Raw genomic sequence first — 56,590 nt, 5'->3', positions numbered from 1 at the left:
TGTCGGCCAAGAACAACGGTGCGGACCGCGCCTACGCGGATCTCTTCAATCAGTACGAGTCCCCCATCCAACAGGGAGGGGCGTGGTCCCTGTCTCGGCAAGGCTTTGTGAGGCTCGTTGAGTGAAGGAATAGCCGGAGTGGCGATTCCATCCCTGAATCCGGTTGCTCGGTCACGGCGCGCACGGGTCTAGCGAAGGCCCGTGCTGGCGAAGCGGAGGCGGAATCGCCCTCGAAGGCTCAGGGCGAGCCATGAGTTGCGCTCTACCCGCTGTCATCGATCCCGGCTCATCAATGCCTGCAGATGCTCAACCGTCGCCGTGACGCCACCGCAGACGATCACCGCGATGCGTGACGCGGCGGCAAGCACCGACGATGCCGCGTCGAGCGCGGCCAGTGCGGCCCCGCACGCGGGCTCCACCAGAATCCGGTGTTCGTCGAGAAACCGCAGTGAGGCGGCCACTGCTGCCGCATCGGACACAACGATGTTCTCGACCGCATGGCGTGTCGCCCACTCAACCGCCGCGTCGCAAGGCCGCTTCGCGCCGAGCGACGTGGCGATACTCGTAATCGCAGGCAGTTCGACTGGCCGACCCTGCGCAATCGAGCGCGCATAGCACTCCGCGCCTTGGGTCTCGGCCGCGACAACCGGCACATCGCCCCAGCCATTGCGAGCCAGCCCTTCGAGAACGCCGCACAGCAACCCGCCGCCGCCAACTGCCAGCACGACGGCGTCGGGCTTCGGTCCGGCTTCCGCCATCTCGTCGATCATCGTTGAATGCCCCTGCCACAGCTCTGGCTCGTCGAATGGATGCACGAACGCGTCATGAGGGCTGAGCACGGATTGCGCAAACATGTTCGCCTCTGCCCAAGACGCACCGTGGACGAGCAACTCCGCGCCTTCGAGGCGGATCAAGTCGCGTGCGCGCGCGGACGTGCTCTCCGGAACAACGACGAGCACCGGCACGCCGAGTTCGCGACCCGCATAGGCGACCGCAATGCCCGCATTGCCGCCCGACGATGACACGAAGCGACGGGAGCCTGCCGCGCGCCGAGCGTCACATACCGCACCGACGCCGCGCAGCTTGAACGAGCCGGATGGCTGCATCGCCTCGAGCTTGAACAAGACGTCTTTGCCGAGCCGGCGGGATGCAGCTTGCGAACGGACGTAAGGAGTCTGGATATGAAGTGGCATATAACGAAGTGCGACAAACGTCCGAAACATGCGGACAGTTATCGTGACACTGGACAACCTAAGCTGCGCCACTCATACTTTCCAATACTCTTCAGTGCAGACCGTCATGCCTATTGAGCATATCGACGGAACGGACAGTCATCTCATGCGACAGGTCGAACTGCGCCATCTGCGCTACTTTGTGGCGGTCGCTGAGGCCGGCAGCATGATGGCCGGCGCCCGCGCAGTCGGGATTGTTCAACCCGCGCTTTCCCGGCAGATCCGCGAGCTCGAGGAAGCGGTCGGCACCCCGCTACTCATCCGCCGCTCGACGGGCATCGCACTCACAGCAGCCGGCGCGAGCTTCCTGCAAGACGCTACGCGCCTACTCGCCGAGCTGCAGGGCAGCCGCGAACGTGCGCTGCGCAGCGCGGCCGGTCAGCTCGGCGAGCTGCGTCTCGGCGTGCTACCGAATTACTTCCCGTTGCCGATGGTGTCGAACGTCCTCAAGGCCTTCCGGAGCGCCTGCCCAGACGTCATGCTGTCAATCACGCCAATGCTATCAGCCGAGCAGGCGACTGCGATATCACGCGGCGATCTCGATGGCGGCATCATGGCGTGGCGACAGAGCGAGGCACCGCATCTGTCAGGCATGCGGCTGCTACGCGACCGATTCGTGCTCGCGATGCTATCCACACCGGGCCAGCGCTTCCGCGCGCCTCGTCAACTGGCCGAACTCGCAGGCGCGCCGTTCGTCTGGTTCGACCCACTACGGTCCGCAGCGCATCACCGGTTCTTGCTCGAGCAGTGCCGGCGGGCCGGATTCACGCCGCGCATCGCGCAGGTCGGCAGCGACATCCCGACGCTCATCGGACTCGTCGCAGCCGGAATGGGCTACGCGTTCGTCCCGGAGAGCATTTCACCGACGTGCCCGCGCACGGTGCGGCTGGTCCCGATTGACGAGCTCGACGGCCGCTTCGACGTCGAATTCGTGTACGACGGCCAAGCGAACTCGCCGGTCGTGCAGCAATTCCTCGCGGCGCTGCGCACGACCGCTAACACATGAGCGGGCCCCCACTGGAGGTCGCAGAGGCCCTCTGGCACGACCAGCCAGAGTACTCGCTGACACAATTTTCGATGAGGGGCGATACAACCAAACGAGGCATACGGCTGATATCCTATGCATGCCTCAGCAGTCGGGACTCCGCCGACTCGCCCCTCAACGTGTCTCCTCTTGGTAGGCTTTCACCAGCGCGTTGAGGCGCCGCCCGCTGGGGTCCTCCTTCCGCGGGTCGGCGATGACGAGCACCAGCTTGCCTGAGGCCGCTGCAACACCAACGGAATTGCCGACAAGCTTCCAACCGGCCTCCTCGGCCTGCCGCGCCTTCTCCGTGCTCTCAAACACACACACGGTTGCGTCCAGGCCACTCACCTTGCCCGCCTGACATTTTCCGCCCGGGAGCTTCTCTCCGGCATCAGTGAACGCAGAGGGCGACTCTCCCGCCGTCTTCCAGGCATCCACCACGTCGTCCACGCCGCTGGAGCAGCCCGCCACCAGCAGCGCCACCATTCCAAGTGCCACGCTCCGCACGCTCAGTCCCGTCCCTTGAACTTCTTGTGTTTGTGCTTCTTGTGTTTGTGCTTCTTGTGCTTCTTGTGGACGTGGTGGTCGCAATGGTCATGGTGCACGTGCACATGCTCATGCCGGATGACGTCCCGCTCCCACTCGGGCGGGGGAGGAGGCGGCGGCCGTGGTGTCCCGACCCGCACCTCGACAGAGGGCAATGGGATGTTCAGGCCCACCTGGATGACGGGGCCGTGGTACTCCGGCGGCGGGGCCAACGTCACCACGGGGCGTGGGGCACTCCAGGAGCGGTACACCGTGTTGACTCGCACCAACTTCGGACTTTCCTGCCGGTACTCCTGGGGGTACTCGCCCGCGTAGTAGTGGACGTCCTCCTTGTCCACGAACTCCTGGCGGGGCGGAGGCGGGTAGGCGTGATAGTGCGGCCCGTCGTGGTAGCAGTACTCCACCACGTCCACGTCGACGTCGATGCGCACGAGCACGTTGAGCACCACGGGGTGGTGCCCGTAGTACGCATGCTGCGGCCCCTCGTAGCCAAAAGGCGTCGGGTCTCCAATGAAGACATAGACGTTGTCGCGCGTGCGGTAGAGCGTGTCGGCGTGCATCGGCGCGGCGGTGTGCACATGCATCATCTCGATGTGACACAGCCCATCCGCCGGCCGCCCGGTGCGCGGGTGCATGCCCGCGTACCGCCACTGCTTCGCCTCGACCACACCGGAGGAAGCGAGCATGAGTATCGCGACCAGGCCGGCCAGATTCATCCGTGACATAGTGGAGTTCTCCCTCGGAGCGGCACGTTATACAGGACCCAGCTCCCTCAAGGTCGAGCACGCGCACGGTCGGCCATACTCGCGGTGTCTTCACATGTGCTCCGCGCGCAGCATGAAAACAGCCAGCACGAAACATTTCCGCCGCATGACATTTCGCACCGGGACGCGAGCTCCCGAGTAACCTTCAGCGCCAGCCTCCGATGCTCCCGGCCCCCCACACCCTCCGCCGCTGGCTCCTCGCCGTGGCGAGCCTCCTCACCCTCCTGGGCGCGGGAGTCGAGGTCGCGTACTACGCGCTCGACGTCCGGAGGCTGGAGCCATTCGTCGCGTTCCTCTCCTTGAGCTACGAGCGGAACCTGCCTACCTGGTACGCGTCGGCCTTGCTGCTGAGCTGCGCGCTCGTGCTCGCGGGTATCAGCCATATGGCGAGACAGGGCCAGGAGCAGGGATGGCGTCATTGGCGGGCGCTGGCGGGCGCGTTCGCGTACATCTCTCTCGACGAAAGCGTGGGCCTCCACGAGCACCTCGGGGGGCGGCTCTCCCTGGGTGGCGTGCTCTTCTTCACCTGGGTGGTGCCCGGGGCGATCCTCGTGCTGCTCTGCGGGCTTGCCTTCCTCCCCTTCATCGCCCGGCTCCTTCCGCGCCGACGCCGACAGTTCATCCTCGCTGGGGTGCTTTATGTGGGTGGGGCGCTGGTGATGGAGCTTCCGCTGGGGTGGTGGACGGAGCAACACGGCAACGACAACCTCGTGTACGCACTCATCGACCACGTGGAAGAGGCCCTGGAGCTGATTGGTGCCAGCCTGTTCCTCGCGGCGCTGGCAGAGGAGCTGGGCGAGCGGGTGGTGCTCACGGCGCGAAAGGAGGAGCCCCATGGGTCTGGCCCAGCCGCTCCCCGTTGAGGCGCAGCGCTCGCCCGAATCCGTCCAGGAGTTGGCCCCCGCCTCCTCTCGCTCGCCCTACATCGTCGGGCCCCGCTTCGACTGGGCCTTCTTCCTGCTTTCTCCACTCCTGGCGCTCGGGCTGGGCATCGCCATCTCAGGCACGCCCTTCAGTGACGACCCCATCCAACTCCTGGGTCAGGAGAAGACGTGGGCCGGGCTGATGGTGGGCAGCCTCATCCATGCCCACCTGGTGGCGGTGTTCTTCCGCAGCCACGGCAACCCCACCATCTTCCGGCTCTACCCGCTGCGCTTCCTCCTGGTGCCCGTGCTCGCGTGGGCCGCCATCCGCGGCTCCGCGGTGGTGGCAGCCGGCGCCACGGTGCTCGCGACGTTCTGGGACGTGTGGCACTCGGGACTGCAGACGTTCGGCCTGGCCCGCATCTACGACCGCAACCGGGGCAACCCACCTGACGTGGGGCGCCGGCTCGACTTCTGGCTGAACCACCTCTTGTACGCGGGCCCCATCCTCGCGGGCGCCACCATGCTGGACCACTTCAGCAGCTTCGAGTCCTTCGAGGCGGTGGGAATGCCGTGGCTCGCCTCCGTGCCCGCGCGCATGACGGCCACGCACCGCGCCTGGACGCTGGGCGTCGTGGCGGTGAGCGGCGTGTTCCTTCTCGTCTACGTAGGGGCCGTCGTGCGCCTGGTGCGCCAAGGGCACCGCCCCTCCCTCCACAAGGTGTTCCTGCTGGTCACCACGGGGGCCTGCTCCATCTACACGTGGGGCTTCAACTCGTGGGGAGAAGCCTTCTTCATCATGAACCTGCTCCATGCCGTCCAGTACCTGGCACTGGTGTGGGCCATGGAAGGCGAACGCCTGCGTGAGCGGCTGCTACTGAGGTGGCGCGGGCTCGCGCTCGCGCTGTTCCTCGGCACGGTGCTCACCTATGGCGTGTGGGCCGAACTTCTCGACTCCAGCGTGGAGAGCCTCTGGGCTCTCACCCTCGTCGTCTCCCTGATGCACTTCTGGTACGACGGCTTCATCTGGTCCGTGGCGCGCAGGCAGGTGTGAGCACCGCCCCACGGCATGTGCCACTTCGTCGCCAAACTGCCGCCAAGCGGAGTTTTCCCACCCCACGACAACGCCTGAGCCAGCGGCGCGATGGTTCAACAAATGGCCGTGGCCGCTTACCCACAATCAGAGTCCCTCGGAGGAGATGCCATTCATGATTCGACAGTGGGCAGCCGTAGTGGTGACGGGTCTGGCAATGGTGGGGTGTGGAGAAGATACGCCCAGGTCACCGGGGCACTTCGGCGAGGTGACGAGCGCGGTGGTAGTGGTCAATCCCATCATCAACGAGGGCTCCACCACCTCGGTGTCCCCTGGCGGGGACCGCTCCGGCGTAGAGTTTCAAGCCGAGGACCTGCCCACATCCAAGACGGACTCCACCGGGCTTGCACTGGTGGAGAAGCTCCCCACTGGCTCGGTGACGCTGGGCTTCGACCCAGGCACGTTCTCCTTCCAGGTGGTGCAGGAGAAGGAGCTGTATGACGTGGTGCTGTCATACCGCGACGGCGTGGTGCAGCCGCTCTTCCCGCCGGTGCGCTACCCCATCGGGGGCGAGGTGGTGGTGGTGGAGCCGGGCGGAAGCATCGCCCAGGCCGCCGCGGCCGACGACACCATCATCCTGCTGAAGGAAGGCACCTACCCAGGCAACATCGAGCTTCGCGCGGAAGGCGTGCTCATCTTCGGCGCATGGTCCCCGACGAAAGGGTCTCTGTCGGTCATCGAGGGCAACGTGACGGTGCTCGGCGGTGCCAACCGGATGCGGGGCGTCAAGGTCAACGGTCGCGTCACCAGCAACGCCAACGGCTTCTCCCTCGCTTTCTCCGACATCGCCAACGCCACCATCACCGGGAATGACGTGACGCTGCTGCGAAATCACTTCACCGCGGGCCAGGCCAACGTGCCCAGCTCCAGTGCCGTGCTGGTGGACAACACGGGGATTCCTTGATGCGGAGGCTTGCCCATTCCTGGGGCTGGCCTGGATGCTGACGGGATGTCACCTCCATCTGCGTGACGTCCCAGGGTCCCCCCGTGAAGCGCTGCAACCGCCGCCACCCGGACGGCCACGGCCTCCACGCCCGCCTCCACCGCGGCGCGACGTCATCGACGTGAAGGAGATTCACGCCAGCCGGGTATCTGCGCGCGTCATCTTCGCCAAGGAAATCCACGCGGACTGGGTGGAGGCGGAAGAAATCCACGCCAAGGAAGTCAAGCTCGGCCGGAAGTCCCACCACGACAATCCCAGACACGAACAAGCCCTGGGATACGATGCGCACTTCTTGGAAGGGTGATGGCCCTGTGGGTCGTACCGGGTTGCGAGTAGCAATGGAAGAGGCCGGGCCAATAGCGACGCGTCTCCAGGAGGAGATGCTCCAGCGCTCAGACAAGGCCGGCCATGCGTCTCCTGACGTGGCTGCCTTCTGGCCAGAGGCATTGGTAAGGATTTCAGCGACACGCTCCTAGTACTACCCGGTCACATGTGTGACGGCCCCCGAGGAGGTGCGCGGGCGCCGATGTGGCGCAGGCAAAGTGGGCAGTGGCCAATGCGGCGCAGTAGCAGGTGCTGAAGGCGGCGGCGCACTTCGGGCAGTGTCCAGCGTGCTCTCCTCCGGGGGGAAAAGCGCCCGGCGGAGCGCAAGGAATCCGTGAGCGACCATGCAGAGGGTGGCATGGTGGTGGAAGCCTCGCCACCCTCGCCCCTCGAAGTGGTCAAGCCCCACCTCGCCTTTGAGTTCTTGGTAGTCCCGCTCCACTCTCCAGCGCAGCTTGGACAAGCGCACCAACTCCTTGAGCGGCGTATTCGCGGGCAGTGAGCAAAGCGAATACTTCGTCGGCGCCTTCTCCTCCTGGGGCCACTCGATGAGCAGCCATACCTCTTCACTCGGTGGAGCTCGCTGGACGTGCCGCTCCGCCGTCCGCACTCGCACGGCGGCGAACCGGGAGGACTGCTCGCCCCGACTGCCCTCGCGCCAAGAGACTGTCTGGAACTCCTCCTTGGGAAGTTGAAGCGCCAACTCCTCAATGGCCCATGGTTGCACGCCCTCGGCCACGTAGCGCGTGCGCGGGCGGCCGTTCTGGCCCGGCGCCCTCTGGGGCTGACGCGGCTTGGCACCGGGCGGCCACACCTTGTGCGTGCCCTGCACGCCCATCAAGTAGTGCAGGCCTCGCTCGCGCACGCCGTCGCGGAACTCCCGTGCATCGCCGTACCCAGCATCAGCCAGGACGAGGTGTCGGCGCACGCTCCACGCCATTGCGTCATCCAATTGGCTCAGCGCTATCTGCCACTTCTTTTGAAACTTCACTCCAGACGGGACACCGGCGGCCTTGCAGCGCTTCCTGCTGCGCGTCCACTCCTCAGGCAGGTACAGCTGCATGGCGATGCAGCCGCTGCCCTTCTCTCCAGCAACATGCAGGCTGACGGCCACCTGGCAGTTCTCCGTCCGCCCCAGGGTGCCCGAGTACTGGCGCGCCACACCCACCGAATGCACGCCCTTCTTCGGCAAGCCCGTGTCGTCAATGACGAGGGCCTCCAAGCCCGGTAGCTCGCACTCAAGCTGCCGCGCCAGGCGCCGCCGCATTTCGGAGTCGTCCCAAGCCGCGCCCGACACACACTGCTGAAGCCGCTGGCGCATGGCTTCTGTCTGCTCGGGTGCCTCGACGAGCCGGGCCGCCATGGGCTCGATGCTCTTGCGTTCTCCGTCGAGCAGCAGTCCGGTGAGGTAGCCGCCGAGGGCGCGACGTCTCTCGGTCCGGCCCATTCCCTCGGTCATCGAGTCCAGGAACTCGCTCAGCTCCCGGTCAAGCTTGCGTAACTGGGCAGGCGTCATGCTCCGTCAACACGGGGCGCCCGCGCCCAATTCATCTGACCGGGTAGTGCTAGTGCATGCTCGCGGCGGCCATGGCGGTGAACGACACGTCCCGCCCTGCCCGCTTGGCCTCCAGCAACACGGCGCTGTTGATGAGCCCGACATGGGAGAACGCCTGTGGGAAGTTGCCAAGCTGGCGGTGCAGCCCGGGGTGGTACTCCTCTGCCAGCAGCCCGAGGTCGTTCCGGATGGAGACGAGGCGCTGGAACAGCGCCCCCGCCTCGTCGAGGCGCCCAACCATGGTGTAGTTGTCGACGAGCCAGAAGCTGCAGATAAGGAACGTGGCCTCATGGCCCGCCAGTCCGTCCACGCCCGTCTCGGTCAAGTAGCGCTCCACCAACCCAGACTTGGTAAGGCCCTTCTCGATGGCGGCGACAGTGCCCAACATGCGCGGGTCATCCGCAGGCAGGAAGCCCATGTGCGGAATCAGGAGCACGCTCGCGTCGAGGGCGTCCGAGCCATAGGATTGCGTGAAGGCTCCCACGCGCGAGTTGTAGGCACGCGCCAGGATGTCGGCACGGATCTCCTCGCGCAGCGCGCGCCAGCGGGGCAGGCGCTTCTTCAGCTTCTCCGGCGCGTTGGCACCGAACTGCTCGACGAAGCGCACGCCTCGATCCACCGCGACCCACGCCATGAGCTTCGAGTGCGTGAAGTGGAGCTGGCGCTCGCTGCGAATCTCCCAGATGCCCTCGTCCGGACGCTGCCAGCTCGTCTCCACGAAGTCGACGAGCACCTTCAGCGTGTCCCAGGGGAGCGAGCCGGCCTCCGGCACCCCGTACACGCGCGCCTCGTACATCGCGTTCAGCGTCTCACCGTAGACGTCGAGCTGGAACTGGCCGTACGCGCCATTTCCGATGCGCACCGGCCGGGACTCCTCGTAGCCGGGAAGCCATGGCAGCTCGACCTCGGGGAGACGGTGCTCGCCGGCGACGCCGTACATGATCTGCGCCTCAGCCGGAGCGCCAGCGACGGCACGCAGCAACCAGTCGCGCCAGGCCCGCGCCTCATCGAGGTAGCCTCCGCGCATCAGCGCCTCGAGCGTGAGGGATGCGTCTCGAAGCCAGCAGTAGCGGTAGTCCCAGTTTCGGACTCCGCCGAGTTCTTCGGGGAGCGACGTGGTCGGTGCCGCGACGATGCCTCCGGTCGGCTCATAGGTGAGCGCCTTCAAGGTGATGAGCGAGCGCACCACGGCGTCGCGAAAAGAGCCCTTGTATCGGCACCGGCTCGCCCATTCACGCCAGTACTGCTCAGTCCGCACCAGGTCCCGCTCCGCATCGACCGGGTGCCCCGGCGCAGCCATGTGCGACGCATAGAACGTCAGCGAGCAGGGGAGCCGCTCACCTGCGCGGACGACAAAGTCCGCTTCCAGGCGGGACTCATCCCAGTCCGGTACGAGCGGAACCGGGCTGCTGTATGCGAGCGCATCCGGCCCCGAGGTCAGGGTGGCGCGGTGGCTGTTGCACTGAATCCAGGGGGTCAACTTGCCATAGGCAAAGCGCACCCTGAGGTCGGAATGCATCGGGACCTCACCTTCGAGCCCCTCGACGATGCGGATGATGTCGTGCTCAGTCTCCCCCGGAGGCATGAAGTCGATGATGCGCGCCCGGCCGCCGTCACAGGTAACCTCCGTCTCCAACACCAACGTCTCCGGCCGGTAGCGCTGCTGGACGGCCCGGACCTCCGTCGCGGGCCGGAGGCTCCAGTAGCCATGCTCGTTAGTGCCGAGCAACTTGGCGAAGCAAGCATCGGAGTCGATGCGCGGCAGGCACATCCAGTCGATGGAGCCGCTCCGTGATACCAGTGCAATGGTCGTCAGGTCGCCGATAAGGCCGTAGTGCTCGAGGGGGGATGACATGTCTGGACATTGGGATGTGACACGGGCTCGCGCAACGCTCCGCCCCGCCGCGCCCGGGCAGCGGAGTGAGCCTCAGCCGTGCCGGCCCGCCATCACAAGGCCCCGGGCCGGCGGCGGAGCAGGCCCCGGGCCGGAGCCCCAGGACTTCTCACTCATGAAGCCAGCTGAACCACCTGCTTGATGCCACCGGGTTCCGTGAGGAGCGCGGGCGCCTTCTGGATGGGAACCCGATGGGTCATGAGGGCGCGCACGCTCTGAGGGAACAAGAACATCGCTTGCTCCAGCTCGCGGAGCGCCAGCTCGTAAGCGCTCCGGCTCGCGTTCACAGTCCCGAGGAGCAATTGGTTCCTCAGCACGATGTTGCGCATCAGGGTGTCCGTATCCACGGGGTTCGAGCCGCCGTGCGCGGGAATGCCTGTGAAGATGAACAGCCCATTGGGCCCCAGCGCATCGAGGGCCGCGAACGCGACCTTCGACACGCCCACAGCCTCGTAGATGATGTCGAACGTCCCGACCTTCTTTCCGAGCTCCCCGAGGAGCACGTCCTGTCCGGAGACGTAGGTGGCACCGAAGGAGCGGATGAGGTTCGCGCGCTCGCTGGCCGCGGGCTCCAGGGAGTAGACGAAGGTGTCAAAGTGGTTCACCACCATGCTCATGGCGCCCAGGAGCCCCACCGGTCCGGCGCCGAGTGCCAGGGCTCGCACGCGCGCGCGCTCCCAGGGCAGCCTCCGCTGGATGGCCTGTACCTGCTCCGCCGCCTTGGCGGCCACGGAGAGCGGCTCCACCAGCACCGCCACATCGGAGAGCTTGCGGGGCACCACGACCAGGTGCTCCTCCTCTTCCACCACCCACTCCTGGAGGAAGCCGTGCGCCGCCTTGATGCCCCGCTCCCGGAAATCCCCCGTGACACAGAAGTCCTGACGCTCCGCGCGACAGGGACGGCAGCGCGCATGGGGACAGGGACGGCGAACGGTGGGGACCACGAGGTCTCCCTCGCGGACCAGGGTGACGTCCGGGCCCGTCTCCACCACCTCCGCGAGCGCCTCGTGCCCGAGAATGAGGTGGTCGGAGTCCGGAGGAGGCGTCCCGTATTCAAAGGCACCGATCTCCCGGTCCGTGCCGCAGATGCCCACTTCGAGGACCTTCAGAAGCACCTGAGAGCCCGTCACGGGCCGAGGCTCCGGCGGGTCGACGAGGCGAACCTCGCGCGTCCCTGGAAACACTGCCACCGCATGCATGCCGCACCTCGCTCAATGACGGGTTTGTCTTTCAAATAGGCACGCCCTCGCGATGGAAAGCAGGGGCCGGACAGCCGCACCGTGCGGCAGTTCCACGCCCTCGTCAGCCGAGCAGTGTGAGTCGGCTCCCTGCCCCTGCCAGGCGACAGCTTGATTCGCAGGTGAGCGGTGCACACCGATGTGCCAGGGCGACGAATGACACGAAGGGGGCGTTTCGCAGCCAGGCATGGTGGGACAACGGTGCAAACCCGGAGAGGCCCTGCCCACCGGCCGGGCGCTCATCCGCCCACGGCTGCAATTCGACGATCGGGCGGCGGAGCGACACCGCCGATGCACCATCCATCCTGACGCCAGCCCCGAAGCCGCGCCGCCCCCCCGGATGAGCCCCCGTACGAAGGCAGCAATACGCACACGGAGGAGAGCCATGGAGTACGCATCGATTTCCTGCATTTCGGCCCCTGCCAGCCGCGTGGGCCTGGGGACCTGGGCCATGGGCGGGTCGCAGTGGGGCGGCGCCGACGACGACGAGTCGGTGCGGACCATCCACGCGGCGCTCGACCTGGGCATCACGCTCATCGACACCGCGCCGGCCTACGGCTTCGGGCACTCGGAGGAAGTCGTGGGCAGGGCGCTCGCCGAACGAGGCGGGCGTGAGCAGGTCGTCGTGGCCACCAAGGTGGGCCTGGAGCGGCGCGGGGACGGCGTCATCCGCAACTCGTCGCGACAACAGGTCATCCAGGAGCTCGAGGTCTCACTGAGGCGCCTGCGCACCGACTACGTCGACCTCTACCAGGTCCATTGGCCGGACTTCTCCACGCCATATGAGGAGACCGCCCAGGCGCTGCTCGACCTCCAGCGCGCCGGAAAAATCCGCGCGATCGGCGTCTCCAACTACTCCATCGAGGCGATGGAGCGGTTCCAGCGTGTGGCGCCGCTCGCCTCGGCGCAGCCCCCGCTCAACCTTTTCGAGCGGGAAGCCCTGGAGGACATCATCCCCTGGTGCCGCACGAATGGCGTGGCCACCCTCACCTACGGCGCACTCTGCCGGGGACTCCTGACCGGGACGATGAACGAGAACACCCGGTTCGAAGGAGACGACCTGCGAAAGACCGACCCCAAGTTCCTGCCTCCGCGCTACGCACAGTACCTTCAGGCCGTCCAGCGGCTCGCGCAGTTCGCGCGCGAGCGCTACGACAAGGGCGTGCTCCCGTTCGCGGTCCGCTGGGTGCTGGACCAGCCCGGCGTCACGGTGGCGCTGTGGGGAGCCCGCCACCCTGGCGAGCTGGAGCCGCTGCGAGACGTGATTGGCTGGAGACTCGACGACGAGGCCCTGACGTACACGGACTCGGTGGTGAACGAGTCCGTGCCCGAGCCCGTAGGCCCCGAGTTCATGGCGCCTCCGGTGCAGCGTCCGGAAGAATCGGGCGAGCGGCCAGGGGCGCCCGCCTGACCCACGCTGGGAGCATCCCGCGCTGGTGTCCGAGCCGAAGCCATTTCCTTGGCCACCTCCGAGAGTTGGAGGCGGGCGGCAAGGGCATGGAGGAGGAGACGTTTCTCACGCTTCAGGACAAGCAGCGCGGACCTGATGCAGCTTCTCGACTGAACCGCGGGCCCCGGCGTTACCCGAGGCCCGTGACGTCCTGGCTCAGAAGCACCTTTCCGAGGTATCGAAGGACGAGTTCCCCACGTACTTGCAGGTGCAGTTGCTCACCTTGCAGTTGAACGAGGCGTTCTCCTGACAGAGCGAGTCCACCTTGCGCCAGGCCATGATGGGCATGTCCTCGAACTCGTCCTCGTGCAGGTACAGCGTGTCCCCCTTGACGGCGAACGCATAACGGAAGGTCTCGTTGAAGGCCTCCTCCCTGGTCCCGTAGCAGGAACTCGCCGTGGTGATGACCAGGTGGTTCCCATCCACCTTCCAGGTCCCCAGGATGTTCCCCCAGCTACCGCCCACCTTGAGGACGGACTTGCCCTTGAAGAGCAGGGCACGCGCGTCCTCCGATCCGCGCTCCAGGCGGTACAGCCCGTCAGTCACCGAGCCGCCCTTCAGCGCGGGGGCGTCCGTCACCGGCGCCTGGTCCGACTCCCACGAGGTACACCACCCGATCGCGTCGCACTTGAGTGCGGAGTCCCCATCACCATCGCTCGTGTCACCACAACCCACCGCCAGCATGGAGAAAAGCACCAGGTACCGCGTCATCGCCTTCATGTCGTCCTCCCGAGGAGTCACGGTGGGGGAATGAACACCCCCTCCTGACAGGGAGAGACAGGCCGGGCGACACCGTTGCAGGAAATCGACCGAGCCCCTCCGTGACAGCGTCCCTGCGCCTCCCAGGCTCAGCGACTGAACCCCGGGTAGGCCCAGGGGCGCTCACCCAGCCTGGGGCCCGGATGCCCTGGGAGGGAAGGCGCGGGCCGCTGCCAGGATGGCGCCTGGGTGACGGGACGCCTTGCGCCCGGTCCGGGAAATTCGAACGAAGGCCTGTCACGCGCATCGCCCGTGCCGCCTAGAAGGAGCAAGGACGGCACGAGGCCCGTCTCAGAGGACCTTCTTGATGCATACCGCTGTTGACTTCGCGCCGGAGCAGGAACAGGTCGTTTGCGTGGGCCGGAGGGCTCCTGCTCGTGCCCCGATGTCGCTGGGTTGACCGATTCACAGGGGAGCAGGGTGACTTCCCTCGAGGTACGGGCCTGAACCGGAAGCATTCAGCATGAGCGTGCGCACGGTCTCTGAACTCGATGCGCTGATGGCACGGCTCGCCGAGGGCGACCGGGTCGCGTTCACGCGTGTCTTCGAGTTGCTCTGGGGCCCCATCCAGAAGCTATGCCTGAGCCTGCTCAGGAACGAAGCAGACGCCGCTGACGCCGGCCAGGAAGCGATGCACAAGATTCTCGAACGCGCCTCCGACTTCGACAAGACCCGTCCGGCGATGCCCTGGGCCCTCGCCATCGCGGGCTGGGAGTGCCGGACCCTGGCGCGCCGCCGAGATCGCCGGCGCGAATCCCACGCGGACGCCATGCCCTCGTGCGCCGGACCTCACGCGGAGGAGGAGTTCCTCCAACGAGACCTGACCGCCGCCGCGATGGCCGCCCTGGGAGAGCTCTCCGAGTTGGACCGCGAGGTGCTCATCGCCACGTTCTGGGACGAGGCCGCGTCGGTTTCTGGCGCCACGCTGCGAAAGCGCCGGGAGCGCGCACTGGACCGGCTCCGAAGGACTTTCAGGAGGCTCTATGGGCTCGACTGACATCCAACTGCTTCAACGACGGGTGCGCCGGACCTACGAGCTCGCGAGGCTGCGACGCGCGCTCGTGGGCGTACTCCCGATTGTCGTCGTCACCGCGATTGCCGCCCTTCTCGCGAGCCGGCCCGCGCCACCTCTCACGTTCGGCCTGGCGACAGCGCTGATGGGAGCGATGATGCTCTGGCACGGCCGCGATCCGCAGAAGGCGTTCCTGCCTGGCGTCATCGCAGGGCTCGTCCCGCTCACGCTCGCGCTCGGCACCGGCGCCCTGCACACCTGTGGCACAGCCAACTGCTCCTTCCTGTGCATCCCTGCGTGTGTGCTCGGCGGTGTGGTCGCGGGCATGGCCGTGTCGGGGGTCAGCCTCCAGCGTCGCGCGGGCCCCTGGTTCTGGGTCTCCGCCTCTGGACTCGCGCTCCTTACCGGCGCCATGGGCTGCGCGTGCATGGGCGCATCGGGTGTCGTCGGCCTTGGCATGGGCTTCGGAGCAGGAATTGTTCCTGGCCTCTTGCGTCGCGCTTTCGGCAGGAAAGACGCCTGAACAAACGCTTCTTGATTCTCGAACGCGCGCCGATGCGCGGACGCGCACCATCGCCCCGAACTTCCCTCGGAGCGCGGGCCTCCGCCAGGTCATGAGGCGTTCCGCCGCTCGAGAATCGTGAACTCCGACTTGGCGGAGACCCTTCAAAGGGAGACATGACGATGAGAGCCAATCTCTGGGCTGTAGCAGGACTGATGATGCTCGCGGGGGCCTGTACGCAGCAGGCCGCGCCCACCATGAAGATGACGCCAGCGCCTCCAGTCCTTAAACTGAATGCGGGACAGCAAGGTCACCTCACCCTCGTCACGGACCGCAGCCTTGTCTGCATGGTGAACGACCAGCACATGGGCCAGCCGCAGATACCGGTCGAGGTCAGCGGGCGCACGTATTACGGCTGTTGCGAGATGTGCAAGGACCGGCTCGCGAATGATGCGACGTTCCGGACCGCGACGGACCCGGTGAGTCAGCGCCCCGTGGACAAGGCGACGGCCGTCATCGGCATCACCCAGGACAACTCCGCGCTCTACTTCGAGAGCGACCAGACCTTCGCCGCCTACTCGCGTCAGGCGGCGGGGGCGTTCCGGTAGGTCTGCCCCCGCTGGGAAGTCCCGGACGCGGCCCACGAATGGCGCGGGCCGCCTCGTGAGCCCCGCAGCGTTGACCCCGCCGGCCCCCAACGACTCTCAAGGTGTCACGCTCCACGCCTGACGCGCCTAGGTATACGTCGAGTCAGCCAGTTCGCTCGCACGCATCCGCGGACGGCAGGCTCGGCGCACCTCGTCGCTGTGCGTGAATCATCAAGGAGAGGTCGTGTACGGGTTTGCATTGCTCTCGCGTGGCGCCGCCGCCATTTCAGGCTTCGGCGCCGTGCTCGCCGTTGCCTTATCTCCGGCCGAAGCCCTGGCCCAAACGCTGACCCTGCGCGAGTCATTGGACACCGCGCTTCACAACTACGGCGACATCCGCGCGAAGCAGTCTCGTCGCGACGCGGCCGAGCATGATGTGTCATACACCCGGAAGACCTACCTCCCCGACGTCGTGCTGTCGGCGCAGCAGACGTTCGGCACCGTGAATGCCCTGCATGGGACGCTCTATTCTCCTGGCGGCCCCTCCAATGCATCGACCAGTCTCCCGTTGCCGGAGCAGAACTGGAACGCGGCGTTCGGCGCCTTGTACTCGGTGCTCGTCCACTGGAACGTCTCCACCTTCGGCCGTCTCGACCGGCAGATTGAGCTGTCGGAGAGGACGCACGAACTGAAACAGCGCGAGCTCGAGCTCGCGCGGTTCCAGCATGGGGTTCGCGTCACCCGCGCGTACCTCAACCTATCGACCGCTCAGCGCATCACCCACATCCAGAAGCAGAGCGTGGCGCGCTTCGAGGTCGTGCTCGAGTCCGTCCAAAGCCACGCCGAGAACGGATTGGTCCCCGGGGTGGATGTCTCCTTCGCGCGCGCCGAACTCGCCAACGCCAGGGCCCTCCAGCTCAAGGCCTATGACGCCGAGCTCCTGGCCTCGAAGGAGCTTGCGGTCCTGATGGGCGTTCCGTTTCGCGAGTTCCTGCTCGAGCCGACGTTCCACCAGTCGACGCCCGAGCCCGGCGCGCCAGCGCACGTCGCGCCCGGGCATCCCGTCCTCGCGGAGCACGAAGGGAAGGTCCGCCGCAGCGAGCAGGAAAAGAAGGTGGCCGCGGCCGAGGGCCGTCCCACGCTCTTCGCTTTCGGAATGTTGCAGGGGCGCGGCTCGGGCTTTCGCTCCAACTACGCGCAGGACCCGGGCGCGTTCTCGAGCGGGTACCTCGGCGGGGTAGGCATCGATCGGGGCAACACCCTTGTCGGGTTGGGATTGAGCTGGAACCTGGCCTCCGTGCTGCGCAGCTTCTCCAGCGAGGCAGCGCGAGACGCGCGTACTCGCGCGCTCCACCAGGAGCAGGAGCTGGTCACCCAGGAGCTGGTTGCCCAGGCGCGCTTCGCCGAGCACAAGTTCGACCTGGCGCGAGAGGTGACCCAGCACGCCGTGTTGCAACGGGACGCCGCCACGGAGGGGTTCCGGCAGAGCAAGGCCCGCTACGACAGTGGGCTCGGGACGATTGTCGAACTTACCCAAGCGACGTTCTCCGCGACCCGGGCCGATGTCGACCTCGAGCTCGCCCAGAACGGCATCTGGCAAGCCCTTCTCCTCAAGTCGGCCGCGGCCGGTGACCTCAACGAATTCCTGCAGCAGGTCCGTGGAGTGAAGAAGCAATGAGCATCCTGAAGGTCTCCTTACGAAGGCCCATCACCGTACTCGTGCTGGTCGTCGCCATGGTCTTCTTTGGTGTGCGTGCGGCCGGAGACATCAAGGTCGACGTCCTGCCGGAGATGAACCTCCCTGTCGTGTACATCGCGCATACCTTCAACGGGTATACGCCGGCACAGATGGAGGGGTACTTCACGAAGATGTACGTGAACATGATGCTGTTCACGAACGGCATCAAGAACATCGAGACGAAGAACTCCCAGGGCCTGACCCTGATGAAGCTCTCGTTCTACGAAGGCACCGACATGGGGCAAGCGGTCGCGGAAATCAACGCGCTCTCGAACCGCTCCCAGGTGTTCCTGCCCCCCGGCGCGCCTCCCCCCTTCATCATCCGCTTCGATGCCTCGTCGCAGCCGGTGGGACAGCTGGTGTTCCGCAGCGAGAGCAAGACCAACAACCAGCTCCAGGACATCGCCAACTTCACCGCACGGCCGTTCCTCATCTCCATCCCCGGCCTCACGACGGCGCCCCCGTTCGGCGGCAGCCCGCGCACGATTGAAATCAACATCGAGCCGGAGAAGCTGCGCGTGCACAACCTCACGCCCGAACAGGTCGTGGAGGCCATCGCGCGCCAGAACGTGACGTCGCCCTCCGGGAACGTCCACGTCGGCGACATCTCCTACATCACGCCGACCAACAGCACCCTTCGCGCCGTGGAGGACTTCGGGAACATCCCGCTCCTCAAGGGCTCGGTGGCGAACGTCTACGTCCGGGATGTCGCGACCGTGAAGGACGGAGCCGACATCGCCACCGGCTACGCCCTGGTGAACGGCAAGCGCTCCGTCTATCTCAACGTCGCCAAGGCGGGGAATGCCTCGACGGTGCACGTGGTGCAGCAGCTCAAGGAGTCCATCCCCCGAATCCAGAGCAACCTGCCCGACGACGTGCACATCTCCTACGAGTTCGACCAGTCCGTCTACGTGGTGGGGGCCCTGAAGGGCCTGATTGCGGAGGGCGTTCTCGGCGCGGTGCTGACCGGGCTGATGGTCCTGCTGTTCCTGCGTGACGTGCGCTCCGCCATCATCGTCATCATCACGATTCCCATCGCCATCATCTCCGGCGTGCTGTTCCTCAAGCTCTTTGGCCAGACCATCAACATCATGACCCTGGCCGGCCTGGCGCTCGCAGTTGGCATCCTGGTGGACGAGAGCACGGTGACCATCGAGAACATCCATCAGCACCTCCAGCGCGGCAAGGCGGTGGCGGTGGCGGTGTGGGACGCGTGCCTGGAGATTGCCTTCTCGAAGCTGCTCATCCTGCTGTGCATCCTCTCTGTCTTCGCGCCCGCCCTCACGATGGGCGGAATCCCCGGGGCGCTCTTCCGGCCGCTCGCGTTGGCCATCGGGTGCTCGATGGTCGTCTCCTTCCTGCTCTCGCAGTCACTGGTGCCGGTGCTGGCGAACTGGATGCTCAAGCAGCACGGTCCCCCCCCGGGTGGTGAGGGCGCCAGCCCCTCCCCTGGACGCGTGCGCCGCGTCATCGAACGCCTGCTGCCGCACAGGAAGTTGCTCGTCTCGGTAGGCGTGGGAGGCCTCATCGTCCTGGCGGTGGTGTCGCTCCAGCGCATTGGCAAGGACGTGCTGCCAAGAGTCGACTCCAGCCAACTCCAGTTGCGGCTCCGCGCGGCGGAGGGAACCCGAATCGAGAAGACCGAGCAGGTCGTCCACCAGGCAATGGGCCTCGTCGAAGAAGTCGTGGGCGCCGGGAAGGTCCGAATCTCCTCGGCCTACGTGGGCCAGCACCCCTCATCGTTCGCCATCAGCCCCATCTATCTCTACAACGCGGGCCCTCACGAGGCGCTCCTGCAGGTCGCCTTCGAGGGCGGCGTCGGCGACATCGACGCGTTGAAGGACCGCATCCGGCAGCGCGTGCGCGAGGAGATGCCAGAGGTCCAGGTCGCGTTCGAGCCCGTGGAAATCACGGAGAAGATTCTCGGTCAGGGCGCGCTGTATCCCATCGAGGTCCGGTTCTCCGGGATGAAGAAGAAGGTCAACGAGAAATACGCGGGGGTGCTGCTCGAGAAGCTCCGGGGCATCTCCTATCTGCGAGACCAGCAGGTGCAGCAGTCGCTGCGCTACCCGGCCCTGAACGTGGAGGTGGACCGGATTCGCGCGGCCCAGCTGGGCATCGACATGCAGGACGTCACGCGCTCCCTGACCGCGTCCACGTCCTCCTCGCGCTACACGTCCAAGAACATGTGGGTCGAAGGCATGATGGGCATCGCATACGACGTGCAGGTCCAGACGCCCGCGAGCGAGCTGAACAGCGAGCAGGACCTGGCGCAGGTGCCGCTGTTGAAGAACGCAAGCCGCCCCGTGCTCGGGGACGTGGCCACCATCACCCCTGGCATCGCGTACGGGGAGACGCACAACCTGGGGACCATGGCGTTCGCCTCGGTGACCGCGAATGTCCACGGCAAGGACCTGGCGCAGGCTCGGCGCGACGTGCAGGCGGCGATTGCATCCATGGGCGAGCTGCCCAAGGGCGTCAACGTGCAGCTGGCGGGACTCTCCGTCGTCCTCGACGACACCATGCGCAGCCTCGCAAACGGGCTGGTGGTCGCGGTCCTGGTCGTCTTCCTGCTGCTCGCGGCCAGCTTCCAGTCGTTCCGGTTGGCCACCGTGGTCCTGACGGCGGTGCCGGCCGTCGTGCTGGGCGCGGTCATCTCCCTGCGACTCACCGGCTCCACGCTCAACCTCCAGTCCTACATGGGCATCATCATGGCCGTCGGTGTCTCCATCGCCAACGGCGTGTTGCTGGTGGCGAGCTCCGAGCAGCGCCGGAAGGCGGGCTCGAACGCGCCCCTCGCCGCGCTCGAAGGCGTATCGCTGCGCGTGCGCCCCATCTTGATGACGACGCTGGCAATGCTCGCGGGAATGCTGCCCATGGCCATCGGACATGGGGAGGGCGGCGACCAGATGGCTCCCCTGGCGCGAGCAGTGATTGGTGGCCTGAGCGCGTCGACGCTGATGGTGCTGTTCGGCCTGCCGCTCGCGTTCGCCTGGGCGCAGGACGCGGTCCCTACGACGTCCCGGTCTCTTGACCCTACCGATGTGGAGAGTGAACACCATGCCCTGGAAGCTGCCTGAAATGCGTACACGAGCGAACCGCTGGTGCATCCTGCTGACCCTCGGCGGGTTGGCGAGTGTGAGCGGCTGCCGGACCGCGGAGCCCTCCATGGAGGCCACCGTTCCCACCGCGCGCGCGGCCACGGAGACCTTCCGGGTCGAGGCATCCCGGCTGGCGTCGAACCTGCGACTGCCGGCCGAGCTGGTCGCGGACCAGACGGTGGACGTGTACGCGAAGGTCAACAGCTACGTGAAGCACCTCCGAGTGGATATCGGCGACGTCGTCAAGAAGGGCGACCTGCTGGTGACGCTCGAAGCGCCGGAGATTGAAGCGCAGCTCGCATCCGCCAGGGCGCGGTGGGCCGCGATGGAGGCGCTCCATGTCGCGTCGAAGGCCAGCTACGAGCGCACCGTGCGGACCAGCGCGACCGAGGGGGCCGTGGCCCACGACGCGGTCGACCAGGCGCGGGCGAAGGAGCAGGCGGATGCAGCGCAGGTGGTCGCCGCCAAGGCGCACTACGACGAGCTCCTGGCCATGCGGAGCTACCTGGTGATGCGGGCACCCTTCGATGGCGTCGTGACGGAACGAAACGTGGAGCTCGGGACCTACGTGGGGCCCTCGGGCCGGGGCTCGCACAAGCCGATGCTGGTGGTGCGGGCCGTCCAGAAGCTTCGGCTCCACGTGTCGATTCCAGAGGCGTACAGCCCCTATGTCCACCTGGATGAGACCGTGAAGTTCACCGTACGCTCGCTCCCGGGGCGCGAGTTCTCCGCGCGCATCACCCGGAGGGCGCGGGCGCTCGACGCGGAACTCCGCGCGGAGCGAATCGAGGCAGACGTCGACAACCCGGACGGGGCGCTCCTGCCCTTGATGGTCGCCGACGCGAGCATTGCGCTCTCCTCGCAGGGGCCCACCGTCGTGATTCCCCGGACGGCGCTGGTGGAGAGCGGAATGGGCACCTACGTCCTGCGGGTGCAGGATGGCGCGGCGAAGCGTGTGCCTGTCTCGCGCGGCATGCGTGCCGGCGAGAAGGTCGAGGTGTTCGGCGCGATTGAGACTGGAGACGTGCTCGTGTTGAAGGCGTCGGAGGAGATGAAGGACGGAATGGCCGTTGCCGGTGGCTGAGCTCCGCCCAGGTCGGCCTGAGTCGTCAACTGGCCGGGCACCGGAAGCGGATGGGAGGGTGTGCATAAAGCTGCACACCCATCATTCGTCTCTTTGATTGGAATATTTCCAGGACCGCCATGTACAACCGCGCCTGTCGGCGGGCTGCTCGCTCCAAGCGAGGGGCCGCAAGACAACGCACACCTCCCGCTGGCGGCCGGGCCTCTGGGCACTCATTGGACGAATCATGTCGATGAGCCGTTCACTCGCATTACCTCTATTGCTTTGCCTGACCGCGTTGGGATGCTCGGACCCAGAACCGTCTTCTCCGACTCCCGACGCGGGCCCATTACCTGATGCGGGCCCATTACCCGACGCGGGCCCTTCTCCGGACGCGGGCCCTTCTCCGGATGCGGGCCCTTCTCCGGATGCGGGACCGGACGAGGACCCGGCCCTCCAGGTGCGCATCCAACGCATGCGACGCTACCACTCGCCCGGCGGAGTCGAGATGCGCCCCGAGGACTTCGAGAGGACGCCCATCTCCCTCTTCGTCGCGGACGGAACCTCGCTGAACGAAGTTCCGGGGAGAATCGGCGGCCCTGGAGAGTTCATCTTCTCGAACGTGCCGGACGGAACGTATTACGTAAAGGTGGGCACGGACTACGTCGTCACCCGCGCGCGTGACGTGGACCTGAGCATCAACCTCATGGGACGCCCCGATGTTCGGCTGCAAGACAGGTCATTCGCCTATGCGGACATCGCGCTGACTCACTTGGAACCCTGGCAGTACAGCCCCTTCCCAACGCCACCCGAGGCGCCGGGCTCCTCGCTGGAAATCATGTCCGAAGAAGTTCCCCTCTCCGCGATTCTGGCGGTGTCTGACGGACTCACCGAGGGCCAGACCTCATGGAACAACTCGGGCAGGAGTGTTGACAACGCGGACACTGTTCCAGTCTTCGAACGAGAACGCGGGGATAGGATTTGGGTGCACCAGTACGCCCCGCGACAGGCCGAGGCGCTGCCCGATGGCACTCCACTCGGATACAGCGCCATCGTGCGTTCCGCTCAGCTGGCCCCGCTCGACTTCGACGGCACCCACCTGATGCCCATCCAAGGAAGCCTCCAAGCTGTGCCCAGCACGCATTCACTCTCCGTGGACTGGAAGGTCTCCGACTTCAAGGCCCTCGCCGAGCAAACGCATCCAGGCGCCCAGGCGCGTCCTCTCGTGCTCTCCATCGTCACCACCATCCCCGGGGAAGCGGATGTGAGGGTTCCCACGAATGGCCCCATCCTCGCGGCGATGTTGCGCCCCCCCTCCATGGCGGAGGATGTCCAGACCACCCTCGTCTATGGCAACCCCTATCCCTCCAACCGGGATGTGCTGGTTCGTGCCTACCTGAGCCTTCGCATTCCCCGCACCCCCGGTGCGAATCAGTTTTTCACCACCGGCTCAATTGCATGGGTGGACCGTGTTGCGAACCTCTCGGGCCAGCCCATTCGTCCCCTTGTACAACCGCCCCGTGCCTTGATGGTGGATGGGGCCGACGGATACCTCCCGAGAACGCTCACCAGCGGACCTCAGGTCATCTCCTGGCAGGCGCCTGCGGACGGCGCGCCCGACGGCTATGTCGTGTCATTCGGAGCCCCCTCTCGCGTGGGTGGCGAACGCATCTACCTCGCCGGGGACGCGACCTCCGTCGTCATCCCTCCGGACCTGCTTCCACCCGGCACCTTCTTTCTCCACATCGACGCGATTCGCTCGGAAGGCTATGCGCGCTCCGGACAGCCAATGACCGCGTATGACCATGTTCCGAGAGGCAGCGCGACCACGGTCAGCGGAGCGTTGACCCTCCCCGACTCCATTCACTGACGCCAGCGCTCGGCGGAGTCGGTGCTGGTACATCCGCACCGACTCCGTTGAGACTGACTGTTCTGCTTTGTCTCAAGCGAAGTGGGGACGGACGGCATCAACGGCTTCACCCTGGAGCCGAAGCGCTGGAACGGCGACGACTTCTTCGACCCCGCAGCGTCAGGGTGGTCTCCGAGCGCCTCGCCAGCCTCGTCCCAGAGCACGGGATGTCCAACGTGGAGCTCATCCCCACCGAGCGCGACGTCTGGGACCCGCTGCGGCGATTCACCGGCCCCACACACGAGTCCCCCCTTCGCGAGCCTGCTCCGGGTGTGCCCCCTGTTCGGCGTGAGGCTCTCCCCGTGCCGACCCCACGTTCGGTCGCTGCCTCATGCGTGCGTCCAAGCCACCCTGGGCAGGGCGTCATCGCGAGTGAACGAGGCCCGTACGGTCATCGTTCCCCCCGGGTCAACGCTACGCGAGCGCGACTTTGTACGTAGGCAAAGCATCTGCCTGTCCGCGCGACTGTCAGGGATGCGTCGTATGACTTGGCCTGCCGTCACGTGCGAGGCATGGACAAGCACCAACTCCGTGCTCCAGTGTGCGCGGCACCAACGCTCCTGACTCAGGGAAGAAGGCATGAAGACGAAGCTCGCCGCGGTGACACTGGTTGCATCCCTGCTCGCGTCGTCCGCCGCGTGGGCCGCGGTGACGGTGCGCTACTACAACCGCGATTCGCGCGACCACTCGTGGTCCGTGGTGTGTAGCGGCGTGAAGACGTCGGTGACGTTCGGCAAGAGCCAGACGGCCTCCGTCACCATCCAGGGCTCCGGGCCCTGCTCCGTGAAGACGGACGCGGGAACCGTGGTCCTCAAGGGCGGTGAAGACCTGGAAATCAAGGACGGGCGCATCCAGGTGAAGTGAGCCCCCGCCCGCCAGGACGCATAGACTTAGACTAAATCCGGACCATTTTAACCTACTTGGGCGCAGAATAATCTCAGTCCGGATTGAATCTAGCGCGAACTCGCCACATCCTGCATTGCGTCAGTCTTCCGAGTGGAGGCGCAATGAAGAAGTGGTTGGCGATGGCCCTTCTCGTGGGTGTGGGTGTGGCGGGGGTGCTGGTCGAACCGGCGGCGCAGGTGAAGCAAGGAGGGCCCATCGACACCGCGGACACGGCGTGGATCCTCACAGCCACCGCGCTGGTGCTGCTGATGACGCCGGGCCTGTCCTTCTTCTACGGCGGCATGGTGCGGCTGAAGAACGTGGTGTCCACGCTGCTGCAGAGCTTCATCGCCATGGCGGTCATCAGCCTGATCTGGGTGGTGGTGGGCTTCAGCCTGTGCTTCGGCGACAGCTTCCATGGGCTCATCGGCGACCCGCGAACCTTCTTCATGTTCAGCGGCGTGGGTGGTGAGACGCACCCGGACCTGGCGCCCACCATCCCCTTGATGCTGTTCGCGCTGTTCCAGCTCAAGTTCGCCATCATCACCCCGGCGCTCATCACCGGCGCGTTCGCGGAGCGCGTGCGCTTCAAGGCGTATGTGCTCTTCATGGTGCTCTTCACGCTCGTCATCTATGCGCCGCTGGCGCACTGGACGTGGCACCCGGAGGGCTTCCTCCGTCAGTGGGGCGTGCTCGACTTCGCGGGCGGCACGGTGGTGCACATGTCCGCGGGCTTCGCGGCGCTGGCTGGCGCGCTGGTGCTGGGCCGCCGCAAGGTGCACGTGGAGAACACGACGCACGCCCCCGCCAACATCCCCTTCGTGATGCTGGGCACGGGCATGCTGTGGTTCGGCTGGTTCGGCTTCAACGCGGGCTCGGCGATGTCGGCCTCGTCGCTGGCCACGCTGGCCTTCGCCACCACCAACACGGCGTCCGCGGCGGCGATGCTGGGATGGATTGCCTTCGACTGGCTGCGCGGCCGCAAGCCCAGCGCCATGGGCGCGTGCATCGGCGCGGTGGTGGGCCTGGTGGCGGTGACGCCCGCGGCCGGCTTCATCACCGTGGGGCAGAGCATCTTCGTGGGTCTGGTCGCCAGCTTCGTGAGCAACGCGGCGGTGCACTTCAAGAACCGCACCTCCGTTGACGACACGCTGGACGTCTTCCCCTGCCACGGACTGGGCGGCGTGGTGGGCATGGTGCTGACGGGCGTGCTGGCCAAGGACGTAGGCCTCATCCACGGCGAGACGCGCACCTTCATGATGCACATGCTGGCGCTGGTGCTGGTGTCGGTGTTCTCCTTCACCGGCGCGTTCCTGCTCTACAAGTTGGTGGACCGCATCGTCCCGCTGCGCGTCACCCGCGAACAGGAGGAAGAAGGCCTGGACCTGAGCCAGCACGGCGAGACGGTGGGCGAGTCCATCATCGCGCCCGCGCCACAGCCCGCGCTCACCGCGGCGACGGCGGTCGCCACCGAACCGGCGCCGGACGCCTCGCGCCTGCCTCAGCCAGCTTGAACGACACCGAAGTCCTGTGTCGCGTGCCGCCGCTCGGAGTCCCGGGCGGCGGCACCGTTCGAAGCCTGAGCAGCCTCAGCTGCTCTTCTTCCTCGCCGCGGGCGCGCGCCCCTTGCGTGCCGCGGCCCGGGTGGGCGCGGTTTCCGGCATGGGGCCCGTCGAGGGCGTCCCCGTCTCCGCGGTGGGCTTCTGCCGGCGCTTCAACCGGCGCGGCGGCAGCAGGTCCGGTTCGCCAGGCACCTTCTGCGCCATGAAGATGGCGGCATCCAGCTTGTAGAAGCTCCGCGTCCGGTACCACGTCAGGGCGGACTCGTTGTTCTCCGCCACCTCCAGGACCAGGTGCGTGCAGCCCCGCGTCCGGGCCAGGTGCTGGAGCTGATCCAACATGAAGCTGCCCACGCCCCGCCCCTGGTAGTCCGGGTGCACCGCCAGCTCCTCCACGAAGAGCGGCCGCATGCCCCGCTTCTCGAACCAGCGGGGGTTCACCCAGTTGTCGTCCCCGGTGGCCTCGAAGGCGCACTCCGAGTAACCGACGATGCTACCGTCCACCTCATAGAGGAGCTGTTCGATCCACTCCGAGGTGTAGACCTCCAGGAATCGCCGCTTGGAGCGAGGCCGCTGGTACTCCACCGTCTCCCGGTTCACGTCCCGGAAGACGAGCTTGAGGAACTCCCAGGTCCGGTTCAGGTCCCGCCTGTGGATGCGGCGCACTCGGACTTCGAGTGAGTCCGGGGGTTTGGGAGTCTTGGCCTTCGGCATGCGCCCGCCTCCTTAGCAGGCTGCCGGTGAGACGCACAGTCTCGTCGCGTGCTACGACCCGGCTGGGTGCACTGCGACATCAGGAGGGTTGCCTCATGGGGGGGTGGGAGGATGGAATGGGCGAAGTTTCCCCGGAATGCCCTGCCTGAGAGTCCCAGCCCCATGACCCTACCCGCTGACGGTGACCTCCGCATTGATGAGGTCCTGCGGAATACGTACAGGATTGTCTCCCTACTGGGACGGGGAGGAATGGGCTCGGTGTACCTGGCCCAGCACCTGCGGCTTCCCGGCAAGCAGGTGGCGGTCAAGGTGCTGCGTGGCGGCGACCACCTGACGCCCGAAATCTTCGCGCGCTTCCGCCGGGAGGCGGAGATTGCCTCGCGGCTGGGCCACCCCAACATCGTCGAGGTGCTCGACTACGACACCCTGGAGAACGGCAACCCGTTCCTGGTGCTGGAGTACCTGCGCGGTGAGAGCCTCCAGGAGCGCCTGGCGCGCGGGCGCCTGCCCATGGAGGACGTGGTCTCCTTCACCCGGCAGATGGGCTCGGCGCTCCAGGCGGCGCACGGCGCGGGCGTCATCCACCGCGACCTCAAGCCGGCCAACGTGTTCCTGGTGCCCACCGACTCCGGTGGCGTGGTGGGCGAGCGCGTGAAGTTGCTCGACTTCGGCATCTCCAAGGTCCTCAGCTCCACGACGGTGCAGACGCAGGAGGCGACCATCATCGGGACGCCTCAGTACATGTCTCCGGAGCAGGCCCAGGGGAAGAACCGGGACATCGACGCGCGCACGGACGTCTTCGCGCTGGGGTGCATCGTCTACGAGATGATGGCCGGCAAACCCGTGTTCGGCTCAGGCAGCCTCGCCCAGATGATCTTCCGCGTCGTCTATGAGCCGCCCGAGCCCCTGGCCCCGCTCTGTCCCGAGGCCACGCCGGAGGCCATCTCCGCGGTGATGCGCGCGCTCGCCAAGGGCGTGGACGAGCGCTACCCGGACGTCTCCTCCTTCATCGAGGACCTGACGGGCACGCCGCTGCACTCGCTGTCCACCACGGCGGGCAACCAGCCCGCCCCGCGTCCCCAGGCCCCGGCGTCCGGAATCGCGCTGCCATCCACGGGCCCGGACTCACTCTCCGCCACCGTCCCGCCCGGAAGCCTGAAGGTGGCACCGGACACGGGCCGCGAAGGCTTCGATTCCACGATGGCGCCCGGCACCGGACAACAGGGCTTCAGTCCATCCGCCACGGGGCAGATGGGCGTGGTGCAGGCGCAAGGCTTCAGTCCATCCGCCACGGGGCAGATGGGCGTGGCGCAGTTGTCCGCCGCATCGCTCATCGACCCGCCGGGCCTGGAGCCCACGCTCATCTCGAAGCAGGTTCCGGCCATCCCCGTGCCGGAACGCCCTGCTCAGCACCACACGGCCGTGAGCGTTCCCGTTCCCATCCCGGGCGCCGCCGAGGCCGATGCCGCCGCGGCGCAGTTGGCCGCCCCGTCCACGCCGGTCTCGCCGCCCCCCGCCGCAAAGGGGCGCGGTGCATTCATCGGCGCCACCGCGGCGGTCCTGCTGGCCTCCAGCGTGGGACTCATCTGGTGGATGAAGGGGGGCACCTCCGGCACGGGCTCGCCCACGACGCCCGTGGCGGACGCCCGCGCGCCCCAGGACGCGCGACAGGCCAACGGTGCGCGACAGGCCAACGGTGCGCAGCAGGCCAACGGCCCGCAGGCAAACGGCACGCAGCAGGCCAACGGCACTGAACAGGCCAATGGCACGCAGCAGGCCAACGGCACTGAGCAGGCCAACGGCACGCAGACTCCGCCGGACACAGAGAACCCGCAGCAGATGGTGGTGGCCACTGTCACCCCGCCCGACAAGCCGACCTCTCGCCCGGTGACGCGTCCCGAGCCCAAGGAAGAACTTCCCGAGCAGGTCCGCAAGCTGTTGAAGGAAGGAGAAAGCGCGTTGGCCTCGGGTGACGCCAGCCGCGCCATCGCGCTGGCACGCAGCAGCCAGCGCACGAAGCGCTCCATCGCGGCGTATTCGCTGCTCACCCGCGCCTACTGCCAGCAGAAGGACCTGGGCGGTGCGGTCAGCGAGTGGCCCAAGGTCGCGTCAGCGGAGCGTGCCAAGGTCAAGAAGTTCTGCCAGAAGCACGACATCGAGCTCTGAAACAGCGGGCCATCCGGGTTGGGGGGCCCTCATGCAACACGAGGTGATTCGCTTGAGAAACATGGTCGCAGTGATTGTCACGGCAGTCGCGCTGGGGGCGTCGCAAGCCCTGGCCGCCGCGCCGGTGGAAGCTGGCAAGGTGTACTCCGGTACGGAGGGCGAAGAGGTGGCCGTGGTGCCGCTCACGCCCCGTTCCGAAAAGAAGTTCATCCTGCGCGTGAAGGGCACGGGCTCGGAGTTCGACGGCCTGGTGTTCCCCTACGAGCAGAACGACTGGAGCACCCGCAGCACCGAGCAGTTCAACTACAGCACCCAGTGGCACGGCCGGAAGTACACGGCCCTGCACGTACGCGACACGAAGTACGAGCTCTACGTGCCCGGCCGCCAGCGCTCCATCCGCCTGGCCTATGACGAGAAGAAGACCGCCGCGCTGAAGCCGGAGGAGGTCTACGCGCAGCACCAGAAGCAGATGAAGGACGGCACCCTGGCGAAGCTGATGGCCTTCGACCGCAAGGGCGAGGAGTCCGGCCACAACAAGGAATTTGCCGCCACCCTCCAGGAGATGAACAACGCGTGTGGCACGTCCGTGGCCGCCCGCATCGACTGGAGCAGCATCAATGAGGACCAGCTCAAGGAGCTGAGCATCTCCAGCTTCTGTGGCACCCCGCTGACCAGCCTCAAGGACCTGTGTACGGCGTCCGCCATCGCGAAGCAGACCATCCAGGAGAAGGTGAAGCAGGTCAGCTGCCGCTTCGGCTCCGCGTTGGAGCCCAAGATTGAGGCGGACCGCGTCATCTGGACGACCTCTCGCGACGCCTCCAATCAGGACAAGTTCGCCACCAAGTACTTCAAGCAGAACCTGTAGTCGGAGCCTTCACGATGCGATTCCAGCGTTTCGCCTTCGCGGCGATGTCTTTCGCGTGTACCGCCGCCATGGCGGCCGAGCCCATCCAGCCCCCCTGGGGCAAGGAGTCCAACCTCGGCGAGAAGATGATGTTGGAGGCCACGTCGGTGTGCACCGACGGCAAGGGCCACTTCGTGGCACTCACGCCTGACGACGAGGACACCAACGCCGTCCTCTACTACGGCGATGAGAAGCAGCTCGTCCAGGTGCCCCGCCCCGGCCCCTACACGTCGGCCACGTCCTTCCTGGACCCGCGCTTCTTCAACAAGGGCGCGAACCCCAACTTCCGCGGCATCGACTGGCGGGTGATGTCGAGCGTGGAGATTGACCGCAAGGAGCGCACCTGCTCCCTGACCTGCGGTGAGAAGAAGATTCCCCTCACCATGCTGGACGGTGAGCCGGCCGCGGAGCTGCTGCGCAAGGCCACCTTCCATCCCAACCCACAGAAGTTCGTGCCCTACGCGCTGCTGCGCGACACCAAGGGCGCCTACTACTTCGTGGACCGTGGGTTCCACGAGGCGGAGAAGAAGAACTACCGCGTCTTCATCGGGCCGCGCGGCAACCTGAAGGCCCAGAAGATGACCAACGTCATCTCCGACTCCGAAGGCGAAATCTTCTCCACCAAGCGAGGGGACCTCCGCCTGCTGCTCGACAAGGCGAAGCCCGCCATGTGGATTGAAAACACCAAGCGCCGCCTGGAGCTGCGCCAGGTGCCCGTGGATGAGAACCTGCCGCTCATCTACAACGAGCTCGGTGTGTACGAAGGTGCCCGCCTGGGCACGCCCTGCGACGACCAGTAGCCGTCCGTCAGCACGAGGGCCGGGAGCCGGCGTCCCACGGACGTCTTCCCGGCCCTTCGTGTCTTTGGCGTCAGCAGCTCACGGACGCGGCAGCGACGCCTTCAACTGCGCCACGCTCGCCTTCGGCTCCCGCAGCGCGCCGTCGCTTGAGCCCGCCACTTCGACGCAGCGGGCCAGACATCGGACAGACAACGCACCGCGTCGAGTGCATCCCACGCGCACGGCACTGAGGCCTCTCGCCTGGAGTGCGACCCGCCGGCGCTCGTTGGACTTCCAATGACGTTCATCCGTCCACGCGGTGACATGCGCTTCGGCGGAGGGACACTGGGACGGAACTGGAAACGTGGCATGTTGCGCTCGCCATGGCCGTCAGCGTCTTCGACCTCTTCAAGATTGGAATCGGACCCTCCAGCTCGCACACCGTCGGGCCCATGCGAGCGGCGCGCATGTTCGCCCGGAAGCTGGCGGACACAGGCGTGCTGGAGCGGCTCACCCGGCTCAAGGTGGAGCTGTTCGGCTCGCTGGGCGCGACGGGCAAGGGCCACGGCAGCGACAAGGCCGTGGTGCTGGGCCTGATGGGCGAGACACCGGAGGCCGTGGACGTGGAGGCCGTGCCCGCCATCATTTCCCGCTGGCGCGCGGAAGGCCGCGTGGCGCTGCTCGGTCAGCGCGAGGTGACGTTCCGAGACGGCGAGCACCTGGTCATGCACCGCCGCCGCTCGCTGCCCTTCCATCCCAACGGCATGCGCTTCACCGCTTCCGGCGCGGACGGCACGGAGCTGGCGTCGACCGCCTACTACTCCGTGGGTGGCGGCTTCATCGTCGACGAGTCCGCCGCCGCGGCGGGCAAGGACCCGCTGAGCAAGGACACCACGCCGCTGCCCTTCCCCTTCCAGTCCGCCGCCGAGCTGCTGGCCCACTGCGAGCGCGAGCGCATGAGCTTCAGCTCGCTCATGCTCGCCAACGAGAAGACCTGGCGCGACGAGGCGGAGATTCGCGCCGGGCTGCTGCGCGTCTGGGATGTGATGCAGGCCTGCGTGCGCCGTGGCTGCACCAGCGGCGGCATCCTCCCTGGCGGCCTCAAGGTGGAGCGCCGCGCCGCGGGCATGTACCAGAAGCTCATCAGCCGTCCGGAGGCCGGCCTCACCAACCCGCTCACCGTGCTGGACTGGGTGAACCTCTACGCCCTGGCCGTCAACGAGGAGAACGCGGCGGGAGGCCGCGTCGTCACCGCGCCCACCAACGGCGCCGCGGGCATCATCCCCGCCGTCCTGCACTACTACTGGCGCTTCGTGCCCGGCGCGAACGAGGACGGTGTGGTGCGCTTCCTGCTCACCGCCGGCGCCATTGGCGTGCTCTACAAGGAGAACGCCTCCATCAGCGGCGCGGAGGTGGGCTGCCAGGGTGAAGTCGGCAGCGCCTGCTCCATGGCCGCAGGGGCGCTCACGGAGGTCATGGGGGGCACGCCGCTCCAGGTGGAGAACGCGGCGGAGATCGCCATGGAGCACAACCTGGGCCTCACCTGCGACCCCATTGGCGGACTGGTGCAGGTGCCGTGTATCGAGCGCAACGCCATGGCCTCCGTGAAGGCCATCAACGCCACGCGCATGGCCCTCCACGGCGACGGGCGCCACTTCGTCAGCCTGGACAAGGTCATCCGGACAATGCGCGACACCGGCCGCGACATGAAGGACAAGTACAAGGAGACGGCGCGAGGGGGGCTGGCCGCCAACGTGCTGGAGGTGGCCAACCTGAGCGTGGGCCTTCCGGAATGCTGAGCCGCAACCAATCTCCGTCGTAGTCGTTGTGCTGTGCGTGGGTTGCGTGGGGCGCCGGACACGCTTTAAGACGCGCGCCAGGAGCGCGGCCATCCCAGGCCGCCTCCTGAGGACCCACTCCCCATGCTCAAGAAGATTCTCGTCGGCCTCGCCGCCGTCATCCTGCTGTTCGTCGGCTTCGTCGTCACCCGTCCCGACACGTTCACCTATCAGCGCACCGCGGTGCTCCCCGTGTCCGCGGACATCGCCTTCGCGCTGGTGAGTGACTTCCGTCGCTGGACGGATTGGTCCCCCTGGGACGGGCTGGACCCGCAACAGAAGCGCACCTACTCCGGCCCGGAGTCAGGCACGGGCGCGGGCTACACCTGGGTGGGCAACGACCAGGTCGGTGAGGGCCGGATGACCATCACCGACAGCAAGGCCAACGAGCAGGTCACCATCAAGCTCGAGTTCATCAAGCCCTTCGCCGCCACCAACACCACCACCTTCACCTTCAGCGCCGCCGAGGGCGGCACCCAGGTCGCCTGGGCCATGTCCGGCGAGAACAACTTCGTGAGCAAGGCGATGAGCCTGTTCATGGACATGGAGGCCATGATTGGGAAGGACTTCGAGAAGGGCCTGGCGACCATGAAGGACGTCGCCGTGGCCGACGCGAAGAAGCGCGCGGAGGCCGAGGCCGCGCGCGTAGCGGAGGAGAAGGCTCGCGCGGAGGCCGAGGCCGCCGCTGCTGCTGTTCCGGCCGGGGAAGGTGCTCCCGCCGTGGCCGCGCCCGCCGTGCCGTGATGCACGCCTGACGCCACGAGGTCCGAGCGCGCGGTGGTGGACACTGCCACGCGCGCGAGTGCCGACTCGCCGACGTCCCCCCAAGCCGCATGGCCTCAGGGTGGACGCGGCCAGCGTAGACGGCGCCTTCACCTCTCTCGTTGGCGACAGGCTCCCATGAAACTGCGCAAGCCCTCGGCGAAGACCCGGCCCACCACGCTCAAGAGCGAAAGCCTCGAACCCCACCGGATGCATGCGGTGGGGAAGGTCCTCACCACGGACCAGGGCATTCCCATCTCGGACACGGACAACTCGCTGAAGGCCGGCATCCGCGGCGCCTGCTGACCTTCTCCACGGCGTCCTCCGTCATGTACGACGCCGTCTACGTGCCCGGTGGAGAGCAGAGCGTCGCGGCCCTGCGGCGCGTGCCGCTGGCGGTGGACTTCGTGCGCGAGGCCTACGTGCACTGCAAGGCGCTGGCGCTCTCCGCGGACGCCAACACCCTGCTGGACGCCGCGGGCGTGCGCGACCTGGAGGCACCGCCAAGCAAGGGCCTGGACGCCACGCGCGGCATCGTCCGCAGCGCGAAGGTGGAGACGAAGGGCTTCGGCCCGCTCTTCGCCGAATCCATCGCCCGCCGCCACTGGGAGCGTGAGGCCCCGCCCCCGGCGTAGCTCAGCCGCCTGAGCCCATCCGCCCCGCGAGCAGGCCCAGCACGAAGGCCAGCACGGCCAGCAGTCCCGCCCAGACGGGCGGGACGCCCTTCGCGGAGGCGGAAGGGCTCGCGACGCGCACCGCGCCCGCTTCCTCGGGGACGATGACGCGGACCTTGATGACGGCCTGGGTGAGCACGGCCTCCACGTCGGTGAGGAAGCGCTCGTACTCCTCGGCCTGCATCTCCAGCGGCTCGCCGTGGTGAAGCTCGTACCGCTTCGCCACCGCCTCGAAGTTGCGGAGCTGGGCCTCGCGCTTGGACACGTCCACCCAGCCACACGTCAGCGAGGTCCCCGCGCCCTTGCGAGGCACCAGGGAGATGGCCTGCCGCGCCAGCTTCCCGCCCGCGGTGCTGGGCCCTTCCGGCTCGTCGATGCGCAACACCCGGTGAGGGCCGCGGCCATACATCTTCGTCGACAGCGCGTCGCGGAGCTGCTCGGCCAGCAGCGCCGAGTGGTTCGCGAACATCGTCCGCAGCGCGGGAGCCTCTTCCGCGGCCACCACCTTCGCGCCCAGGGGCTCCAGCGGGCTCAGCCGCACCACGCCCACGCTGGCGGGGGACGCACTGGCCTTGGGCGGACTGGCGCGCTTCTCGGGGGCGCCCGGGGCCTTCGCCTCCGGGCCTCCGCGCGGCCTGGAAGGTTTCGGAGGCATGACCTCCGTGTGGACCTCGACAGGCGACGCTGGAGGCTCGGTCCGCGCGCTTCTGGCGGCGCCGCGTGAGCGCCCCGCCCGGACGGGCCTCGCGTCCGGGACGGGCCCCATCCGCGTCTCCAGCGCGGGAGGATCCAAGGGAGGCAGGTCCTCCTCGTGGGAGAAGGACTCCACGGGGCCCATGCGCGTTTCCTCGAAGCGAGGCTCCACGGGCTCCATGCGCGTTTCCTCCGGGCGCGTGAAGAGCGGAATGTCCCGCGTCGCGTCCTCGTCCTCTTCCGGGGCGATGCGTGGCTCCTCGGAACGCCCCGGGCGACCGGGCCGCCTCTTCCCGTCAGACATGTCCGTCCCTCTCCGGGGCGAGCATACTTCAAGGCCGGGCCGGCGCCCCTTCACGGACGCCTCCCGGCCTTCACCGCCCTGGATGCCGCGGACTCAGGCCCCCGGCGCCGGGGCCGGCGTCTCGCCGCGCGGCAGGACGGCCTGCATCACCAGGCTCAGCGCCACCACCAGCGCACAGCCGATGACGTTGAACCAGAGGTAGCCCACGTCGGAGAGGAAGAAGAGGGCAATCACCGTCGCCTGGGAGATGACGGCCGCCGCGAACACGGCATGGCCGCGCACGTGTTTCACGAAGAAGGCCACCAGGAAGATGCCCAGCACCGTGCCGTAGAAGATGGAGCCCAGGATGTTCACCGCCTGGATGAGGTTGTCCAAGAGCGACGCGAAGGTGGCGAAGCCCACCGCGACGACGCCCCAGAACACGGTGAACAGCTTCGACGCCACCAGCACGTGCCGGTCGGAAGCGTTGCGCTGGAAGACCCGCCGGTAGAAGTCCACCGTCGTCGTCGTGCCCAGGGCCGTCAGCTCGCTGGCGATGGAGCTCATGGCCGCGGACAGGATGACGGCGATGAGCAGGCCGAACAGGCCGCTGGGCAGCCAGCGCTTCACGAAGGAGATGAAGATGTAGTCGGAGTCCTTCGTCTCCGCACCCGGCAGCGCGCGAGCCACCAGGTCCTTGGCCTCCTTGCGGAGGGCGCTCGCCTCCTGCGCACGGCCCTGCAGCAGCGCCCGCGACGCATCCCCGGCCGCCACGTCGCCTGAATCGACGGCCGACAGGTAGCGCTCCACCTCCGCGCGCTTGCCGGACTGGACCTGCTCCCACTTCGACTCCAGCGCGGCGTACTCGGCCGCCTGCGCCGTGCCCTGCACGCGGGTGCGCAGCGCCTCGTTGAAGAGCAGCGGCGGCGTGTTGAACTGGTAGAAGGCGAAGACGAGAATCCCGACGAAGAGGATGAGGAACTGCATCGGGATTTTCAGCACGCCGTTGAAGAGCAGCCCCAGCCGGCTCTCGGAGATGGAGCGGCCGGAGAGATAGCGGCCCACCTGCGACTGGTCCGTGCCGAAGTACGACAGGGACAGGAACAACCCTCCGGTGATGCCGGACCAGAAGTTGTAGCGGTCCTGCATGTCGAAGTCGAAGCTGACCACGTTCATCCGGCCGAAGGCACCCGCGACGTCCACCGCCTTGCCGAACGACACGTGCTCCGGCAGTCGCCAGACGATGACGATGGCGGCCACCACCATGCCGCCCATCATCACCACCATCTGCTGCTTCTGCGTCTGGCTCACCGCCTTGGCCCCGCCCGTCACCGTGTAGAGGATGACCACCGCGCCCATGACGATGACGGTGGGCTCCAGCGGCCAGCCGAGAATGGCGGAGAGGATGATGGCGGGCGCGTAGATGGTGATGCCAGCCGCGAGTCCTCGCTGGATGAGGAAGAGGAAGGCGCCCAACAGCCGCGTCTTCAGGTCGAAGCGTGACTCCAGGTACTCATAGGCCGTGATGACATTCAGCCGGTAGTAGATGGGCACGAAGACCGCGCTGATGATGATCATCGCGATCGGCAGTCCGAAGTAGAACTGCACGAAGCGCATCCCGTCCTCGTAGGCCTGCCCGGGGACGGAGAGGAACGTGATGGCGCTGGCCTGTGTGGCCATCACCGCCAGGCCGATGGTGGGCCACTTCAGCTCGCGGCCGCCGCGCAGGTACTCATCGCTGGTAGCCGTCCCTCGAGACTTCCAGAGGCCCCACGCCACGATGAACGCGATGGTGCCACCGAGCACCATCCAGTCGAGCCCCGTCACGAATACACCTCCGTGAGCACCCAGCCCAAGGCGAGGAACAGGATGAAGGTGCCCAGCACCAGGATGTAGATGTTGCGCCACGAGCCCAGCAGCGGCGGCGCATCATCGAGCTCGGGCCGGGGCGCGGGGACCTCGGCGGAAGGCTCACTCGGACTCAGATGGGGGGCAGTGCTCATTGAGAAAGGATGTTGGCCAACAGGCGGTAGGCGCCGGGAACGCCGGCGGGAAGCTGACGGAAGAAAGCGAGGCCCGTGTAGACGAACGTGCCCTTGCCATGGCGGGCGACCAGCAGCGCGCCCTGGAGCGGCGCCTCGCCAGCATCGTGCATGGCGAACACGGGCTGGTAGCGAGCGTCCCATGACGACGCGAAGTAGAGGCCGCGCTCCTGCACCCAGCCCTCGAAGTCCGCGGCTGTCAGCGCATTGGGCCCGCGCAGCAGCGGCTCATCGGCGCGGAGCGGCGTCATCACCGCCGTCTCATCCGTCACCCGGTCGCGGCCAATCTCCAGCGGATAGGGGCCTACGAAGGACGTGAGCGGCCCCACGCGGCTGTTGGTGTTGTACTGCACCACCAGCCGCCCGCCGCCTTCCACGTACTGGAGCAGCCGCTCCCGGTGGACGGTCAGGTGCGTGTTGGCGTTGAAGGCGCGCACGCCCACGAGGATGGCGTCGAAGCGCTCCAGCTTCTCCTGGGCCAGCCGCTCCTCGGGGAGCAGCGTCACCTCGTAGCCCACCGCGCGCAGGCTCTCCGCGACGCGGTCGCCCGGCCCGGGGATGTAGCCGATGCGCTTGCCCTTCGTGGCCAGGGAGAACGGCACCACCGTGGCCGTGGAGGGCTGGCGCACCGTCAGCGGCGGGATGTGGGGATAGGACACGGAGCGGGCGCGCCAGGACCAGGCGCGGTCCCCCACGTCGACATCCACGAAGAGGTCACCCTTCCGCGCCGAGCCCTGGGGCGGCGTCACCTGGAAGGTGATGGTGCGCTCGTCTCCGCGCGCCGCGAGCTTGAACTCGACCGATGCGGGCTCCACGCGCCAGCCGGGCGGCGCCACCATCCGCACCGTGCCCGGCACCTGGTCCACCCCCGCGGCCAGCACCACCGGCACGGCACGGGACCCGCCGTTGGGGAACATGAGCACGTCCTGCGCCAGCGTGGCGGTGACGGGCGGGACGACCTCGAAGTCACGGTAGAGCTCGCCGCGCACCGGGTCCGTCCAGACGTAGACCACCGGACGCACCGCGCGGAAGCGCCGGCCCGCGACCTTGTATTCGAACCCCACCGACAGCGCGGGAACGCCCTCTGGCTGGCCGGTGAGCGCGCGGTCCTCGCCCTCGAGCGTATAGAGCCCTCCGGTGACGGGCTCGCGGAGCCAGTAGGGCGTGGAGATGGGCGCCGTCGTCGGCAGCGTCACCGTGCGCGACAGCTTCACGGGCACGTTCGCCCCCAGCGCCTTCCCCACGGCCTCGGGTTTCTCGCCCGGCAGCGTCAGCCCCACCCACTCGACGGCGGCGGGCGAGCGGTTCAGCGCCACCACGTCCAACGCCACCGGCAGCCCCGGGATGCCCGTGGGTGCGGCGGCACGCACCTCCAGGAACAGACCCGCGCAGGCGGCGATGAGCGCCTCCGTCTCCCGCAGCTTGGGCGCCTTCCACGGATGGGTGTCCGGCAGCGCGGTCAGCGCCTCGTGGACGCGGACGAGCGAGGGAAGGGAGCGGTGCGGAGCGCGCGCATCGAACGCCTTCGTCGCGGCGGCCACCGCGCGGGACACGGCCTCGGAGCCCTTCCAACGCCTCCAGGAGAAGTCGAGCCCCTCGAACACGTCGCGCTTCGGCAGCGTCCCCGCCAGCGGCGTGAAGTACTCCGTGCTGGGGCCTCGGTCCACGGCCTGACCGAAGCCCTGGCTCTTGTGCTGGCTGCGGCTCTCCGCGGCCACCTCGCCCCACGAACGCCCGAGCAACGCGTCGTAGCCGCCCACCTCCAGCTTCACGTAGCGGGACAGGTCCTCATCGGGCTTGAACCACCATGGGGAGGCGTTCTGCAGCAGGCGGTCCGCCTTCCACGGCTTCACCTCGGAGAGCTGCTCGGGGAAGCGCTTCGGGTCGGCGGCGGCGGTGAAGGCTTCCGCCGCGAGCAGCGCGGAGGCCGTGTGGTGGCCGTGGTTCGGCGGCTCCGTGGTGAAGCGGGTGATGATGACGTCTGGCTGGAAGCGGCGGATGGCGAGCACCACGTCCGCCAGCACCTCTTCATGTCCCCAGATGCGCAGCGCCTCTTCCGCGCTCTTCGAGTAGCCGAAGTCCCGCGCCCGCGTGAAGAACTGCTCCGCGCCGTCCACGCTCCGCGCGGCGAGCAGCTCGTGCGTGCGGATGAGCCCCAACAAGGCGTCCTGCTCGGTGCCGATGAGGTTCTGCCCACCATCGCCGCGCGTCACGGACAGGTAACCCGCGCGCAGGCCGCGCTCTCCCACCAGCCAGGCGAGCAAGCGCGTGTTCTCGTCGTCCGGGTGGGCCGCGACATAGAGGACACTGCCCGTCACACCGAGCCGCTTCAGGCCCGCCGCGATTTCACCCGCATGGAGCTGCCGAGGAGGCTGCGCCACCGCCTTCGACCCGATTCCAAGGCTCATGGCCAGCGTCATTCCGAGGAGCAGGTTCCGCATTCGGGCGGACCCTATAACAAGCCTCTCCCCTGCGCGCGGCTCGCGTTCGCCCCGGGATGACACACGCCGTCACGGCCGCACATGACGTGCAAGCGTGCACTTCCGGTGGCGCGCCCGCCGCGACCTGTTATCACGGCATGCCGTGACGTCCCCGTTCTCGACCGCGTGGCTTCGCGGAGATGCGTCCGCGCTCTCCTTCCTTCCCGACGACTATCGACACCGTGAAGCACGCGCCCGGGCCGTGGCCGCCGCCGCGTCGCGCGCGGTGTCGCCCGCGTTGCTGGACGTCCTCGGTGCGCAGAACGCGCGCCTCGCGCCCAGTCCCGCGCGGGAGCGCAACCTCGCGCTGCTCGCGAAGCCTGGCACCGTGGCGGTGGTGACGGGGCAGCAGATGGGCCTCTTCCTGGGGCCGCTGTACACGCTCTACAAAGCCGCGTCCGCCATCGTCACGGCGCGCGCGCTTCAGGAAGAAACCGGACGGGCCTGTGTTCCCGTCTTCTGGCTCCAGACGGAGGACCACGACCTCCCGGAGATTGACCACTGTGTCATCCCACGTCCGGGCGGAGGGCCATGTCGCCTGGCGCTCGAGCTTCCGGATGCAGCAACGTCTCGAGCGCCCATCGCCCACCGCCACCTTGGACCGAGCGTCCTCCCCGCCCTGGCCACCCTCCGCGCCGAGCTGGAAGCAGAACCCCATGCGGAGGAATTCCTCTCCCTGCTGGAGCGGGCCTACCGCCCTGAAGCCACGCTCGCGGGAGCCTTCACCGACGTCCTGTCCTCCCTCTTCGCCGACGAGGGACTCGTCTTCATCGACCCGAGAGACGCACGACTGGCGCCACTCGCCGCGCCCGTGCACCGCTTCGCCCTCCAGGAAGCGGGGGCACTCTCCTCGGTGCTCGCGGCCCGAGCGGAGGCGCTCACCCGCGCGGGCTACACGGTGCAGGTCCATGTCCGTCCGGGCTCGCCGCTCAGCTTCTTCTCACCCGATGCGCTCGATGGCCCGCGCTACCGGCTGGACCCGGCGCAAGCGGGCGCCTGGAGCCTGGTGGGTCACCCGGACAGCAGCGCCATCACCCAGGACGCGCTGCATGCCGCCCTGGAGCGAGAGCCGCTGCGCTTCACCACGTCCGCGCTGCTGCGCCCCCTCCTCCAGGACACCTGGCTCCCCACGGCCGCGTATGTCGGCGGCCCGGGCGAGCTGGCCTACTTCGCGCAACTGGCACCGCTCTACGCCCACGCGGGACGCCCGATGCCGCTCGCCATTCCCCGGGCCCGCTTCCGCGTGCTCGATGACCGCACGCGACGGTGGCTGGGCAAGGTGGGGCTCCAGCCGGATGAGGTGAACGTGCCGCGCGACGCGCTGCTCACGCGGCTGGCCACGCGTGATGCCCCGGAGTCGCTGGAGACACCCGAAGCCCTGGAGGCCCGCCTCTTCGGCGCATTCTCCTCCGAGCTGGAGCGCGTCGCCGGGCAGGTGTCGGCGGTGGACACGAACCTCCAGGACGCGCTGCGCCGCACCCAGGGCACGGTGCGTGTCGCGGTGTCCCGGCTGACGGGCCGCTACCGCCGCGCGCTCGCCCGGCGTGATGCCACCGCGGCCGAACAGGTGGACCGCCTGCGCACCTTCCTCTTCCCGGAGGACGCGCCCCAGGAGCGAATCCTCGGGCTGCCCTACTTCGCCTGCCGCATCGGGATGCGTGCGTTCACGAAGGGGGTGCTGGACGCGTGTGTCCCCTTCTCCGGTGACTCGAAGGACCTGACGCCATGAGCGCGAACGGCACCGCGTACGGCATCGACGTCCTCGCCTTTGGCCCCCACCCGGATGACGTGGAGCTGTTCTGCGGCGGGCTGCTGGCGAGCATGGCCGCCCGTGGCTACCGCACCGGCATCGTCGACCTGACGCGCGGCGAGAAGAGCTCGCGCGGCACGCTCCAGTCCCGCGCGGAGGAGACGGAAGCCGCCACCCGCGCGCTGGGGCTGGCCCACCGGGAGAACCTGGAGCTGCCCGACGGCTGGCTCAATCCGTGGGCGGGCTTCGACACGCCCGAGCCCGAGCGCGCCCGCACCGCCGCCGTGGCCCGCGTGGTGGAAGCGCTGCGCCGCCTGCGTCCGGAGCTGGTCATCGTGCCCTGGGAACAGGAGCGCCACCCGGACCACGAGGCCGCCAGTGCGCTGGTGACGCGCGCCCTCTTCTTCGCAGGCGTGCGCAAGTTCGACGCGGAGCCCGCCGCGGAGCCCTTCACGCCGCGGCAGGTCCTCTACTACCCGATGCGGCACTTGGCCGAGCCCAGCGTCATCGTCGACGTCTCCGCCGTCTACGAGCGCAAGCTGGCCGCGGTGCACTGCTATGCCAGCCAGGTGCTGCCCCGTCCGGACGCGCCGCCCACGCTGGTGGGCTCACCGCTGTCGGTGTCCTCGCTGGAAGCCAGGGATCGCTTCCATGGCGCGCAGATTGGCGTCACCCACGGCGAGCCCTACATCCTCCGCGAGGCGTTGGGACTGGCCGACCCGCTCGACCATTTTCGCAGGAATAGCTTCGCCAAGCCCCTGTTCTTCCCGTCACGCACATGAACGCCCCGCTCAACGTGGCCATCACCTGCTTTCCAACCTTCGGTGGCAGCGGCATGGTCGCCACGGAGATTGGCCTCGCGATGGCGGACCGGGGCCACCGCGTCCACTTCATCGCTCGGGACCTTCCGGTACGCCTCCATGGCGCGAACCGGAAGGTCGTCTTCCACGAGGTGACGGAGAGCGACTACCCGGCGCTCCAGCAGTCCGGCACCTATCCCATCGCGCTGGCCTCCAAGATGATCGAGGTCGCCAACTACGAGCGCCTGGACATCCTGCACGTCCACTACGCGGTGCCCCACGCCACCGCCGCGTGGATGGCGCGCGAGGTGCTGGGCCACAAGGCGCCGCGAGTCGTCACCACGCTGCACGGGACGGACACCACGCTGGTGGGAATCGACCCCAGCTACCTGCCGATTACGCGCTTCTCCATCACGCGAAGCGACGCGGTGACGGTGCCGTCGGCCTACCTGCGCCGCGCGACGTGGCGGGGCTTCGACATTCCCGAGAGTGTCCCCATCGACGTCATCACCAACTTCGTGGACACCGCCCGCTATGCCCCGGTGCGAGACCGCGCCTGCCTGCGCGCGCTCTTCCCGGCCCTGCGTGACCACGAGCCGGTGCTCATCCACGTCTCCAACTTCCGGCCGGTGAAGCGCATCACCGACGTGGTCGCCATCTTCACCGAGGTCCACCGCCACCGTCCCTGCCGCTTGGTGATGGTGGGAGACGGTCCGGAGCGCTCGCCCGCGGAGCGGATGCTGCGGGAGATGGGCCTGGAGGGCCGCGTCGCGTTCCTCGGCAAGCAGGACCGCTTCGAGGAGCTGGTCGCCGCCTCCGACGTCTTCCTGCTCCCCAGCGAGCAGGAGAGCTTCGGGCTCGCCGCGCTGGAAGCGCTCAGCTGCGGCATTCCCGTGGTGGCCAGCGACCTGGGCGGAATCCCGGAGCTCGTCACGCATGGGGAGACGGGCTTCCTGGCGCCGCTGGGTGACGTCCCGGCCATGGCCCGGCACGTGCTCACATTGGTCGAGGACGCGGAGCGCTGGCAGGGCTTCTCACACCGCGCGCGGGCACAGGTCCTGGAACGCTTCCAGAAGGAACCCGCCATCGACCGCTACGAGGCGCTCTACCGCCGGCTCCTGACGGGGCCCCTCCGTCGCTGAGGAGCCCCGAGGAGCGGCTGGCTACTTCTTGTTCTTCCACTCCGCCAGCGCCTTGGAGACCTGGTCACGGTAGAAGAAGTTCTTGTCCTTCTGCCCCAGGTCCCACGCGGTCTGCGCGGCCTTGCGGGCCTCGCTGTACTTGCCCATCTGCGACAGGACGCCCGCGCGAACCCAGTGGTTGTACCAAGTGCCGTTGGCGGCCACGGCCGCGTCGGCGTGCTTCAGCGCGGCGGCGTAGTCCTTGGTGGTCTCCGCCACGTAGGAGGCGGCGCTCACGTGCATGCCGGCAATGCCCTTCTGCGCCTCCGCGATGTTGGCCTTCGCGATGGCCGCCGTGTCCACCGTGATGGGGACGGAGACGCGCAGCTTCTCCCACTCCAGGTCCAGCCGCGTGCTGTTGTCCGTGGTGTCGGTGAAGAGGTACGTCAGGCGCTCACGCGACGGAATCTCCGTGGTGGTGGCGCTCACCGAGGCCACATCCTTGGAGGTGTCGTAGGGCGCGCCGCCCCGCCACAGGCCCAGGTCCGTGTTCAGCATCACCTTCCAACCCTTCTGCGAGGGCAGGCTGACGATGGCGTAGGAGCCCGCCGGAACCGCCTTGCCACCGAAGGTGACAGGGTGGCTGAAGGTAATCTTCGTCGCCGAGTTGGCGCCGCTGCGCCAGGCCTTGTCGTTGGGGACCAGCTCGCCCCAGACCTTCCGGCCCTTCACCGCGGGGCTGGAATATTCGACGGAAATCTCGGAGACGCCCACCTCCTGCGTCACCTTCGCCGCGGGGCTGGCGGCCGGCAGTTTGAGCTGAGCCAGCGCGGGCATCGCCGACAGGGTCATGAGCGCGGAGGCCATACAGCTGAGAAGCTGGTTCTTCATCGTCCTCACTTCGTCCTTTCCGACCCGGAGGGGTCGCAGAGCCGGCGGAGTGTATAGACGAGGTCTCGCTCCACCTCACGTTCCACCTTGGCCTGCACCGCGTCATGCGGCGACCTGCCAGGGAGGGGCTCGGGCGCCCACTACACACGAAAGGAGGTGGACATTCCGTGACATTGCGCGGTTCCCCCGCGCGCCCACACTGGCCATGCTGCGCGCCGAGGAGGCCCATGAAGCTCACGCGGCTCGAGGTCCATCACTACCGGAACGTCGTCCCTGGCACCTCGCTGGTGTTCAGCCCGTCGTGCAATCTGGTGCTGGGGGAGAACGGCACCGGCAGGACGACGCTGCTGGAGCTCATCTCCACGGTGCTCGGCTCGGACTTCTCCGGCCTCATCCACGAGCCGTTCGCGCTGGAGTACGACCTGGCGTTTCCGGGCATGAAGCTGCACGTCTTCGTCCGGAACGAGGAGAACGCGCCGGCGCCGGACACGGAGGCACCGCCGAGAAAGGGCTCCGCGCTGATGCCGCTGCGCACGCCCGCGCTGGACTCCTCGCTGCACCCGCGCATCGAAGTGGACGTGCAGCTCCATTCGCCGTCGGCCAGGCTGGTGATGCGTGGGGACGCGGCGGGCATGGACTGCAAGGTGGACGGCGAGGCCGTGTGGTCGCGGAGCATGCACTGGTCGCTGCTGGACCGGTCGGTGTGGACCCTGCTGTTCATGACGGCGCAGTACATCGACGCGGGGATGAAGGAGCGGCTCAAGGAGCTGCTGCGCCGCACGTTCCTGCTGGCGCCCCAGCGCTTCGATGAAGCGCTGGGGATGTTCGAACGCATCGGCGCCATCCGCTATGCCATGGAGGTCCGGGACGGCGAAGTGTTCCCGCTGGGGTTGATGGCGCTGCCCACGTGGATGCCGGGGTGGCTGCGTGAGCAGATGGAGCAGCCATCCGTTACGGACGTGCTGGAGCTGACGCACGACGCGCGCGAAGGCAGCTTCCTGGCGAAGTTCGTGGCGCTGGCGGGCTTTGAGGCGGGCCGCTTCCGCGTGGAGGTGCTGGAGAAGCGGTCGTTCGAGAACGGCGGGCGCGTGGGCTTTGGGGGCTTTGGCTTCGAGTTCACGCGGCGCGATGGCCGGGTGCTGACGCACGAGGCGTTGGGCTTCGGGCAGAAGCGGCTGCTGTCACTGCTCTATTACCTGGACGTGAACGAGGACTTCGCCATCGCGGACGAGCTGGGCAATGGGCTGCATCCGCGCTGGGTGGAAGCGAGCATGCGGGAGCTGGGGGCACGGCAGGTATTTCTCACCAGCCAGAATCCGCTCCTCTTCGAGCACACGCTGTTTCCGTCCGCCGAGGCACTGAGAGCGTCGCTCCTGCTGTGTGGCAACACGCGCGAGGACAGGCCGGAGCGCATCGCGTGGAAGAACCCCACACACGAGGTCGCGGGCCAACTCTTCGACGCGCACGGACTGGGCGCGCACCCGCTGGCGGAGCTGCTGCGCCAGCAGGGCCTGTGGTGAGCCCCGACCATTGGCACCTCCCCGAGGGTGACTGCTCGCTGCCGCATTTGCGTGATTGCCTCGCGAGTGCGGCCGAATCTCTCAAGAAATAGCACCCCGGGACTCCTAGGGTGGCGCATGAGAGGCCCAGGTAGCGGGAGCGGCTCGCATGCGGCGCATTCGTGTCATCGACAGTCATACCGGGGGAGAGCCCACGCGCGTGGTGACGGACGGAGGCCCGGAGCTGGGAGCGGGCGACCTGGCGAGCCTGCGCGAGCGCTTCCGCGAGAAATTCGACGCCTTTCGCAAGGCCATCGTCTGCGAGCCCCGTGGGTCCGACGTCATGGTGGGCGCGCTGCTGTGTCCGCCTGCCAGTGCGTCGAGCGTCGCCGGCATCATCTTCTTCAACAACGTCGGCTATCTCGGGATGTGCGGCCACGGGACCATCGGCGTGGTGAAGACGCTGGAGTACCTGGGGCGCATCGGTCCTGGCGTCCACTCACTGGAGACTCCCGTTGGCGTGGTGAAGGCCACGCTGCACCCGGATGGGCGCGTCAGCATCGCCAATGTGCCGAGCTACCGGTGGGCGCATGACGTGGCGGTGTCCGTGCCGGGACAGGGCGAGGTGCGCGGCGACATCGCCTGGGGCGGCAACTGGTTCTTCCTCTCCCGCGCCACACACCTGCCGCTAGAGCTGTCACGGACTCCCGCGCTCCTGGCGTACACCTCCGCCATCAAGCAGGCGCTCTCGGACCAGGGCATCACCGGGGAGGGTGGCGCGGAGATCGACCACGTCGAGCTGTACGCCCCCTCTCCGACGCCGGGGGTGGATGCTCGCAACTTCGTGCTCTGTCCAGGGCTGGCCTATGACCGCTCGCCCTGTGGCACCGGGACGAGCGCGAAGGTCGCGTGTCTGGCCGCGGAGGGTGTGCTCGCGGAAGGCGCGACGTGGGTGCAGGAGAGCATCCTCGGCAGTCGCTTCGAGGCGCGCTACGTCCGTGACGGTGCGCGCATCCTGCCCACCATCACCGGCACCGCGTCCGTCAACGCGGAGGCCACGTTGCTGGTGGACCCGACGGACCCCTTTGCCTGGGGCATCGGATGAGCGCCTTCGACTGCGTCATCGTCGGCGGAGGCATCGTCGGCGCGGCGCTCGCGGACGTGCTCAGCGCCGACGGCGTGTCGGTGGCGCTCGTCGAGGCGCGGTCCATCGGTGCGGGGACGACGGCGTGCGGCATGGGCCACCTGGTGGCCATGGATGACAACGCGGCGGAGCTCGCGCTGACGTCGTGGTCCGTGTCGCTGTGGCGTGAACTCGCGGATGGGCTGCCTCGCGCGGTGGAGTACGACGCGTGTGGCACCCTCTGGCTCGCCGCCGATGACGAGGAGATGGCCGCTGTCTCCGCGAAGGTGGCCAACTACCGCGCCGCGGGTGTCCGTACCGAGGTGCTCGACAGCGCGGCGCTCCATGAGGCCGAGCCCGCGCTTGCTCCAGGACTCGTGGGGGCGCTGCGTGTCGTGGATGATGCCGTGCTGTATCCGCCGCTCGCCGCGCGGACCTTCGCGCTGCGTGCCCAGGCTCGGGGTGCGCGGCTGATGACGGGGAGTCCGGTTCGGGAGCTGCGCCCGGGAAGTGTCGTGCTCTCCCATGGGGAGGTGCTGACGGCACGGCACATCGTGCTCGCGGCGGGCGTGGCCAGTCCCGCGCTCTGCCCTGAGCTGCCCATCTCTCCGCGCAAGGGACACCTGCTCATCACCCGGCGCGGGGCGCCCGTGGTGCATCACCAACTGGTGGAGTTGGGCTACCTCAAGAGCGCGCACGGCACGGACGGCGCTTCCGTGGCGTTCAATGCCCAGCCGCGTGTCACGGGGCAGCTCTTGCTGGGCTCGTCGCGACAGCCGAGCGATGCGACGCGCGAGGTGGACGCGGCGCTCCTGGAGCGCATGCTGAAGCGCGCGGCCACGTTCCTTCCGGGGCTCGATGGCTTGCAGGCCCTGCGCGTCTGGACAGGGCTGCGTCCGGCGACACCCGATGGTCTCCCCTTGCTGGGGCCTCATCCGGAGAAGCCGTGGCTCTGGCTGGCCTGTGGCCATGAGGGGCTCGGCATCACCACCGCCACGGGCAGCGCGCGACTGGTGGCGGACCAGATGCTCGGGCGCACCAGCGCCATCGATGCGCGTCCGTATTCACCCGCGCGCTTCCTGACGGTGTCCGCTCGGGAGGTCGCTCATGCGTGAGCCCGCGTCGAAGGCCACCACGCGCGTCACCCTGCGCATCAACGGACGTGCTGTCACAGTGCCGGTGGGAACGTCGGTCGCGGCTGCGCTGGCGATGACGGACAGCTTCGTCAGTCGCGCCGACTTGAGCGGGCGCCCCCGCGGGCCGCTCTGCGGAATGGGTGTCTGCTTCGAGTGCCGAGCCACCATCGATGGTGTGCCCGAGGTCCTCATGTGTCTGACACCGTGCCATGAGGACCAGGAGGTGGTGACCGATGCGTGAGGCCTGTGACCTCGTGGTCGTCGGCGCCGGCCCTGGCGGACTCGCCGCCGCTTGCCGTGCGGCCGAGGCGGGGCTGGATGTGCTCGTCCTCGACACCCAGCCTGAGCCCGGTGGTCAGGTCTGGAGAGGCGAGGCCCGAAAGGGCGCGAATCGCCTCGCGCGTCGGTGGCTCACCCGCTTCGCCGCGTCGGGCGCTCGCTTCCGTCCAGGCGCCCGCGTCGTCGCCGCGCCCGAGCCGGGAGTGCTCCTGGTCGAAGAGGGCGCCTCCTCGTTCGCGGTGCGCTACGGCCGCGCAGTGCTCGCCACCGGCGCACGCGAGCGCTTCCTCCCGTTCCCCGGTTGGACACTGCCGGGCGTGCTGGGCGTCAGCGGCCTCCAGGTGCTCGTCAAGGATGGCCTCCCCATTCGCGCCAAGCGCGTGGTGCTCGCCGGCACGGGCCCGCTGTTGCTCGCCGCCGCCGCGACGATTCACGCCCACGGTGGCGAGGTCCTCTACATCGCCGAGCAGGCCTCCGCCGCGAGCCACTGGGGCTTCGCCCTCCAGCTCTGGCGGCACCCGGCGAAGCTGCTCCAAGGCGCCTTGATGTCCGCGGCACTCATCCGCGTGCCCACGTCCACGGACGCCTGGGTCATCGCCGCCGAAGGCGAGGGCCGGGTGGAGTCGGTCCGCCTGGCCGTGCGCGGTCGCGAGGAACAGTTGCGGTGCGACTACCTGGGCGCGGCCTACGGGCTCGTGCCCAATCTGGAAGTGGCCCGGCTGCTGGGCTGTGAGACCTCGGCCGGCGCGGTGGTCGTGAACGAGCGTCTGGAGACGCGCGTCCCCAAGGTCCACGCCGTGGGCGAGCTGCTCGGCATCGGCGGCGTAGACCAGGCGCTCGTCACCGGAGAGCTGGCCGGACTCGTCGCAGCGGAGCAACCCATCCCCGTCGAGCTGGAGCGCACCTGGCATCGCGTCCGCGCGTTCGCCGCCCAGCTCGCGCGGCATGACGCGCCACGCGCGGAGCTGCGACGAGTGGCCACGCCGGACACGCTGCTGTGCCGCTGCGAGGACGTACCCCTGTCCGCGCTGGAGGGCTGTCAGAACCTGCGCGAGGCCCGGCTGTACGCCCGGCTGGGCATGGGCGCCTGTCAGGGCCGCACCTGCGGCACGGCGGCGCAAACCCTCTTCGGCTGGTCGGGCGAGGACGTGCGCCCACCGTGTCTTCCCGCGCGCATCGGCAGCCTGCGCCTTCCTTCGGACGTTTCCTCTACCCACACGAGAGAGTCATGAACCTCTGGACTGGTGTCCTCCCCGCCATCACCACCCCCTTCAACACGGACTTGTCCGTCGACCACGGCGTGGTGCGCTCACACGTGCGCTGGCTGGTGTCGCAGGGCTGCACCGGCATCATCCCCTGCGGCTCACTGGGCGAGGGCGCGACGCTGAGCCAGGAGGAGAAGGCCGCGGTGATGCGCACGTGCGTGGATGCGGTGAAGGCGCCCGTCATCCCGGGCATCGCCGCCCTGTCCACGGCGGAGGCCGTGCGGCTGGCTCGCGCCGCCGAGGAGGCGGGCTGCGCCGGGCTGATGGTGTTGCCGCCCTATGTCTATTCCAGCGACTGGCGCGAGATGAAGGCCCACATCTCCGCCGTCCTGCGCGCCACGAAGCTGCCGTGCCTGCTCTACAACAACCCGGTCGCCTACAAGACGGACTTCACCCCCGCCCATCTCGCAGAGCTGGCCGCCGAGCACGACAACGCGGTCGCCGTGAAGGAGTCCTCCACCGACGCCCGTCGCGTCACCGCCATTCGCGCCCTCCTGGGAGACCGGCTGGCCGTGGGCGTGGGCGTGGACGACTGCCTCGTCGAGGGCGTGGACGCGGGCGCGCGCTTCTGGGTGGCGGGGCTGGTCAATGCGTTCCCCGCCGAGTCCGTGCGACTGCTCGAGCTGGCTCTCGCCGGAAAGAAGCAGGCCGCGTTCGAGCTGTACCGCTGGTTCCTGCCGCTCTTGCGCCTGGACACCGTCACCAAGTTCATCCAGCTCATCAAGCTGGTCCAGCAGGAAGTCGGCTGGGGCCACGAGCGGGTGCGTGGGCCTCGGCTGGAGCTGGCGGGTACCGAGCGCGAGGAGTGCCTGCGCGTGCTGCGCGAGGCCCTGGCGAACCGGCCCGCGTTGTAGTGCCCCGTCGCGAAGTGTCCTGTAGCGAAGCTGGAGGGGCAATGGGCCCCTCCCGGAGTGAGGTCGCCGAATGAGCTGGATGGGACTGTCCTTGATTGGCGCCGAACGCGGCGAGCCCGGTGGGCCGACGTTCACCGGCTGGAATCCCGCGGAGGGCGTGGCGCTCGAGCCTCGCTTCCACGGCGCGCGGCCCCAGGAGGTGGAGCGGGCCTGCGTGCTCGCGGAGCAGGCCGCCCCCACGCTCGCGGCGCTGTCCTCGCGTCAGCGCGCCGTGTTCCTGGAGCACGTCGCCGAGGCGCTCCTCGCAGCGGAGGCGGACTTCCTCGCCGTGACGCCAAAGGAGACTGGACTTCCCCCCGCGCGCATCCAGGGAGAGCTGGGCCGCGCGGCCGGACAGTTCCGTCAGTATGCCCGGCTGCTGGCGGAAGGCAGTTGGGTGGATGCGCGCATCGACCGGGCCCTGCCCGAACGCCGTCCCTTGCCGCGTCCGGACCTGCGCTCCCTGCTCCGCCCCGTGGGGCCGGTGGCCGTGTTCGGCGCGAGCAACTTCCCGCTCGCGTTCTCCGTCGCCGGAGGGGACACCGCGTCCGCTCTGGCCGCGGGCTGTCCCGTCGTCGCCAAGGCCCATCCCGCGCACCCCGCGACGTCGGAGCGCGCGGGACTGGCCATCCGCGCGGCCGTGGCGGCGTGTGGGCTGCACGAAGGCGTGTTCTCGCTCCTGTTCGACGCGGGCACGGAGGTGGGCGCCTCGCTCGTGAGTCACCCCGCCATCCGCGCTGTCGGCTTCACGGGCTCGCGTGGGGGAGGACGCGCGCTGATGGCGCTGGCCGCCGCGCGGCCTGTCCCCATTCCCGTCTTCGCGGAGATGGGCTCCATCAACCCCATCTTCCTCCTGCCGGAGGCGCTGGCCGCCCGCCCCCAGGCGATGGCGGACGCGCTGGCCGCGTCCATCCTCCAGGGCGCGGGCCAGTTCTGCACCTCGCCTGGCCTGCTCGTGGCGGTGGAGGGCCCGGGGTACGAGGCCTTCCGCGCGCGGCTCGCGGAGAAGCTGGGGGCCGCCTCGGCCGCGCCCATGTTGACGCCCGCCACCGCCGAGCGCTTTCGCGAGGGCGTGAGCCGTCTCGCCGCTCGCACGGACACGCGGACCTGTGCACGGGGTGAGTCGAAGGCCGCGCTGGGCGCTGCCGCGCTGTTCGAGGCGGAGGCCCGCGTGGTGCTCGCCGAGAGCGCACTCACGGAAGAGGTGTTCGGAAGCTGCGCGGTGCTGACGGTGGCGCGTGACGCGGCGGAGCTGGTGCGCGTGGCCTCCAGCCTGGAAGGCCAGCTCACCGCGACGGTGATGATGGACGCGGGAGACACGGCGCTGGCCGCCGAGCTGCTCCCCACGCTGTCGGACCGCGTGGGGCGCGTGCTGATGAATGGTGTCCCCACGGGCGTGGAGGTCTGCCCGGCCATGGTGCATGGCGGCCCCTTTCCGGCCAGCTCGGATGGCCGCTTCACCGCCGTGGGCACGGGCGCCATCCGCCGCTTCGTGCGGCCGGTGTGCTACCAGGATGTGCCGGACGCGCTGCTCCCGCCGGAGCTGCGCGATGCGAATCCCCTGAACCTGTGGCGAACGGTGGAGGGGGTCCTGAAGCAGGAGTGACTCCCAGGTGCCCTGTCTTCACCCGGGAGTCCCCCCGGGCGTCACGGCGCCGCGTCGAAGCGGGCCTCCAGCTTCACGCCCGCGAACGCCGCACGGGCCCTCACCATGGCGTAGTAGTAGACACCGGTCAGCGGCGAGGAGATGTCCACCACCTCGTCGTTGCCGGCCAGATACGGCCGGTAGTCATACGCCGTCGTTGACGGCCACTGGTTGGCGCGGACGTAGAGGTCCGCGTTGCCCGTGCCGCCGCTCATCTGGAAGCGCAGGTTGCGCGCGCCGGCGGGCACCCAGAGATAGAAGTACTGGATGTCGTTGCCGGCCAGCGGGCCCCGGTAGCAGCCGTTGTCCAGCATCCGGGTGTCCGCGCCCGTGCACTGCGTGCCGGTGCCAGGCCCCGGGCCCGGGCCCGGATTCGCGCAGGTGCTCGGGTCGGCCGCGGTGGAGACGCAGTCAATCCACTCGTGGAACTCCGCGTCGTTCGCCGAACCCAGGCTGTCCAGCGACGTGCGATACCCGGTGTAGTTCCCCGCGCGGAACTGGCCGACGAAGGTGTCCACCTGCGCCGGGTGGCGCTCGAACATGAAGCGCACCGCGAGGTAGCCCCAGTAGTACACGCGCTCGGTGCCACTGTTGTAGTCGTTGCGCAGAATCTGGCTGAGCTGGAAGCGCTTGCTGGTGCCCAGCTCCACCGCGGACGCGTTGTCGTCCTTCTTGGAGACGTACTCCCCCAGCCCTTCAATCCACCAGATGGTGGGCTGGCTGATGCTGTCGCCGAAGCCGCCCTTCATGTTGAAGCGGCCATCCAGGTAGTGGACGTACTCGTGGCGCAGGTTCCAGATTTCGAACGCGGGCCGAACCCACTCCGCCTCGTAGGCGATGAAGCGGGCCTGATTGCCGGACGCCGCCGGGTCTCCCTCCAGGTACATGCCGCCGTTGTTCGTGTCGATGCCGAACAGCGCGCCGGCATACGTCTGGTAGTCCAGGCTGCTGTCGAAGATGACCATCTCCAGCGACGTGTTGTTGTCACTGGCGACGGGCAGGCGGCCCGTCTTCAGCTTGTCGTGGAAGTAGGACTCCTGCGTGGCGAGCTGGTCGCAGCTCTGCGCGAGCTGGGTGGCCGTCATCTCCTGGGCGCGCATGCGCAGCGTGGCGCCGCAGTTGTGCGTCACGCGGAGCACCGCCTGCTCCAGCGTCCGCCGGAAGTCGCAGATGCCGTAGTACGCGCAGTTGGCGCCGTCGTAGAAGTCGGCCATCTCCGCAGCGCCCACCCAGACGCCCGCGGTGGGGCCCATCATCGAGTGGCTGGTGATGAGCGCCTTCACCTTGGGGCGCGTCTTCGTCTGCAGCGTCCCCGGGTACTGGAGGAAGCGGGACAGCTCGCGGGCCGCGTTGACGGAGAGGTACTGGTTGTCGGTGCCCAGCAGGTGCTCGGTGCGCAGGCCGAAGGAGTCCAGCGAGTCGATGATGGACGGGTCCTGCTGCACGGCCGCCACGAAGTCGTCGTTGTAGTGGCCGCGGAACAGCCCGACGAAGACGTTGTTGGTGGCGCTGCGCATGTACCAGAAGGCCAGGGTGGTGTCGTTGAAGCGGTCCAGCAGGCCCTTGAAGGTGCCCAGGTGCCGCGCGTTCTCCCCCGCGCTGTCAATGAGCGTGACGAACTCATGCAGCACCGCGCCGTGGTCGTCGTTGACATCCCGGAAGTGGCTGTTGGCCACGAAGGCGGCCAGGGCCGGGCGGATGGCGTTGGCCAGCGCCGTGCCGTAGCTGCCCACGACGTCCGGGGCGTAGTACTGCACGTAGTACCCCGCGCGCAGGAACATGATGAGCTGGAGCGTCTGGCCGTTGTTGTTGCCCCCATAGCCTTGCGAGCTGGTGGTGAGCGCGTTGGCGATGGTGACCATCTTGCTCTCGATGAACACCTGCCGGGCGAGCGTGCCCGTGACGCTGAACAGCGTGTTGATGCACTCCGTCGTGGAGCCCTTCACCAGCGTGACGAGCGCCGTGCCGGTGGCGGACCCGAAGGCCGCCGCGTCACACGCCAGCAGAAGGCGCTTCGGTGCCGGTGGGGTGAGCGCCTGACGCAGTTGCTGCGGGGGGACATCCGGCTGCCGCTCGTCGGGCTGGATGCGTTGGTGCGCGTGCTCCAGTCCATGGACGCGCTGAGCAGGCTCGGCCGGGAGAGGACCTCCGGGGCGCGCATCCGCTCCGGGTGCGAACAGGGCGAGACAACAGATGGCGAGGACGATGTGACAGCGACACCAATCAGCGATTGGACTGCGCATGGCTTCGTGCTCCTCGATTGGGGGGGCTTGCCGCACGGTGTCGTCCGTTTCGAGTGACACCGACGTGGGTTTCACGCGGTGTTCAAGGTATTCATGAGCACGTGTGACATTCTTGTGTCTTTCCCATGTGGGGACGAATGGAAACCACCAAGACGCGTGAAACCTTGGAGCACTGGCGGATGGGCTTCATGGGGCGGGTGGCGAATCCGCTGTTCGCGGAGGAGCTGTTCGACCGGGTGCCGGACATCGTCTTCTCGGTGAAGGACATCCGGGGGCGCTACGTGTGCATGAGCGAGGCATGCGCGGAGCGCTGTGGCCTGAAGAGCAAGGCGGCGGCGGTGGGGCACACGGCGCACGAGCTGTTCCCCCAGCACATGGCGGACCGCTACGTGCGACAGGACGAGAAGGTGTTCCAGACGGGGCGCGCGCTCGTGGACAACCTGGACCTGACGTTGTTCAACAACCGCAAGCCGGGCTGGTGTCTGACGAGCAAGGTGCCGCTGTTCGATGCCACGGGCGAGGTGATGGGGCTGGCGTGTCTGTCCAAGGACGTGCACGAGCCGGGGCGCGCGGGGCTGGTGGACGAGCGCTTCGCGGAGACCATCGACTACATCCAGGCGAACTATGGGGAGCGGCTGCGCATCGACTCGCTGGCGCGGCAGGCGGGGATGTCCGCGGCGCAGTTCGAGCGGCGGATGCGGCGCATCTTCCAGCTGTCAGCCGGGCAGTTCATCATGAAGACTCGCATCGACGCGGCGGCGGAGCGGCTGGTGGAGGATGCGCAGCCCATCGCCGCCATTGCCCTGGCGGTGGGTTTCTGTGACCAGAGCGCGCTGTCGCGCCAGTTCAAGCAGGTGACGGGGTTGAGCCCGCGACAGTACCGGCAGTTCGTCGTCGCCACGTCCGCGCCGGGTGCGCCACGGAGCAAGCGGGCTCGCTGAAGTCAGGCCACCGGCGTGACGTTCACGCCGGTGTAGCCACAACAACCCGCTTAGAACCGCCCCGCCCGAGCCTGGTCGAAGTCCACGCGGTGCTTCATGTACAGCGTATCCAGCATGTGGTTGCTGATGGGGTTGGCATTCCCATCCGTGAACCGGTGCACCACCGCGCCCTTGCCCGCGTCCTTTAGGAAGGCCGTCGGGTCCATGCTCCCGCCCAGGCCCGTGAGCGTGGGCACCGGGTCCGCGTTGTTGACGTAGTGCACATACCTGGGCCCATCCACATACCGCGTGGACGCCGCGCCAAACGTTTCCACGCTCAGCTTGCCCAGCGTCTTCTCCACCTGCGCCTGGGACAGGCCGTCCTCGATGCGCAGCCGCTTCGCCACGTCATCCAGCGCCCGCGCGGTAATCAGGCCGCCCTGGCTGTAGCCCATGAGGTGTACCTCACGGCCCGCCTTCAACTCGCTGTAGAGCGTGTCCGCCAGTGTATCCACCGCGGGGTTGCGGCCCTTGTCCAGCTTGTCCGCCACACACTGCGCCAGGTCCGCCACCAGGCCCTGCGTCGCGTTGTGGATGCCCACCACCTTCGCGTCCGCCGTCTCCGCGATGGCCTGCATCTCACTCAACTGCCCCGACGTCGGCGTCATGATGCCGTTGACGTAGAGAATCGTCTTCGACGGGTTCGGGTTGTCCAGCGGTGTCACGCCCGGGACGTCCTTCAGCGGCGTGCCGGGCGGAAACGTCTGCCCCCTGGCCCCCACGAACTTCCCGTCATTCATCCGGTCCGGCTTCGCATCCCCGCCGAAGATGCGCTTCAGCTCGTTCACATGCGCGGCCTGGAAGACGTCCTTGCCCATCTCGATGAAGCGGGGCACGTCGGCGATGCCGCCCTTGATGGCGTCCACCACCCCGCCCACCAGGGAGTTCTTCGGAGCCGCCGTGGGGGCCTTCACAGTCGGAGGGGTGACGGCGCTGCGGCTGCGGTCGATGGGGCTCACGAGGGCCTCCTGCCCGGTGGGGGACGGGTGTTCTCCCCATCTTCTCAAGCTTCCAGAGGGAAGTTGCGTCCTCCCACCTCGCGCGTGTCAATCCATACGGAGGGCACGCGACATGCCGCGTCAATGCGGCACGGGCGGTGAGGGCTCATGCGTTTCGGGGCCGTGGTGGTTCAGCGTCTGCTCCGCCTGCTCGCGATGGAGGCGCCGCGTGGCCGTCTCCTCCTCTTCCGTCCGCTGGCGCCGCTTCACCAGGCCCTGCGTCTCATCCACGAACCAGAACACCACCCGGAAGAAAGCCGAGATGACCGTGATGAGCAGCGTGGACAGCACCCAACTGAGCACGTAGCCCGGCCAGCCTCCCACCGTCACTCGAATGACGTTCGTCCCCGTGAGCGGCACCAGGACGAAGGCCACGTAGTGCGACACGCAATAGGGGCACGACACCAGGTAGCCCAGCCACGTGTCCTTGCCCCCCAGCCGCGCGCGCAGCGGCGCGAAGATGCGCTCCCGGGACAGCGTCTGCGACACGCCCATCACCACGGCAGAGACTGCGAAGAGCTGGAAGAGGTCCCCCATGTCGCCAAGGTGGCGATGGCGCACCGGGCAAGAAACAGCGGGCCGCCATGAAGG

General features: G+C 68.0%; 50 protein-coding genes (1 of these 50 cut by a window edge). 34 read left to right on the top strand and 16 right to left on the bottom strand.

The features are described from left to right. Window positions 1–125: the final stretch of a hypothetical protein gene (locus tag FMP39_RS11420; RefSeq protein WP_228557889.1), read on the top strand. It extends 1,051 nt beyond the left edge of the window; the window shows 125 of its 1,176 coding nt (coding positions 1,052–1,176); its start codon lies off the left edge, out of view; it ends in the stop codon at window positions 123–125. A gap of 147 nt (window positions 126–272) precedes the next feature. Here FMP39_RS11420 and FMP39_RS11415 read toward each other — a convergent pair whose 3' ends face one another. Next, complete coding sequence (locus tag FMP39_RS11415) at window positions 273–1,193, bottom strand: pyridoxal-phosphate dependent enzyme (protein ID WP_141589987.1); 921 nt, start codon at window positions 1,191–1,193, stop codon at window positions 273–275. A gap of 106 nt (window positions 1,194–1,299) precedes the next feature. On the opposite strand from FMP39_RS11415, the gene FMP39_RS11410 reads away from it, so the two are divergent. Next, window positions 1,300–2,238: a LysR family transcriptional regulator gene (locus FMP39_RS11410; protein ID WP_228557888.1), complete on the top strand. Its 939-nt coding sequence runs from the start codon at window positions 1,300–1,302 to the stop codon at window positions 2,236–2,238. Window positions 2,239–2,391: 153 nt separating this feature from the next. Here FMP39_RS11410 and FMP39_RS11405 read toward each other — a convergent pair whose 3' ends face one another. Continuing rightward, on the bottom strand, window positions 2,392–2,754 hold the full coding sequence (locus FMP39_RS11405) for a hypothetical protein (protein ID WP_228557887.1): 363 nt from the start codon (window positions 2,752–2,754) through the stop codon (window positions 2,392–2,394). 11 nt (window positions 2,755–2,765) lie between these two features. After that, window positions 2,766–3,527: a hypothetical protein gene (locus FMP39_RS11400; RefSeq protein WP_141589942.1), complete on the bottom strand. Its 762-nt coding sequence runs from the start codon at window positions 3,525–3,527 to the stop codon at window positions 2,766–2,768. A 200-nt stretch (window positions 3,528–3,727) separates the two neighbouring features. Between FMP39_RS11400 and FMP39_RS11395 the strand changes: the two genes are divergently transcribed. From FMP39_RS11395 to FMP39_RS11380, 4 genes are all read left to right on the top strand, one after another. After that, entirely contained in the window at window positions 3,728–4,429 is a 702-nt protein-coding gene (locus tag FMP39_RS11395) for a hypothetical protein (RefSeq protein ID WP_141589941.1), read from the top strand. Beyond that, window positions 4,401–5,483 carry a hypothetical protein gene (locus FMP39_RS11390; RefSeq protein WP_141589940.1) on the top strand — a complete coding sequence of 361 codons (1,083 nt, stop codon included), beginning with the start codon at window positions 4,401–4,403 and terminating at the stop codon, window positions 5,481–5,483. Before FMP39_RS11395 ends, FMP39_RS11390 begins: the two co-directional genes overlap by 29 nt. A gap of 154 nt (window positions 5,484–5,637) precedes the next feature. Next, window positions 5,638–6,426, top strand: coding sequence for a hypothetical protein (locus FMP39_RS11385; RefSeq protein WP_153904235.1), 789 nt, complete (start codon window positions 5,638–5,640; stop codon window positions 6,424–6,426). Window positions 6,427–6,586: 160 nt separating this feature from the next. Then, the gene (locus FMP39_RS11380) at window positions 6,587–6,769 is read left to right on the top strand and encodes a hypothetical protein (RefSeq protein WP_141589939.1); all 183 of its coding nucleotides are present in this window, start codon (window positions 6,587–6,589) and stop codon (window positions 6,767–6,769) included. Between the two features lie 174 nt (window positions 6,770–6,943). Here the strand turns inward: FMP39_RS11380 and FMP39_RS11375 are convergent, their stop codons facing one another. From FMP39_RS11375 to FMP39_RS11365, 3 genes are all read right to left on the bottom strand, one after another. Continuing rightward, on the bottom strand, window positions 6,944–8,305 hold the full coding sequence (locus FMP39_RS11375; RefSeq protein ID WP_141589938.1) for an IS701 family transposase: 1,362 nt from the start codon (window positions 8,303–8,305) through the stop codon (window positions 6,944–6,946). Window positions 8,306–8,354: 49 nt separating this feature from the next. After that, window positions 8,355–10,199, bottom strand: coding sequence for a glycoside hydrolase family 15 protein (locus tag FMP39_RS11370; RefSeq protein WP_141589937.1), 1,845 nt, complete (start codon window positions 10,197–10,199; stop codon window positions 8,355–8,357). Window positions 10,200–10,351: 152 nt separating this feature from the next. Beyond that, window positions 10,352–11,437, bottom strand: coding sequence for a glucose 1-dehydrogenase (locus tag FMP39_RS11365; protein WP_141589936.1), 1,086 nt, complete (start codon window positions 11,435–11,437; stop codon window positions 10,352–10,354). A 424-nt stretch (window positions 11,438–11,861) separates the two neighbouring features. On the opposite strand from FMP39_RS11365, the gene FMP39_RS11360 reads away from it, so the two are divergent. Next, on the top strand, window positions 11,862–12,887 hold the full coding sequence (locus FMP39_RS11360) for an aldo/keto reductase (protein WP_141589935.1): 1,026 nt from the start codon (window positions 11,862–11,864) through the stop codon (window positions 12,885–12,887). 195 nt (window positions 12,888–13,082) lie between these two features. Here FMP39_RS11360 and FMP39_RS11355 read toward each other — a convergent pair whose 3' ends face one another. Beyond that, window positions 13,083–13,667, bottom strand: coding sequence for a hypothetical protein (locus tag FMP39_RS11355; protein ID WP_228557886.1), 585 nt, complete (start codon window positions 13,665–13,667; stop codon window positions 13,083–13,085). A 481-nt stretch (window positions 13,668–14,148) separates the two neighbouring features. On the opposite strand from FMP39_RS11355, the gene FMP39_RS11350 reads away from it, so the two are divergent. The 9 genes from FMP39_RS11350 (at window position 14,149) to FMP39_RS11310 (ending at window position 25,996) form a co-directional block, all read left to right on the top strand. Beyond that, window positions 14,149–14,682 carry an RNA polymerase sigma factor gene (locus FMP39_RS11350; RefSeq protein WP_141589933.1) on the top strand — a complete coding sequence of 178 codons (534 nt, stop codon included), beginning with the start codon at window positions 14,149–14,151 and terminating at the stop codon, window positions 14,680–14,682. A 22-nt stretch (window positions 14,683–14,704) separates the two neighbouring features. Continuing rightward, on the top strand, window positions 14,705–15,220 hold the full coding sequence (locus FMP39_RS11345) for a hypothetical protein (RefSeq protein ID WP_228557885.1): 516 nt from the start codon (window positions 14,705–14,707) through the stop codon (window positions 15,218–15,220). A gap of 161 nt (window positions 15,221–15,381) precedes the next feature. After that, the gene (locus FMP39_RS11340; protein ID WP_228557884.1) at window positions 15,382–15,807 is read left to right on the top strand and encodes a hypothetical protein; all 426 of its coding nucleotides are present in this window, start codon (window positions 15,382–15,384) and stop codon (window positions 15,805–15,807) included. Between the two features lie 223 nt (window positions 15,808–16,030). Beyond that, window positions 16,031–17,464: a TolC family protein gene (locus tag FMP39_RS11335; protein ID WP_228557883.1), complete on the top strand. Its 1,434-nt coding sequence runs from the start codon at window positions 16,031–16,033 to the stop codon at window positions 17,462–17,464. Further along, window positions 17,461–20,604, top strand: coding sequence for an efflux RND transporter permease subunit (locus FMP39_RS11330; RefSeq protein ID WP_141589931.1), 3,144 nt, complete (start codon window positions 17,461–17,463; stop codon window positions 20,602–20,604). Before FMP39_RS11335 ends, FMP39_RS11330 begins: the two co-directional genes overlap by 4 nt. A 1-nt stretch (window position 20,605) precedes the next feature. Beyond that, a complete protein-coding gene (locus FMP39_RS11325) occupies window positions 20,606–21,709 on the top strand; it encodes an efflux RND transporter periplasmic adaptor subunit (protein WP_141589930.1) in 1,104 nt (367 codons plus the stop codon). A 454-nt stretch (window positions 21,710–22,163) separates the two neighbouring features. Further along, window positions 22,164–23,558 carry a hypothetical protein gene (locus FMP39_RS11320; protein ID WP_228557882.1) on the top strand — a complete coding sequence of 465 codons (1,395 nt, stop codon included), beginning with the start codon at window positions 22,164–22,166 and terminating at the stop codon, window positions 23,556–23,558. Window positions 23,559–24,176: 618 nt separating this feature from the next. Beyond that, the gene (locus tag FMP39_RS11315) at window positions 24,177–24,461 is read left to right on the top strand and encodes a hypothetical protein (protein WP_140795161.1); all 285 of its coding nucleotides are present in this window, start codon (window positions 24,177–24,179) and stop codon (window positions 24,459–24,461) included. A 143-nt stretch (window positions 24,462–24,604) separates the two neighbouring features. Then, complete coding sequence (locus tag FMP39_RS11310; protein WP_141589929.1) at window positions 24,605–25,996, top strand: ammonium transporter; 1,392 nt, start codon at window positions 24,605–24,607, stop codon at window positions 25,994–25,996. Between the two features lie 75 nt (window positions 25,997–26,071). Here FMP39_RS11310 and FMP39_RS11305 read toward each other — a convergent pair whose 3' ends face one another. Next, window positions 26,072–26,755, bottom strand: coding sequence for a GNAT family N-acetyltransferase (locus FMP39_RS11305; RefSeq protein ID WP_090493417.1), 684 nt, complete (start codon window positions 26,753–26,755; stop codon window positions 26,072–26,074). Window positions 26,756–26,917: 162 nt separating this feature from the next. Here FMP39_RS11305 and FMP39_RS11300 point away from each other — a divergent pair, with 162 nt between their 5' ends. The 7 genes from FMP39_RS11300 (at window position 26,918) to FMP39_RS11275 (ending at window position 33,839) form a co-directional block, all read left to right on the top strand. Continuing rightward, entirely contained in the window at window positions 26,918–28,921 is a 2,004-nt protein-coding gene (locus FMP39_RS11300) for a serine/threonine-protein kinase (protein ID WP_141589928.1), read from the top strand. A gap of 61 nt (window positions 28,922–28,982) precedes the next feature. Then, on the top strand, window positions 28,983–29,786 hold the full coding sequence (locus tag FMP39_RS11295; protein ID WP_228557881.1) for a hypothetical protein: 804 nt from the start codon (window positions 28,983–28,985) through the stop codon (window positions 29,784–29,786). 14 nt (window positions 29,787–29,800) lie between these two features. Continuing rightward, window positions 29,801–30,625, top strand: coding sequence for a hypothetical protein (locus tag FMP39_RS11290; protein WP_141589926.1), 825 nt, complete (start codon window positions 29,801–29,803; stop codon window positions 30,623–30,625). A gap of 362 nt (window positions 30,626–30,987) precedes the next feature. Further along, window positions 30,988–32,403 (top strand): L-serine ammonia-lyase, encoded by a 1,416-nt coding sequence (locus FMP39_RS11285; protein ID WP_141589925.1) that lies wholly within the window; start codon window positions 30,988–30,990, stop codon window positions 32,401–32,403. Between the two features lie 123 nt (window positions 32,404–32,526). Beyond that, complete coding sequence (locus FMP39_RS11280) at window positions 32,527–33,186, top strand: SRPBCC family protein (RefSeq protein ID WP_141589924.1); 660 nt, start codon at window positions 32,527–32,529, stop codon at window positions 33,184–33,186. Window positions 33,187–33,342: 156 nt separating this feature from the next. Next, complete coding sequence (locus tag FMP39_RS37400; protein WP_194858361.1) at window positions 33,343–33,510, top strand: hypothetical protein; 168 nt, start codon at window positions 33,343–33,345, stop codon at window positions 33,508–33,510. Then, window positions 33,504–33,839 (top strand): hypothetical protein, encoded by a 336-nt coding sequence (locus tag FMP39_RS11275; protein ID WP_228557900.1) that lies wholly within the window; start codon window positions 33,504–33,506, stop codon window positions 33,837–33,839. The genes FMP39_RS37400 and FMP39_RS11275 overlap by 7 nt, the downstream gene beginning before the upstream one ends. Window position 33,840: 1 nt before the next feature. On the opposite strand, the gene FMP39_RS11270 is transcribed toward FMP39_RS11275, so the two are convergent. The 4 genes from FMP39_RS11270 to FMP39_RS11255 all read right to left on the bottom strand — a co-directional run bounded on the left by FMP39_RS11270 (window position 33,841) and on the right by FMP39_RS11255 (window position 39,337). Next, window positions 33,841–34,875, bottom strand: coding sequence for a hypothetical protein (locus tag FMP39_RS11270; protein WP_141589923.1), 1,035 nt, complete (start codon window positions 34,873–34,875; stop codon window positions 33,841–33,843). A 93-nt stretch (window positions 34,876–34,968) separates the two neighbouring features. Next, window positions 34,969–36,681: a sodium:solute symporter gene (locus FMP39_RS11265; RefSeq protein ID WP_141589922.1), complete on the bottom strand. Its 1,713-nt coding sequence runs from the start codon at window positions 36,679–36,681 to the stop codon at window positions 34,969–34,971. Beyond that, the gene (locus tag FMP39_RS11260; RefSeq protein ID WP_141589921.1) at window positions 36,678–36,857 is read right to left on the bottom strand and encodes a hypothetical protein; all 180 of its coding nucleotides are present in this window, start codon (window positions 36,855–36,857) and stop codon (window positions 36,678–36,680) included. The genes FMP39_RS11265 and FMP39_RS11260 overlap by 4 nt, the downstream gene beginning before the upstream one ends. Then, window positions 36,854–39,337 (bottom strand): PIG-L family deacetylase, encoded by a 2,484-nt coding sequence (locus FMP39_RS11255; RefSeq protein WP_141589920.1) that lies wholly within the window; start codon window positions 39,335–39,337, stop codon window positions 36,854–36,856. Before FMP39_RS11255 ends, FMP39_RS11260 begins: the two co-directional genes overlap by 4 nt. A gap of 94 nt (window positions 39,338–39,431) precedes the next feature. Between FMP39_RS11255 and bshC the strand changes: the two genes are divergently transcribed. Genes bshC through bshA form a run of 3 tightly spaced genes read left to right on the top strand, consistent with a single transcriptional unit; the run spans window position 39,432 to window position 43,068 of the window. Next, a complete protein-coding gene (gene bshC, locus FMP39_RS11250; RefSeq protein ID WP_194858355.1) occupies window positions 39,432–41,105 on the top strand; it encodes a bacillithiol biosynthesis cysteine-adding enzyme BshC in 1,674 nt (557 codons plus the stop codon). Then, window positions 41,102–41,908, top strand: coding sequence for a bacillithiol biosynthesis deacetylase BshB1 (gene bshB1 / locus FMP39_RS11245; RefSeq protein WP_141589918.1), 807 nt, complete (start codon window positions 41,102–41,104; stop codon window positions 41,906–41,908). Before bshC ends, bshB1 begins: the two co-directional genes overlap by 4 nt. After that, the gene (gene bshA / locus FMP39_RS11240; RefSeq protein ID WP_141589917.1) at window positions 41,905–43,068 is read left to right on the top strand and encodes an N-acetyl-alpha-D-glucosaminyl L-malate synthase BshA; all 1,164 of its coding nucleotides are present in this window, start codon (window positions 41,905–41,907) and stop codon (window positions 43,066–43,068) included. Before bshB1 ends, bshA begins: the two co-directional genes overlap by 4 nt. 21 nt (window positions 43,069–43,089) lie before the next feature. On the opposite strand, the gene FMP39_RS11235 is transcribed toward bshA, so the two are convergent. Further along, on the bottom strand, window positions 43,090–43,914 hold the full coding sequence (locus FMP39_RS11235) for a DUF2911 domain-containing protein (RefSeq protein WP_228557880.1): 825 nt from the start codon (window positions 43,912–43,914) through the stop codon (window positions 43,090–43,092). Window positions 43,915–44,165: 251 nt separating this feature from the next. On the opposite strand from FMP39_RS11235, the gene FMP39_RS11230 reads away from it, so the two are divergent. The 7 genes from FMP39_RS11230 to FMP39_RS11200 all read left to right on the top strand — a co-directional run bounded on the left by FMP39_RS11230 (window position 44,166) and on the right by FMP39_RS11200 (window position 51,739). Continuing rightward, the gene (locus tag FMP39_RS11230) at window positions 44,166–45,458 is read left to right on the top strand and encodes an AAA family ATPase (protein ID WP_194858354.1); all 1,293 of its coding nucleotides are present in this window, start codon (window positions 44,166–44,168) and stop codon (window positions 45,456–45,458) included. Between the two features lie 148 nt (window positions 45,459–45,606). Further along, on the top strand, window positions 45,607–46,542 hold the full coding sequence (locus FMP39_RS11225; protein WP_141589914.1) for a proline racemase family protein: 936 nt from the start codon (window positions 45,607–45,609) through the stop codon (window positions 46,540–46,542). After that, complete coding sequence (locus FMP39_RS11220) at window positions 46,539–47,675, top strand: FAD-binding oxidoreductase (protein WP_141589913.1); 1,137 nt, start codon at window positions 46,539–46,541, stop codon at window positions 47,673–47,675. Before FMP39_RS11225 ends, FMP39_RS11220 begins: the two co-directional genes overlap by 4 nt. Further along, window positions 47,668–47,937 (top strand): (2Fe-2S)-binding protein, encoded by a 270-nt coding sequence (locus tag FMP39_RS11215; protein WP_141589912.1) that lies wholly within the window; start codon window positions 47,668–47,670, stop codon window positions 47,935–47,937. Before FMP39_RS11220 ends, FMP39_RS11215 begins: the two co-directional genes overlap by 8 nt. Then, on the top strand, window positions 47,930–49,207 hold the full coding sequence (locus FMP39_RS11210) for an FAD/NAD(P)-binding oxidoreductase (RefSeq protein ID WP_141589911.1): 1,278 nt from the start codon (window positions 47,930–47,932) through the stop codon (window positions 49,205–49,207). The genes FMP39_RS11215 and FMP39_RS11210 overlap by 8 nt, the downstream gene beginning before the upstream one ends. Next, on the top strand, window positions 49,204–50,094 hold the full coding sequence (locus FMP39_RS11205; RefSeq protein WP_141589910.1) for a dihydrodipicolinate synthase family protein: 891 nt from the start codon (window positions 49,204–49,206) through the stop codon (window positions 50,092–50,094). The genes FMP39_RS11210 and FMP39_RS11205 overlap by 4 nt, the downstream gene beginning before the upstream one ends. 70 nt (window positions 50,095–50,164) lie before the next feature. Next, a complete protein-coding gene (locus FMP39_RS11200; RefSeq protein WP_141589909.1) occupies window positions 50,165–51,739 on the top strand; it encodes an aldehyde dehydrogenase (NADP(+)) in 1,575 nt (524 codons plus the stop codon). A gap of 41 nt (window positions 51,740–51,780) precedes the next feature. Here the strand turns inward: FMP39_RS11200 and FMP39_RS11195 are convergent, their stop codons facing one another. Next, the gene (locus tag FMP39_RS11195) at window positions 51,781–54,021 is read right to left on the bottom strand and encodes a M9 family metallopeptidase (protein ID WP_141589908.1); all 2,241 of its coding nucleotides are present in this window, start codon (window positions 54,019–54,021) and stop codon (window positions 51,781–51,783) included. A gap of 137 nt (window positions 54,022–54,158) precedes the next feature. On the opposite strand from FMP39_RS11195, the gene FMP39_RS11190 reads away from it, so the two are divergent. Further along, complete coding sequence (locus tag FMP39_RS11190) at window positions 54,159–54,962, top strand: AraC family transcriptional regulator (protein WP_228557879.1); 804 nt, start codon at window positions 54,159–54,161, stop codon at window positions 54,960–54,962. Between the two features lie 50 nt (window positions 54,963–55,012). Here FMP39_RS11190 and FMP39_RS11185 read toward each other — a convergent pair whose 3' ends face one another. Both FMP39_RS11185 and FMP39_RS11180 read right to left on the bottom strand, forming a co-directional pair. Next, window positions 55,013–56,008, bottom strand: a complete 996-nt coding sequence (locus FMP39_RS11185; protein ID WP_141589906.1) for a hypothetical protein — start codon at window positions 56,006–56,008, stop codon at window positions 55,013–55,015. A gap of 72 nt (window positions 56,009–56,080) precedes the next feature. Continuing rightward, on the bottom strand, window positions 56,081–56,536 hold the full coding sequence (locus FMP39_RS11180) for a hypothetical protein (protein WP_141589905.1): 456 nt from the start codon (window positions 56,534–56,536) through the stop codon (window positions 56,081–56,083). Window positions 56,537–56,590 lie beyond the last annotated feature (54 nt).

This window comes from Myxococcus sp. AB056 (assembly GCF_006547365.1).
GTDB classification, from domain to species: domain Bacteria; phylum Myxococcota; class Myxococcia; order Myxococcales; family Myxococcaceae; genus Myxococcus; species Myxococcus virescens.
The sequence above is the reverse complement of the archived record's forward strand: the minus strand, read 5'-3'. Positions and strand labels throughout refer to the sequence as shown.

What these genes read in the sequence shown, in the direction of transcription:
- FMP39_RS11315 (WP_140795161.1), top strand. Translation starts at nt 24,177, where the DNA reads ATGAAGACGAAGCTCGCCGCGGTGACACTGGTTGCATCCCTGCTCGCG.
- FMP39_RS11300 (WP_141589928.1), top strand. Translation starts at nt 26,918, where the DNA reads ATGACCCTACCCGCTGACGGTGACCTCCGCATTGATGAGGTCCTGCGG.
- FMP39_RS11210 (WP_141589911.1), top strand. Translation starts at nt 47,930, where the DNA reads ATGCGTGAGGCCTGTGACCTCGTGGTCGTCGGCGCCGGCCCTGGCGGA.
- FMP39_RS37400 (WP_194858361.1), top strand. Translation starts at nt 33,343, where the DNA reads ATGAAACTGCGCAAGCCCTCGGCGAAGACCCGGCCCACCACGCTCAAG.
- FMP39_RS11200 (WP_141589909.1), top strand. Translation starts at nt 50,165, where the DNA reads ATGAGCTGGATGGGACTGTCCTTGATTGGCGCCGAACGCGGCGAGCCC.
- FMP39_RS11305 (WP_090493417.1), bottom strand. Translation starts at nt 26,755, where the DNA reads ATGCCGAAGGCCAAGACTCCCAAACCCCCGGACTCACTCGAAGTCCGA.
- FMP39_RS11325 (WP_141589930.1), top strand. Translation starts at nt 20,606, where the DNA reads ATGCGTACACGAGCGAACCGCTGGTGCATCCTGCTGACCCTCGGCGGG.
- FMP39_RS11340 (WP_228557884.1), top strand. Translation starts at nt 15,382, where the DNA reads ATGAGAGCCAATCTCTGGGCTGTAGCAGGACTGATGATGCTCGCGGGG.
- FMP39_RS11220 (WP_141589913.1), top strand. Translation starts at nt 46,539, where the DNA reads ATGAGCGCCTTCGACTGCGTCATCGTCGGCGGAGGCATCGTCGGCGCG.
- FMP39_RS11320 (WP_228557882.1), top strand. Translation starts at nt 22,164, where the DNA reads ATGCGACGCTACCACTCGCCCGGCGGAGTCGAGATGCGCCCCGAGGAC.
- FMP39_RS11280 (WP_141589924.1), top strand. Translation starts at nt 32,527, where the DNA reads ATGCTCAAGAAGATTCTCGTCGGCCTCGCCGCCGTCATCCTGCTGTTC.
- FMP39_RS11285 (WP_141589925.1), top strand. Translation starts at nt 30,988, where the DNA reads ATGGCCGTCAGCGTCTTCGACCTCTTCAAGATTGGAATCGGACCCTCC.
- FMP39_RS11410 (WP_228557888.1), top strand. Translation starts at nt 1,300, where the DNA reads ATGCCTATTGAGCATATCGACGGAACGGACAGTCATCTCATGCGACAG.
- FMP39_RS11180 (WP_141589905.1), bottom strand. Translation starts at nt 56,536, where the DNA reads ATGGGGGACCTCTTCCAGCTCTTCGCAGTCTCTGCCGTGGTGATGGGC.
- FMP39_RS11370 (WP_141589937.1), bottom strand. Translation starts at nt 10,199, where the DNA reads ATGTCATCCCCCCTCGAGCACTACGGCCTTATCGGCGACCTGACGACC.
- FMP39_RS11195 (WP_141589908.1), bottom strand. Translation starts at nt 54,021, where the DNA reads ATGCGCAGTCCAATCGCTGATTGGTGTCGCTGTCACATCGTCCTCGCC.
- FMP39_RS11350 (WP_141589933.1), top strand. Translation starts at nt 14,149, where the DNA reads ATGAGCGTGCGCACGGTCTCTGAACTCGATGCGCTGATGGCACGGCTC.
- FMP39_RS11190 (WP_228557879.1), top strand. Translation starts at nt 54,159, where the DNA reads ATGGAAACCACCAAGACGCGTGAAACCTTGGAGCACTGGCGGATGGGC.
- FMP39_RS11205 (WP_141589910.1), top strand. Translation starts at nt 49,204, where the DNA reads ATGAACCTCTGGACTGGTGTCCTCCCCGCCATCACCACCCCCTTCAAC.
- FMP39_RS11360 (WP_141589935.1), top strand. Translation starts at nt 11,862, where the DNA reads ATGGAGTACGCATCGATTTCCTGCATTTCGGCCCCTGCCAGCCGCGTG.
- FMP39_RS11390 (WP_141589940.1), top strand. Translation starts at nt 4,401, where the DNA reads ATGGGTCTGGCCCAGCCGCTCCCCGTTGAGGCGCAGCGCTCGCCCGAA.
- FMP39_RS11255 (WP_141589920.1), bottom strand. Translation starts at nt 39,337, where the DNA reads ATGCGGAACCTGCTCCTCGGAATGACGCTGGCCATGAGCCTTGGAATC.
- FMP39_RS11230 (WP_194858354.1), top strand. Translation starts at nt 44,166, where the DNA reads ATGAAGCTCACGCGGCTCGAGGTCCATCACTACCGGAACGTCGTCCCT.
- FMP39_RS11375 (WP_141589938.1), bottom strand. Translation starts at nt 8,305, where the DNA reads ATGACGCCTGCCCAGTTACGCAAGCTTGACCGGGAGCTGAGCGAGTTC.
- FMP39_RS11330 (WP_141589931.1), top strand. Translation starts at nt 17,461, where the DNA reads ATGAGCATCCTGAAGGTCTCCTTACGAAGGCCCATCACCGTACTCGTG.
- FMP39_RS11235 (WP_228557880.1), bottom strand. Translation starts at nt 43,914, where the DNA reads ATGGCCTCCGCGCTCATGACCCTGTCGGCGATGCCCGCGCTGGCTCAG.
- FMP39_RS11270 (WP_141589923.1), bottom strand. Translation starts at nt 34,875, where the DNA reads ATGTCTGACGGGAAGAGGCGGCCCGGTCGCCCGGGGCGTTCCGAGGAG.
- FMP39_RS11415 (WP_141589987.1), bottom strand. Translation starts at nt 1,193, where the DNA reads ATGCCACTTCATATCCAGACTCCTTACGTCCGTTCGCAAGCTGCATCC.
- FMP39_RS11400 (WP_141589942.1), bottom strand. Translation starts at nt 3,527, where the DNA reads ATGTCACGGATGAATCTGGCCGGCCTGGTCGCGATACTCATGCTCGCT.
- bshB1 (WP_141589918.1), top strand. Translation starts at nt 41,102, where the DNA reads ATGAGCGCGAACGGCACCGCGTACGGCATCGACGTCCTCGCCTTTGGC.
- FMP39_RS11395 (WP_141589941.1), top strand. Translation starts at nt 3,728, where the DNA reads ATGCTCCCGGCCCCCCACACCCTCCGCCGCTGGCTCCTCGCCGTGGCG.
- FMP39_RS11385 (WP_153904235.1), top strand. Translation starts at nt 5,638, where the DNA reads ATGATTCGACAGTGGGCAGCCGTAGTGGTGACGGGTCTGGCAATGGTG.
- FMP39_RS11260 (WP_141589921.1), bottom strand. Translation starts at nt 36,857, where the DNA reads ATGAGCACTGCCCCCCATCTGAGTCCGAGTGAGCCTTCCGCCGAGGTC.
- bshA (WP_141589917.1), top strand. Translation starts at nt 41,905, where the DNA reads ATGAACGCCCCGCTCAACGTGGCCATCACCTGCTTTCCAACCTTCGGT.
- FMP39_RS11310 (WP_141589929.1), top strand. Translation starts at nt 24,605, where the DNA reads ATGAAGAAGTGGTTGGCGATGGCCCTTCTCGTGGGTGTGGGTGTGGCG.
- FMP39_RS11295 (WP_228557881.1), top strand. Translation starts at nt 28,983, where the DNA reads ATGGTCGCAGTGATTGTCACGGCAGTCGCGCTGGGGGCGTCGCAAGCC.
- FMP39_RS11225 (WP_141589914.1), top strand. Translation starts at nt 45,607, where the DNA reads ATGCGGCGCATTCGTGTCATCGACAGTCATACCGGGGGAGAGCCCACG.
- FMP39_RS11215 (WP_141589912.1), top strand. Translation starts at nt 47,668, where the DNA reads ATGCGTGAGCCCGCGTCGAAGGCCACCACGCGCGTCACCCTGCGCATC.
- FMP39_RS11365 (WP_141589936.1), bottom strand. Translation starts at nt 11,437, where the DNA reads ATGCATGCGGTGGCAGTGTTTCCAGGGACGCGCGAGGTTCGCCTCGTC.
- FMP39_RS11290 (WP_141589926.1), top strand. Translation starts at nt 29,801, where the DNA reads ATGCGATTCCAGCGTTTCGCCTTCGCGGCGATGTCTTTCGCGTGTACC.